Annotated in this window: 47 protein-coding genes and 3 pseudogenes (1 of these 50 cut by a window edge); 26 read left to right on the top strand and 24 right to left on the bottom strand. The window is 73.3% G+C overall.

The window, feature by feature from the left end:
• From rhaS to KM933_RS27450, 4 genes and pseudogenes are all read right to left on the bottom strand, one after another.
• Nucleotides 1-435, bottom strand: partial view of a rhamnose ABC transporter substrate-binding protein gene (gene rhaS, locus KM933_RS27465; protein ID WP_221356957.1) — the beginning only. The gene continues 651 nt to the left of window position 1, outside the view; 435 of the gene's 1086 nt are visible here — the first part of the coding sequence; it begins with the start codon at nt 433-435; its stop codon lies beyond the left edge, outside the window.
• Between the two features lie 119 nt (nt 436-554).
• Nucleotides 555-1633: pseudogene (locus KM933_RS27460) on the bottom strand (ABC transporter permease).
• Nucleotides 1626-2666: an ABC transporter permease gene (locus KM933_RS27455; RefSeq protein ID WP_221356956.1), complete on the bottom strand. Its 1041-nt coding sequence runs from the start codon at nt 2664-2666 to the stop codon at nt 1626-1628. Before KM933_RS27455 ends, KM933_RS27460 begins: the two are co-directional and overlap by 8 nt.
• 91 nt (nt 2667-2757) lie before the next feature.
• Nucleotides 2758-4272 (bottom strand): sugar ABC transporter ATP-binding protein, encoded by a 1515-nt coding sequence (locus KM933_RS27450; RefSeq protein WP_221356954.1) that lies wholly within the window; start codon nt 4270-4272, stop codon nt 2758-2760.
• A gap of 283 nt (nt 4273-4555) precedes the next feature.
• Between KM933_RS27450 and rhaI the strand changes: the two genes are divergently transcribed.
• From rhaI to KM933_RS27420, 6 genes are all read left to right on the top strand, one after another.
• Entirely contained in the window at nt 4556-5716 is a 1161-nt protein-coding gene (rhaI, locus tag KM933_RS27445; RefSeq protein WP_221356952.1) for an L-rhamnose isomerase, read from the top strand.
• A gap of 144 nt (nt 5717-5860) precedes the next feature.
• Nucleotides 5861-7900: a bifunctional aldolase/short-chain dehydrogenase gene (locus KM933_RS27440; protein WP_221356950.1), complete on the top strand. Its 2040-nt coding sequence runs from the start codon at nt 5861-5863 to the stop codon at nt 7898-7900.
• Nucleotides 7897-9357 carry a rhamnulokinase gene (locus KM933_RS27435; RefSeq protein WP_221356948.1) on the top strand — a complete coding sequence of 487 codons (1461 nt, stop codon included), beginning with the start codon at nt 7897-7899 and terminating at the stop codon, nt 9355-9357. The genes KM933_RS27440 and KM933_RS27435 overlap by 4 nt, the downstream gene beginning before the upstream one ends.
• 188 nt (nt 9358-9545) lie before the next feature.
• On the top strand, nt 9546-10298 hold the full coding sequence (locus tag KM933_RS27430) for a (Fe-S)-binding protein (protein WP_221356947.1): 753 nt from the start codon (nt 9546-9548) through the stop codon (nt 10296-10298).
• Nucleotides 10295-11785: a LutB/LldF family L-lactate oxidation iron-sulfur protein gene (locus KM933_RS27425; RefSeq protein ID WP_221356945.1), complete on the top strand. Its 1491-nt coding sequence runs from the start codon at nt 10295-10297 to the stop codon at nt 11783-11785. Before KM933_RS27430 ends, KM933_RS27425 begins: the two co-directional genes overlap by 4 nt.
• The gene (locus tag KM933_RS27420; protein ID WP_221356943.1) at nt 11782-12429 is read left to right on the top strand and encodes a LutC/YkgG family protein; all 648 of its coding nucleotides are present in this window, start codon (nt 11782-11784) and stop codon (nt 12427-12429) included. Before KM933_RS27425 ends, KM933_RS27420 begins: the two co-directional genes overlap by 4 nt.
• A 66-nt stretch (nt 12430-12495) precedes the next feature.
• Here the strand turns inward: KM933_RS27420 and KM933_RS27415 are convergent, their stop codons facing one another.
• Nucleotides 12496-13458 carry a hypothetical protein gene (locus KM933_RS27415; RefSeq protein WP_221356941.1) on the bottom strand — a complete coding sequence of 321 codons (963 nt, stop codon included), beginning with the start codon at nt 13456-13458 and terminating at the stop codon, nt 12496-12498.
• Between the two features lie 267 nt (nt 13459-13725).
• On the opposite strand from KM933_RS27415, the gene KM933_RS27410 reads away from it, so the two are divergent.
• The 5 genes and pseudogenes from KM933_RS27410 (at nt 13726) to KM933_RS27390 (ending at nt 19468) form a co-directional block, all read left to right on the top strand.
• Nucleotides 13726-14640 carry a lytic polysaccharide monooxygenase gene (locus tag KM933_RS27410; protein ID WP_221356939.1) on the top strand — a complete coding sequence of 305 codons (915 nt, stop codon included), beginning with the start codon at nt 13726-13728 and terminating at the stop codon, nt 14638-14640.
• A 97-nt stretch (nt 14641-14737) separates the two neighbouring features.
• Nucleotides 14738-15664 (top strand): squalene/phytoene synthase family protein, encoded by a 927-nt coding sequence (locus KM933_RS27405; RefSeq protein WP_221356928.1) that lies wholly within the window; start codon nt 14738-14740, stop codon nt 15662-15664.
• 174 nt (nt 15665-15838) lie between these two features.
• The gene (locus tag KM933_RS27400) at nt 15839-16348 is read left to right on the top strand and encodes a beta-class carbonic anhydrase (protein ID WP_221356926.1); all 510 of its coding nucleotides are present in this window, start codon (nt 15839-15841) and stop codon (nt 16346-16348) included.
• A 192-nt stretch (nt 16349-16540) separates the two neighbouring features.
• Nucleotides 16541-17952 (top strand): annotated as a pseudogene (locus KM933_RS27395) (amidase).
• 220 nt (nt 17953-18172) lie between these two features.
• On the top strand, nt 18173-19468 hold the full coding sequence (locus tag KM933_RS27390) for a PLP-dependent cysteine synthase family protein (RefSeq protein WP_221356924.1): 1296 nt from the start codon (nt 18173-18175) through the stop codon (nt 19466-19468).
• Between the two features lie 126 nt (nt 19469-19594).
• Here the strand turns inward: KM933_RS27390 and KM933_RS27385 are convergent, their stop codons facing one another.
• Nucleotides 19595-20770 carry a PP2C family protein-serine/threonine phosphatase gene (locus KM933_RS27385; RefSeq protein ID WP_221356922.1) on the bottom strand — a complete coding sequence of 392 codons (1176 nt, stop codon included), beginning with the start codon at nt 20768-20770 and terminating at the stop codon, nt 19595-19597.
• A 631-nt stretch (nt 20771-21401) separates the two neighbouring features.
• Nucleotides 21402-22367 (bottom strand): pirin family protein, encoded by a 966-nt coding sequence (locus KM933_RS27380; RefSeq protein WP_221356920.1) that lies wholly within the window; start codon nt 22365-22367, stop codon nt 21402-21404.
• 127 nt (nt 22368-22494) lie between these two features.
• Between KM933_RS27380 and KM933_RS27375 the strand changes: the two genes are divergently transcribed.
• Nucleotides 22495-22842: a tetratricopeptide repeat protein gene (locus KM933_RS27375; protein ID WP_221356918.1), complete on the top strand. Its 348-nt coding sequence runs from the start codon at nt 22495-22497 to the stop codon at nt 22840-22842.
• A gap of 82 nt (nt 22843-22924) precedes the next feature.
• On the opposite strand, the gene KM933_RS27370 is transcribed toward KM933_RS27375, so the two are convergent.
• The 3 genes from KM933_RS27370 to KM933_RS27360 all read right to left on the bottom strand — a co-directional run bounded on the left by KM933_RS27370 (nt 22925) and on the right by KM933_RS27360 (nt 26925).
• Nucleotides 22925-23947 (bottom strand): hemolysin family protein, encoded by a 1023-nt coding sequence (locus KM933_RS27370; protein WP_221356917.1) that lies wholly within the window; start codon nt 23945-23947, stop codon nt 22925-22927.
• Entirely contained in the window at nt 23944-25290 is a 1347-nt protein-coding gene (locus KM933_RS27365) for a hemolysin family protein (RefSeq protein WP_221356915.1), read from the bottom strand. The genes KM933_RS27370 and KM933_RS27365 overlap by 4 nt, the downstream gene beginning before the upstream one ends.
• A 213-nt stretch (nt 25291-25503) precedes the next feature.
• A complete protein-coding gene (locus tag KM933_RS27360; protein WP_221356913.1) occupies nt 25504-26925 on the bottom strand; it encodes a PepSY-associated TM helix domain-containing protein in 1422 nt (473 codons plus the stop codon).
• 213 nt (nt 26926-27138) lie between these two features.
• On the opposite strand from KM933_RS27360, the gene KM933_RS27355 reads away from it, so the two are divergent.
• Entirely contained in the window at nt 27139-27780 is a 642-nt protein-coding gene (locus KM933_RS27355; RefSeq protein ID WP_221356911.1) for a peptide deformylase, read from the top strand.
• Between the two features lie 69 nt (nt 27781-27849).
• Here KM933_RS27355 and KM933_RS27350 read toward each other — a convergent pair whose 3' ends face one another.
• Nucleotides 27850-29286, bottom strand: coding sequence for a dihydrolipoyl dehydrogenase family protein (locus KM933_RS27350; protein WP_221356909.1), 1437 nt, complete (start codon nt 29284-29286; stop codon nt 27850-27852).
• Nucleotides 29287-29408: 122 nt separating this feature from the next.
• Here KM933_RS27350 and trxA point away from each other — a divergent pair, with 122 nt between their 5' ends.
• A complete protein-coding gene (gene trxA, locus KM933_RS27345) occupies nt 29409-29786 on the top strand; it encodes a thioredoxin (RefSeq protein ID WP_221356906.1) in 378 nt (125 codons plus the stop codon).
• A gap of 104 nt (nt 29787-29890) precedes the next feature.
• Here the strand turns inward: trxA and KM933_RS27340 are convergent, their stop codons facing one another.
• Both KM933_RS27340 and KM933_RS27335 read right to left on the bottom strand, forming a co-directional pair.
• The gene (locus KM933_RS27340) at nt 29891-30967 is read right to left on the bottom strand and encodes a LacI family DNA-binding transcriptional regulator (RefSeq protein ID WP_221356904.1); all 1077 of its coding nucleotides are present in this window, start codon (nt 30965-30967) and stop codon (nt 29891-29893) included.
• Between the two features lie 98 nt (nt 30968-31065).
• Nucleotides 31066-31728, bottom strand: coding sequence for a TetR/AcrR family transcriptional regulator (locus KM933_RS27335; protein WP_221356895.1), 663 nt, complete (start codon nt 31726-31728; stop codon nt 31066-31068).
• A 165-nt stretch (nt 31729-31893) separates the two neighbouring features.
• On the opposite strand from KM933_RS27335, the gene KM933_RS27330 reads away from it, so the two are divergent.
• The 4 genes from KM933_RS27330 to KM933_RS27315 all read left to right on the top strand — a co-directional run bounded on the left by KM933_RS27330 (nt 31894) and on the right by KM933_RS27315 (nt 35607).
• Nucleotides 31894-32457: an NAD(P)H-dependent oxidoreductase gene (locus KM933_RS27330; protein WP_221356887.1), complete on the top strand. Its 564-nt coding sequence runs from the start codon at nt 31894-31896 to the stop codon at nt 32455-32457.
• Nucleotides 32458-32628: 171 nt separating this feature from the next.
• Nucleotides 32629-33468, top strand: coding sequence for an HAD family hydrolase (locus KM933_RS27325; RefSeq protein ID WP_221356886.1), 840 nt, complete (start codon nt 32629-32631; stop codon nt 33466-33468).
• 149 nt (nt 33469-33617) lie between these two features.
• Nucleotides 33618-35069 (top strand): amidase, encoded by a 1452-nt coding sequence (locus KM933_RS27320; RefSeq protein ID WP_221356874.1) that lies wholly within the window; start codon nt 33618-33620, stop codon nt 35067-35069.
• Between the two features lie 106 nt (nt 35070-35175).
• Nucleotides 35176-35607 carry a type II toxin-antitoxin system PemK/MazF family toxin gene (locus KM933_RS27315; RefSeq protein WP_221357025.1) on the top strand — a complete coding sequence of 144 codons (432 nt, stop codon included), beginning with the start codon at nt 35176-35178 and terminating at the stop codon, nt 35605-35607.
• On the opposite strand, the gene KM933_RS27310 is transcribed toward KM933_RS27315, so the two are convergent.
• A complete protein-coding gene (locus tag KM933_RS27310) occupies nt 35592-36437 on the bottom strand; it encodes a TIGR02452 family protein (RefSeq protein ID WP_221356872.1) in 846 nt (281 codons plus the stop codon). The genes KM933_RS27315 and KM933_RS27310 overlap by 16 nt on opposite strands.
• Nucleotides 36438-36719: 282 nt before the next feature.
• Here KM933_RS27310 and egtA point away from each other — a divergent pair, with 282 nt between their 5' ends.
• The 5 genes from egtA to KM933_RS27285 all read left to right on the top strand — a co-directional run bounded on the left by egtA (nt 36720) and on the right by KM933_RS27285 (nt 41599).
• The gene (gene egtA / locus KM933_RS27305; RefSeq protein ID WP_221356870.1) at nt 36720-38081 is read left to right on the top strand and encodes an ergothioneine biosynthesis glutamate--cysteine ligase EgtA; all 1362 of its coding nucleotides are present in this window, start codon (nt 36720-36722) and stop codon (nt 38079-38081) included.
• The gene (egtB, locus tag KM933_RS27300; protein WP_221356868.1) at nt 38078-39418 is read left to right on the top strand and encodes an ergothioneine biosynthesis protein EgtB; all 1341 of its coding nucleotides are present in this window, start codon (nt 38078-38080) and stop codon (nt 39416-39418) included. Before egtA ends, egtB begins: the two co-directional genes overlap by 4 nt.
• The gene (gene egtC / locus KM933_RS27295) at nt 39418-40299 is read left to right on the top strand and encodes an ergothioneine biosynthesis protein EgtC (protein WP_221356866.1); all 882 of its coding nucleotides are present in this window, start codon (nt 39418-39420) and stop codon (nt 40297-40299) included. Before egtB ends, egtC begins: the two co-directional genes overlap by 1 nt.
• Nucleotides 40296-41258 carry an L-histidine N(alpha)-methyltransferase gene (gene egtD / locus KM933_RS27290; protein ID WP_221356864.1) on the top strand — a complete coding sequence of 321 codons (963 nt, stop codon included), beginning with the start codon at nt 40296-40298 and terminating at the stop codon, nt 41256-41258. Before egtC ends, egtD begins: the two co-directional genes overlap by 4 nt.
• A 125-nt stretch (nt 41259-41383) precedes the next feature.
• Nucleotides 41384-41599 (top strand): dodecin, encoded by a 216-nt coding sequence (locus KM933_RS27285; RefSeq protein WP_221356862.1) that lies wholly within the window; start codon nt 41384-41386, stop codon nt 41597-41599.
• Nucleotides 41600-41695: 96 nt separating this feature from the next.
• On the opposite strand, the gene KM933_RS27280 is transcribed toward KM933_RS27285, so the two are convergent.
• A complete protein-coding gene (locus KM933_RS27280) occupies nt 41696-42670 on the bottom strand; it encodes a TerC family protein (protein WP_221357023.1) in 975 nt (324 codons plus the stop codon).
• Between the two features lie 155 nt (nt 42671-42825).
• Between KM933_RS27280 and KM933_RS27275 the strand changes: the two genes are divergently transcribed.
• On the top strand, nt 42826-43863 hold the full coding sequence (locus KM933_RS27275) for an LLM class flavin-dependent oxidoreductase (protein WP_221356860.1): 1038 nt from the start codon (nt 42826-42828) through the stop codon (nt 43861-43863).
• Here KM933_RS27275 and KM933_RS27270 read toward each other — a convergent pair.
• The 6 genes from KM933_RS27270 to KM933_RS27245 form a co-directional block, all read right to left on the bottom strand.
• Entirely contained in the window at nt 43851-45371 is a 1521-nt protein-coding gene (locus tag KM933_RS27270) for an acyl-CoA synthetase (RefSeq protein WP_221356858.1), read from the bottom strand. The genes KM933_RS27275 and KM933_RS27270 overlap by 13 nt on opposite strands.
• A gap of 33 nt (nt 45372-45404) precedes the next feature.
• Nucleotides 45405-46241, bottom strand: coding sequence for a lysophospholipid acyltransferase family protein (locus KM933_RS27265; protein ID WP_308013563.1), 837 nt, complete (start codon nt 46239-46241; stop codon nt 45405-45407).
• Between the two features lie 158 nt (nt 46242-46399).
• Nucleotides 46400-47170: a GNAT family N-acetyltransferase gene (locus KM933_RS27260; RefSeq protein WP_221356854.1), complete on the bottom strand. Its 771-nt coding sequence runs from the start codon at nt 47168-47170 to the stop codon at nt 46400-46402.
• Nucleotides 47171-47445: 275 nt separating this feature from the next.
• Entirely contained in the window at nt 47446-48195 is a 750-nt protein-coding gene (locus tag KM933_RS27255; RefSeq protein ID WP_221356852.1) for a succinate dehydrogenase/fumarate reductase iron-sulfur subunit, read from the bottom strand.
• Nucleotides 48192-50207: a fumarate reductase/succinate dehydrogenase flavoprotein subunit gene (locus tag KM933_RS27250; protein ID WP_221356850.1), complete on the bottom strand. Its 2016-nt coding sequence runs from the start codon at nt 50205-50207 to the stop codon at nt 48192-48194. The genes KM933_RS27255 and KM933_RS27250 overlap by 4 nt, the downstream gene beginning before the upstream one ends.
• Nucleotide 50208: 1 nt before the next feature.
• Nucleotides 50209-50916, bottom strand: coding sequence for a succinate dehydrogenase (locus tag KM933_RS27245; RefSeq protein ID WP_221356848.1), 708 nt, complete (start codon nt 50914-50916; stop codon nt 50209-50211).
• Nucleotides 50917-51010: 94 nt separating this feature from the next.
• On the opposite strand from KM933_RS27245, the gene KM933_RS27240 reads away from it, so the two are divergent.
• Complete coding sequence (locus tag KM933_RS27240) at nt 51011-51901, top strand: LysR family transcriptional regulator (protein WP_221356847.1); 891 nt, start codon at nt 51011-51013, stop codon at nt 51899-51901.
• Between the two features lie 130 nt (nt 51902-52031).
• On the opposite strand, the gene KM933_RS27235 is transcribed toward KM933_RS27240, so the two are convergent.
• The 3 genes from KM933_RS27235 to KM933_RS27225 all read right to left on the bottom strand — a co-directional run bounded on the left by KM933_RS27235 (nt 52032) and on the right by KM933_RS27225 (nt 56267).
• Nucleotides 52032-54167 (bottom strand): putative bifunctional diguanylate cyclase/phosphodiesterase, encoded by a 2136-nt coding sequence (locus KM933_RS27235; RefSeq protein ID WP_221356845.1) that lies wholly within the window; start codon nt 54165-54167, stop codon nt 52032-52034.
• The gene (locus KM933_RS27230) at nt 54164-54976 is read right to left on the bottom strand and encodes an SAM-dependent methyltransferase (RefSeq protein WP_221357021.1); all 813 of its coding nucleotides are present in this window, start codon (nt 54974-54976) and stop codon (nt 54164-54166) included. The genes KM933_RS27235 and KM933_RS27230 overlap by 4 nt, the downstream gene beginning before the upstream one ends.
• Before the next feature lie 301 nt (nt 54977-55277).
• Nucleotides 55278-56267 (bottom strand): SCO0930 family lipoprotein, encoded by a 990-nt coding sequence (locus KM933_RS27225; RefSeq protein WP_221356832.1) that lies wholly within the window; start codon nt 56265-56267, stop codon nt 55278-55280.
• A gap of 403 nt (nt 56268-56670) precedes the next feature.
• Here KM933_RS27225 and KM933_RS27220 point away from each other — a divergent pair.
• Nucleotides 56671-57025, top strand: a pseudogene (locus tag KM933_RS27220) (hypothetical protein); the annotation flags it as partial.

The raw sequence follows: 57025 nt of genomic DNA, 5'->3' as shown, positions 1-57025 counted from the left end.
GGTGACGACCTTGATGTCGTTCTTCATGGCCTGCTTGAGCGCGGTGCACAGGGCGCCCGGGTCCTGCGCGGAGACGGCGATGGCGTCGACCTGCTGCTGGGTGAGCGTGTTGACGTAGGAGACCTGGCCGGAGGTGTCGGTGCCGCTGCTGGTGCCGACCTCCTTGTACTTCGAGCCCAGCTCGATCAGGGCCTTCTCGCCGCCCTTGTCGGAGGAGGTGAAGTACGGGTTGTTGACCTGCTTCGGCAGGAAACCGACGGTCAGGCCCTTCTTGGTGGCCGCGTTCGGGTCGGCCTTGCCGGCCGAGGCGTTCGACCCGCCCTCTTTCTCGACGTCGTCCTTGGAGGTGCCACCGCCGCAGGCGGTGAGGGCCAGGGCCAGGGAGGTGGAGGCGGCGAGAACGGCACAGGCTCGACGGACGGAGGACTTGCGCATGGTGGGTCCTTTACAAGGGTGAGTACGGTGGGTGCCCCGAAGGGGCGCGGGACTGTGTTCATGTGCGGCTCAGCCGCGGGGTGCGATCAGCCACAGCCGGCCCGCAGGTTTCGCACGACCTAGCCGGTGGAACTCCGCGCCGCCCGGCGTCCGGCCCGCGCGAGGGAGATCTGCCGCGCGACCCGGGGCCCGAGCACGGACAGGACGAGCAGCACACCGGTGACGACGATCTGCGACTGCGCGGAGACGTCCTGCAGACTCATCACGTTCTGCAGCGCCCCGAGCAGGAAGACTCCGGCGATCGCTCCGCCGAGCGTCCCCTTGCCGCCGTCGAAGTCGATGCCGCCGAGCAGGACGGCCGCCACGACGGAGAGTTCGAGTCCCGTGGCGTTGTCGTAGCGGGCGCTGGCGTAGTGCAGCGCCCAGAAGACGCCGGTCAGCGAGGCCATGAGCCCGGTGACGGTGAACAGGATCAGTTTCTGCCGCCTGACGCGGATGCCGNGGTCAGCGAGGCCATGAGCCCGGTGACGGTGAACAGGATCAGTTTCTGCCGCCTGACGCGGATGCCGGCGAACCGCGCGGCCTCCTCGCTGGCGCCGACCGCGAACAGGGATCGCCCGAACGGGGTGGCGTGCAGCGCGACCACGGCGATCGCGAGCAGCACGAGGAAGGGCAGGAGCGCGTACGGGACGAAGGTGTCGCCGATGCGTCCGGCCGCGAAGTCCAGGTACGGGGAGGGGAAGTCGGTCACCGCGTCGGAGCCGAGCACGATCTGCGCGATGCCCCGGTAGGCGGCGAGGGTGCCGATGGTGACGGCCAGGGACGGCAGTCCGAGGCGGGTCACCAGCAGCCCGTTGACCAGCCCGCACACCACGCCGAGGAGCAGGCAGATCGGGATGATCGTCTCGATGGTCATGCCCTGGTTCCACAGGGCCCCCATCACGGCGCCGGACAGTCCTGCGGTGGAGGCCACCGAGAGGTCGATCTCACCGGACACCACGAGCATCGTCATCGGCAGCGCGATCAGCGCGATGGGGAGCGTGTTGCCGATCAGGAACGACAGGTTGAGGGCGTTGCCGAAGCCGTCCACGGTGGTGAAGGACAGCAGCAGGACGACGATCAGGAGGGCGCCCACCGCCGAATCCCACCTTTTCAGGGCGGACCGGCGGACGGCGCGCGTGAGTGCGGAGTCAGCCATGGCGGGCGTTCCTCTTCTTCAGGGCGGTCGCCACCCGCAGGGCGACGATCCGGTCGACCGCGATGGCGAGGATGAGCAGGATGCCGTTGATGGCGAGCACCCAGACGGAGCTGACGCCGAGGGCGGGCAGCACGCTGTTGACGGAGGTGAGGAGCAGCGCGCCGAGCGCCGCGCCGTAGACGCTGCCGGAGCCGCCGGTGAAGACGACGCCGCCGACCACGACCGCGCTGACGACGGTGAGTTCGTAGCCGTTGCCCGTTCCGGAGTCGACGTTGCCGAACCGGGCGAGGTACAGCGCGCCCGCGAGGCCCGCGAGGGCGCCGCAGAAGGTGTACGCGGCGAGGATCCGCCTGCGGACGGGGATGCCGGCGAGGCGGGCGGCCTCCGGGTTGGAACCGAGGGCGTACAGCTCGCGGCCGCCGCCGAAGTGCTTGAGGTAGTACGCCGTGGCGACGAGCACCGCCAGTGCGATCAGCGCCAGGTACGGCACCGCGGAGATGCCGCCGGAGCCGAAGTCGACGAACTCGTCCGGCAGGCCCGCCGCGGTGATCTGGCGGGAGCCGACCCAGATGGAGTCGATGCCGCGGATGATGTAGAGCGTGCCGAGGGTGACGACGAGCGCGGGCACCTGGCCGAGGCTGACGAGCAGCCCGTTGACCAGGCCGCAGCCGACGCCGAGCAGGACCGCGAGGAGCACGGCGACGGCGGAGTCGCCGCCGCCTTGCAGATAGGTGCCGGCGGCGAAGGCGCTGATGCCGAGCGTGGAGCCGACCGACAGGTCGACGTTGCGGGTGATGACGACCAGCGACTGGCCGGTGGCGACCAGCACGAGGATGGTCGCGTTCAGCAGGAGGTCCTTGATGCCCTGCTCGGACAGGAAGTCGCTGTTGCCGATCTGGGTGATGACGATCATCACCAGGAAGACGACCAGGATGGCCAGTTCCCGCATCCTGAAGACGCGGTCCACCAGCCGGGTGCCGCTGGACCTGGGCACCTCGGCGGCGGGAGCGGGGTTGGGAGCGGTGACCGTCACGCCGTCCTCCTCTCGTTCGCTTCTCCGCCCACGCGGCGCGGGGGTGCGGGCGTCGTGTTCGTCTGCGGCCCGGCAGCCGCGCGTGCGTCGCTCACGCCGCCCTCCCGGTGGCTGCGGCCATCACGGTTTCCTCGGTGGCGTCGGTGCGGGCGATCTCGGCGGTGAGCCGGCCCTCGTGCATGACGAGGACCCGGTCGGCCATGCCGAGGATCTCGGGCAGGTCGGAGGAGATCATCAGGACGGCCACCCCGTCGGCGGCCAGCCGGCTGAGCAGCCGGTGGACCTCGGCCTTCGTGCCGACGTCGATGCCCCGGGTGGGCTCGTCGACGATCAGCACCTTGGGGCCGGTGGCGAGCCACTTGGCCAGGACGACCTTCTGCTGGTTGCCGCCGGACAGCGTGTTGACGGTGTCCGCGATCCGGGCGTACTTGACCTGGAGCTTGACGGCCCAGTCGAGGGAGCGGCTGCGCTCGGCCCCGCGGTCCATCAGTCCCGCCCTGGCGGTCGTACGCAGTCCGGTGAGGCCGATGTTGCGCTCGATGGACATGTCCATCACCAGGCCCTGGGCCCGCCGGTCCTCGGGGACGAGGGCGAGACCGGCGGCCATGGCGGCGGAGGGCGCTCCGTTGGCGAGCTTCCTGCCGTCGACCTCGACCTCCCCGGCGTCCCGGCGGTCGACGCCGAAGACGGCCCGGGCGACCTCCGTGCGCCCGGCGCCGACCAGTCCGGCGAGGCCGACGATCTCACCGCGCCGGACGTCGAAGGAGACATCGGTGAAGACGCCCTCGCGGGTCAGCCGCCGTACGCTCAGGGCGACCTCGCCGGCCTGCACGTCCTGCTTGGGGTAGAGCTCGTCGAGGTCGCGGCCGACCATGCGGCGCACGAGGTCCTCCTCGGTCATGCCCTCGACCGGTTCGCTGGAGATCCAGGCGCCGTCGCGCAGGGTCGTGACGCGCCGGCAGATCTGGAAGATCTCCTCCAGGCGGTGCGAGATGAACAGCACGGCCGAGCCCTGCTCGCGCAGCGTGCGGACGACCTTGAAGAGCCGGGCCACCTCGCTGCCGGTGAGCGCGGCGGTCGGCTCGTCCATGATCAGGACGCGGGCGTCGAAGGAGAGCGCCTTGGCGATCTCGACGATCTGCTGGTCGGCGATGGACAGGCCGCGGGCCGGGCGGTCGGGGTCGAGTTCGACGCCGAGCCGTTCCATGAGGGCCAGGGTCGCGGCGTGCGTGGCCTTGTGGTCGATCCGGCCGAGCGCGCGCCGCGGCTGGCGGCCCATGAAGATGTTCTCGGCGATCGACAGGTCGGGGAAGAGCGTGGGCTCCTGGTAGATCACCGCGATACCCGCGTCGCGGGCGTCGGCGGGACCGTGGAAGACGGTGGGCTCGCCGTCCAGGAGCACCTGACCGGCGTCCGGTCGGTGCACGCCGGCGAGCGTCTTGATGAGGGTCGACTTGCCCGCGCCGTTCTCACCGGCGAGTGCGTGCACTTCGCCGGGGAACAGTTCCAGGGACACGTCCCGCAGGGCGCGTACGGCACCGAAGGACTTCGAGATGTCCTTGAGTGCCAGTACGGGGGCCGGACCCGCGTCGGACCGGTCAGTCATGAGGGCTCCTCAACGACGCGGGCGATGCGGCCTCACGACGTCGTGAAAGGTTTCAACTAGGTTGCCGGGACGTTAGACATGTAGCCCAGGTCACGTCAATGGGTACCGGTCGAAATTTTCGATAGCCAAAGGTCACAACCGAGTCACGACAAGGTGCGGACGTCGGAGGGGTTGACAGCCTTTCAGGGGGCTCATAGCTTCTGCCTTCTGAATCGTTTCAGAGCCATGGTGTTCAGAAGTCGTTCAGACCCGATGCCACAACGGAAGTCACAGGAGCCCCGAAGTGACCGAGCTCGCCGCGGTGAAAGCCGCCCTCAAGACCCAGGCAGTAGAGACGCCGTCGTGGGCGTACGGGAACTCGGGAACCCGCTTCAAGGTGTTCGCGCAGCCCGGGGTCCCGCGCAATCCTTTCGAGAAGCTGGACGACGCCGCGAAGGTGCACGAGTTCACGGGGGCCGCGCCGACCGTGGCGCTGCACATTCCCTGGGACAGGGTCGACGACTACGCAGCGTTGGCGAAGCACGCCGAGGAGCGCGGCCTGAAGCTCGGCGCGATCAACTCCAACACCTTCCAGGACGACGACTACAGGCTGGGCAGCATCTGCCACCCGGACGCCGCGGTGCGCCGCAAGGCCGTCGGCCACCTCCTCGAATGCGTCGACATCATGGACGCCACGGGGTCGAAGGACCTGAAGCTGTGGTTCGCCGACGGGACGAACTACCCGGGCCAGGACGACATCCGCGAGCGCCAGGACCGGCTCGCCGAGGGTCTCGCCCAGGTCTACGAGCGCCTCGGGGACGACCAGCGGATGCTGCTGGAGTACAAGTTCTTCGAGCCCGCCTTCTACGCGACCGACGTGCCGGACTGGGGCACGGCGTACGCCCACTGCCTCAAGCTCGGCCCGAAGGCCCAGGTCGTCGTCGACACCGGGCACCACGCGCCGGGCACCAACATCGAGTTCATCGTCGCCACGCTGCTGCGGGAGGGGAGGCTCGGCGCGTTCGACTTCAACTCGCGGTTCTACGCGGACGACGACCTGATGGTGGGCGCGGCGGACCCCTTCCAGCTGTTCCGCATCATGTACGAGGTCATCCGGGGCGGCGGATTCACGCCGGACGTGGCGTTCATGCTCGACCAGTGCCACAACATCGAGGCGAAGATCCCGGCGATCATCCGTTCCGTGATGAACGTGCAGGAGGCCACGGCCAAGGCGCTGCTCGTCGACCGGGACGCGCTGGCCGCCGCGCAGCGCGACGGGGACGTGCTCGCCGCGAACGCCGTCCTGATGGACGCGTACAACACGGACGTGCGGCCGCTGGTCGCGGAGGTCCGCGAGGAGCTCGGGCTGGCTGCCGACCCGATCGCGGCGTACCACGCCTGCGGCTGGGCGGGGAAGATCGCCGAGGAGCGGGTCGGGGGGCAGCAGGCGGGGTGGGGGGCGTAGCCGCCCACCCCGCCTGCTGCCCCCGCGGTCCGCTCGCCGCGGGACCTGAGGCCCGGAGCCGACCGCTGGTCCGTTTCGGCTGGTCGCGCAGTTCCCCGCGCCCCTTGCGGGCTTTCCCTCTCTCTTCTTCTAAGGAACCGGAACATGGCAACCCATCCTGAAGCCGCTGCTCTGCTCGGGCGGTCCAATCGGCTCGGTGCCGATCCCCGCAACACCAACTACGCGGGCGGGAACACCTCCGCCAAGGGGACCGGCACCGACCCCGTGACCGGTGGCGACGTCGAGCTGATGTGGGTCAAGGGCTCCGGCGGCGACCTGGGGACCCTCACCGAGGGCGGGCTCGCCGTGCTGCGGCTCGACCGGCTGCTGGCGCTGAAGGACGTGTACCCGGGCGTCGGGCGCGAGGACGAGATGGTCGCCGCGTTCGACTACTGCCTGCACGGCAGGGGCGGGGCCGCCCCCTCGATCGACACCGCGATGCACGGGCTCGTGGACGCCGCCCACGTCGACCACCTGCACCCCGACTCCGGGATCGCGCTCGCCTGCGCGGCCGACGGGGAGAAGCTGACCGCCGAGTGCTTCGGGGACAGCGTGGTGTGGGTGCCGTGGCGCCGGCCCGGCTTCCAGCTGGGGCTGGACATCGCCGCCGTCAAGGAGGCCAACCCGCAGGCCGTCGGCTGCATCCTGGGCGGGCACGGCATCACCGCGTGGGGTGACACCGCAGAGGAGTGCGAGCGCAACTCGCTGCACATCATCCGTACCGCCGAGGAATTCCTCGCCACCCGCGGCAAGGCCGAGCCGTTCGGTCCCGTCCTCGACGGGTACGCGGCTCCCGGCGCCGCCGAGCGCCGGGAGCGGGCCGCCGCCCTCGCCCCGGTGATCCGCTCACTGGCCTCCCAGGACCGCCCCCAGGTCGGCCACTTCACCGACTCCGAGGTCGTCCTCGACTTCCTCGCGAGCGCCGAGCACCCGCGCCTCGCCGCCCTGGGCACCTCCTGCCCGGACCACTTCCTCCGGACGAAGGTCCGGCCGCTCGTCCTCGACCTGCCGCCCACCGTCCCGCTGGACGAGGCGGTCGCGCGGCTGAAGGAGCTGCACACGGCGTACCGCGAGGAGTACGCGGCCTACTACCGGCGGCACGCCGACGCCGACTCCCCCGCCATGCGCGGCGCGGACCCGGCGATCGTGCTGGTCCCCGGCGTCGGCATGTTCTCCTTCGGCAAGGACAAGCAGACCGCGCGCGTGGCGGGCGAGTTCTACGTCAACGCCATCAACGTGATGCGCGGCGCGGAGGCCGTCTCGACGTACGCGCCGATCGAGGAGTCCGAGAAGTTCCGCATCGAGTACTGGGCCCTGGAGGAGGCCAAGCTCCGGCGGATGCCGAAGCCCAAACCGCTCGCCACCCGGGTCGCGCTCGTGACCGGTGCCGGCAGCGGCATCGGCAGGGCGATCGCCGAGCGGCTCGTCGCCGAGGGCGCCTGCGTGGTGATCGCGGACCTGAAAGCGGAGAACGCGGCCCGGGTCGCCACCTCGCTCGGCGGTCCCGACAAGGCCGTCGCCGTCACCGTGGACGTCACCTCCGAGGAGCAGATCGCCGAGGCGTTCAAGGCGGCGGTCCTCGCCTTCGGCGGCGTCGACCTGGTCGTCAACAACGCCGGCATCTCCATCTCCAAGCCGCTCCTGGAGACCACGGCCGGGGACTGGGACCTCCAGCACGACATCATGGCCCGCGGCTCCTTCCTCGTCTCGCGCGAGGCAGCCCGGGTGATGATCGCGCAGGGCCTTGGCGGCGACGTCGTCTACATCGCGTCCAAGAACGCGGTCTTCGCCGGCCCGAACAACATCGCCTACTCGGCGACCAAGGCCGACCAGGCCCACCAGGTGCGGCTGCTGGCCGCCGAGCTGGGCGAGCACGGCATCCGCGTCAACGGCGTCAACCCCGACGGGGTCGTCCGCGGCTCCGGGATCTTCGCGGGCGGCTGGGGCGCGCAGCGCGCGGCCACCTACGGCATCGAGGAGGAGAAGCTGGGCGAGTTCTACGCCCAGCGGACCATCCTCAAGCGCGAGGTCCTGCCCGAGCACGTCGCGAACGCCGTCTTCGCCCTGACGGGCGGCGACCTCACGCACACCACCGGTCTGCACGTCCCGGTCGACGCCGGCGTCGCCGCCGCGTTCCTGCGATGACGGACACGACCCGGGAGGCGGCCGTGAAGTCGTACGCCGCGGTCGACCTCGGCGCGTCCAGCGGACGCGTCATGGTCGGCCGCGTCGGCCCCGACTCGCTGGAGCTGACGGAGGCGCACCGCTTCCCGAACCGGCCGGTGCGCACCCCCGAGGGCCTGCGCTGGGACGTCCTCGCGCTGTACGCGGGGGTCCTCGACGGGCTGCGCGCGGCCGGGCACGTCGACTCGGTCGGCATCGACAGCTGGGCCGTGGACTACGGCCTGCTCGACGCCGACGGGGCACTGCTCGGCAACCCGGTGCACTACCGCGACACCCGGACCCGGGGCGTCGCGGAACAGGTGTGGGCCACCGTGCCCGCCGCCGAGCTGTACGCGGCCACCGGACTCCAGTACGCCCCCTTCAACACGCTGTACCAGCTGGTGGCGGCCCGTTCCTCCGCGCAGCTGGCGCACGCGGAGCGCCTGCTGCTCATCCCGGACCTGCTGACGTACTGGCTCACCGGCGAGGCCGGCACGGAGCTGACCAACGCCTCCACCACCCAGCTGATCGACCCGCGCACCGGCGACTGGTCGTACGACGTCGCGGCGCGCCTCGGTGTCGACCTGAAGCTGTTCGCGCCGCTGCGGCGGCCCGGGGACCCGGCGGGTCTGCTGCGTCCTGACGTGCTGGAGGAGACCGGGCTGACGGGACCGGTACCGGTGACGGCGGTCGGTTCGCACGACACCGCGTCCGCGGTGGCCGCCGTCCCGGCCACGGGCGAGCGGTTCGCGTACATCTGCACCGGCACCTGGTCCCTCGCGGGCCTGGAGCTGGCGGCCCCCGTCCTCACGGAGGAGAGCCGCGCGGCGAACTTCACCAACGAGCTGGGGCTGGACGGCACGGTCCGCTACCTGCGCAACATCATGGGCCTGTGGCTGCTCCAGGAGTGCCTGCGCGAGTGGGGGAACCCCGGCCTGGACGACCTGCTGTCCGCCGCGGCCGGGGCGCCTGCGCTGCGGTCGGTCGTGGACGCGGGCGACGCGGCGTTCCTGGCCCCCGGCCGGATGCCGTCCCGGATAGCCGACGCCTGCCGCGACTCGGGGCAGCCCGTGCCCCGGTCACCCGCCGAGACCACCCGGTGCATCCTCGACTCGCTCGCCCTCGCCCACCGCAGGGCGGTCCTCCAGGCGCAGGAGCTGGCCGGTCACCCCGTCGACGTCGTGCACATCGTCGGCGGCGGCGCCCGCAACGCCCTGCTGTGCCGCCTCACCGCCGACGCCTGCGGCCTCCCCGTCGTGGCGGGCCCGCCGGAGGCGGCGGCCCTGGGCAACGTCCTGGTCCAGGCCCGGGCACACGGCCAGGTCGGCGACCGCGCGGAGATGCGCGCCCTGCTGTCCCGCACCCAGCCCCTGACCCGCTACGAGCCCCGGGGCACCACGACGGCGTGGCAGGCGGCGGAGAGCCGTCTGGGCCGGTGACATGGAACCGCCTCCGCACGGGCGCCCCTTCAGGGGCGCGGGGCCGTATCGGTCTGCGGCTCCGCCGCGGGGCGCGCCCGGCCACGGCCGACCGGCACCCGACGACCCACAGCGGACGCAGCTCGTTCCGGCACGGTTCAGCGCCGCGTACCGTGCATCCATCCGACGACCGACCCCGAGGAGCCGCGATGCGTGTCGCCCTGTTCCTGACCTGTGTCAACGACACGCTCTATCCGGACACCGGCCGCGCCGTGGTGAAACTGCTGACCAGGCTGGGCGTGGACGTCGACTTCCCGATGGCGCAGACCTGCTGCGGACAGGCTCACTACAACACGGGGTACCGGCACGAGGCCGAACCGCTGGCCCGGCACTTCTCCGAGGTGTTCGGCGGGTACGAGGCGATCGTGACCCCCTCCGGGTCGTGCGGCGCGATGGTGCGCGAGCTGTACCCGCGGATGGGGGCGCGCGCCCGCGCCGAGGGCCGCGGCGACGGCCTCGCCACCGCCCTGGCCCCGGTCGTGCCGAGGACGTACGAGCTGACCGAGTTCCTGGTGGACGTACTGGGCGTGACGGACGTGGGCGCGTACTACCCGCACACCGTCACGTACCACCCCACCTGCCACGGACTGCGCGGTCTGGGCCTCGGCGACCGGCCGCGCCGGCTGCTGGAGTCCGTCGGGGGACTGGAGCTGAGGGAGCTGCCGGGCGCCGACGAGTGCTGCGGCTTCGGCGGCACCTTCGCCCTCAAGAACGCGGACGTGTCGGCGGCGATGGGCGCCGACAAGGTCCGCAACGCCGCGTCGACGGGCGCCGACGTGCTGTGCGCCGCCGACAACTCCTGCCTCATGCACATCGGCGGCACCATGACCCGGCTCCGGACGGGCATGCGTCCGGTGCACATCGCGGAGATCCTGGCGAGCACGCAGGAGGAGCCGGTATGAGCGGCGGGACGTACCTCGGCATGCCGGCCTTCCCGAAGGCCGCGCACGAAGCCGTCCGCGACGAGACCCTGCGCGGCAACCTGCGCCACGCGACGCACACCATCCGCGCCAAGCGCGCGACCGCGGTCGCGGAGGTCTCCGACTGGGCCGAGCTGCGCGAGGCCGGCAAGCAGATCAAGGACCACACGCTCCGTCATCTGGACCGCTACCTGGTGCAGCTGGAGGAGTCGGTCACGGCGGCGGGCGGCACCGTGCACTGGGCCGCCGACGCGGACGAGGCCAACCGCATCGTCACGGGCCTCGTGAAGGCGACCGGCGAGAGCGAGGTCGTCAAGGTCAAGTCGATGGCCACACAGGAGATCGGCCTCAACGAGGCGCTGGAGGCCGAGGGCATCCGCGCCTACGAGACCGACCTCGCCGAGCTGATCGTGCAGCTGGGCGAGGACCGGCCCTCGCACATCCTGGTCCCGGCCATCCACCGCAACCGCGGCGAGATCCGCGACATCTTCGCCCGCGAGATGGGTGCGTGGGGCCGTCCGGCGCCGGAGGGCCTGACCGACACGCCCGCCGAGCTGGCCGACGCCGCGCGCCTGCACCTGCGCGAGAAGTTCCTGCGCGCCAAGGTCGGCATCTCCGGCGCCAACTTCATGGTCGCCGAGACCGGCACCATGGTCGTGGTGGAGTCCGAGGGCAACGGCCGGATGTGCCTGACCCTGCCCGAGACGCTGATCTCGGTCGTCGGCATCGAGAAGACCGTGCCGACCTGGCGGGACCTGGAGGTCTTCCTGCAGACCCTGCCCCGCTCCTCGACCGCCGAGCGCATGAACCCGTACACCTCCACGTGGACGGGCACCACGGACTCCGGTACCGCCGACGGTCCCCGGGACTTCCACCTGGTGCTCATCGACAACGGGCGCACCGACACCCTGGCCGACGAGGTGGGCCGCCAGGCCCTGCGCTGCATCCGCTGCTCGGCGTGTCTCAACGTCTGCCCGGTGTACGAGCGGGCGGGCGGCCACGCGTACGGCTCGGTCTACCCGGGCCCGATCGGCGCGATCCTCAGCCCCCAGCTGCGGGGCACCGGCAGCGAGATCGACGCCTCACTGCCGTACGCCTCGTCGCTGTGCGGTGCCTGCTACGACGTCTGCCCGGTGGCGATCGACATCCCGGAGGTGCTGGTGCACCTGCGGGAACGGGTCGTGCAGGGCGGCCCCGTGACCCGCGAGGGCGTCAGGGTCCTGGTCAAGCCGGCGAAGGGGCACGCCGCCGAGCGGGCGGCGATGAGGGCCGCGCGGTGGGCGTTCGGCCGTCCGGGCGTGCTGCGCGCCGGTCAGCGGCTGGCGTCCCGGACGCGCCGCTTCCATCCGCGGACGCTGCCCGGTCCCGGCCGGGCGTGGAGCGACACCCGCTCGGTGCCGGAGGTTCCCGCGGAGCCGTTCCGCGACTGGTGGCAGCGGACACACGGCGGAAAGGACACCTCGAAGTGAGCAGCAGGGACCTGATCCTGGCCCGGGTGCGGCGGGCGCTCGCCGACGTGCCGCGGGACGACACCCCGTACGACCGGGCCGTGCGGCGCGACTACCTGCGCGAGCACGGGAACCGGAGCGCCGGGCGGACGGTGGACCTGCTGGCGGAGAACCTGGCGGACTACCGGGCGCTGGTGCACCGCTGCACGGCCGGCGAACTGCCCGCGACGATCGCCCGGCTGCTGGCCGGACGGGGCGCGGCGTCGGTCGCCGTGCCGGCGGGTCTGGACCCGGCGTGGCTCGCGGCCGCCGACGTCACGCGGATGCCCGACAGCGCCGCGGACACCCCGGCCGCACTGGACCGCGTCGACAGCGTGGTCACGGCGTGCGCCGTCGCGATCGCCGAGACCGGCACCATCGTGCTGGACGGCGGCCCGGACCAGGGCCGCCGCCGGATCACGCTGGTCCCGGACCACCACATCTGTGTCGTACGCGTCCCCGGCCAGGTCGTGTCCTCCGTGCCGCAGGGCCTGGAGCGGCTCGACCCGGCCCGCCCGCTGACCTGGATCTCGGGGCCGTCCGCCACCAGCGACATCGAACTCGACCGGGTGGAGGGGGTGCACGGTCCGCGCACCCTGGAGGTGGTACTGGTGAGCGCGCGGTGACGGGCGCGTCCGCGGACGCGCCCGTCACCGCGCGGGCCGGCCGGAGCGGGGTCGGCCGGAGCCGGGTCAGCCGGAGTTCGACTCGGTGGCCGACGTCCGGCGCCGGTCCGGCGGGCCCGCCTTCCCCGTCCGGTGGCCGGGCCGGTCGAGGAGTCCGAAGGCCCAGCGCTCGTTGAAGCCGGCCAGGAAGCCGACCGCGCACCAGAACCCCCAGAAGGCGGTGCCCTTCGCCGCGGCGGCGGCGTCCGCGGCGCAGATCTCGCCGGTGGCGGACGGTATGTCGATGACCGTGACCCAGCCGGTGCTGAGCAGGAAGTAGACGGACAGGGCGAGGATCCAGCCGACGAACACCCGGTAGACGCCTTCGTGCCGCATGCTGCGGGACGCCTGGGCCGGGACGACGGCGCCCTGGTGCCCGTTGGTCTGCCGGCGTGCCACCTCCTCGCTGCTGCGGACCCGCAGCAGGACGCTGAGCGTCGAGCCGAACGCGCCGACGCCCCCGCAGACGAAGGCGCCCATCAGGCTCCAGCGGTCGGTGCAGTTGAGCGTGATGCCGGCCAGGCCGAGCAGCCGCACCCCGGCGAGGAGCGGCAGTCCCAGCAGCAGCACGCTGAACAGCGCGCCGAGGCCGAGCCCCAGGTTGAGGCCGCGGCTGACGGCCACCGCGTCGTCCTGCCCGAGGCGGGCGCGGATGCCGTCGATCTCCCGGTCCAGGTACGCGCCCAGGTCCTGGTCGCCCGGCGCGTCGTACAGCCGCTGGTCCCGCAGGACGTTGCGCAGGACGCACTCCACCGTGACCTTCAGCGACCGGCGGGTCTCCGTCTCGAAGGCGCGCTGCGCGGCTCCGTGGAGGTACTGGAGGTGCAGCTGCTGCTTCGGGTAGACCTTGCTGAACTGCGTGTAGTCCTGAAGGTGTTCGGGCTCCACCGTGTCGATGAGCCCCGTGGGCCTCGGGTCCGTGCCCGCGCCCTCGATCGTCTCGCGTGTTCTCTGCCACCTGGTCCGGTGGTCTCCCCCGTTGTCCTTCATGAAAAACGTGTACCGGGACCCTCCCGCGCGGGGAAGGCGGCCCACCGCACCAGTACGGTCACCGACGTCACGGAGGCGTCACGTCAGCGGGTCCCGTCAGCGGGTTCCCGCCGACAGGACCCGCAGGCGGGTCTCGTCGACGGATACCCGCCGAGGGGGCCTCCCCGGCCGGTCCCGCCGTGCGGGAGTTGAACGGTCCGCGCCGCTCCCCCGTACTTCAGTGGCAGCGGGTTCCCCCCGCCCGCCGCGCCAGGAGGAATGCCGCCCATGACGAACGCACGCCGCGCCGCCGCCCTCGCCGGAGCGGTCCCGCTGCTCCTGCTCGCGGTGGGGGCCGCGGGGCCCGCCGCCGCGCACGGGGCGCCGACGGATCCGGTCAGCCGGGCGGTCGCCTGCTCCCCCGCCGGCGGCCGGCTCGCGCAGTCGGCGGCCTGCCGGGCCGCCGTGGCCTCGGGCGTCGCCGCCTTCGACAACCTGCGGCTGGCGGGGGTGAACGGCCGGGACCGGCAGGCCGTCCCCGACGGCAGACTGTGCAGCGGGGGCCTCGCCGCCTACCGCGGCCTCGACCTGCCCCGCGCCGACTGGCCCTCGACCCGGCTGGCCCCCGGGGCCGGCCTGACGCTCACGTACCGGTCGACGATCCCGCACACCGGCACGTTCAGACTGTTCCTCACGAAGGACGGCTACGACCCGGCGAAGCCGCTCACCTGGTCCGACCTGCCGTCCGAGCCGTTCGCGACGGCCACCGACCCGGAACTGGTGGACGGCGCCTACCGGATCCGGGCCGAGCTGCCGTCCGACCGCACCGGACGCCACCTGATCTACACGGTCTGGCAGAACACGAGCACGCCGGACACCTACTACTCGTGCTCCGACGTGGTCTTCCCCGCCGCGGGGAGGAGTGCCGGGGCCACCGGTTCCGCGGCACCGGCGCCCACGCCGGAGCCGGCGAGGTCCGCCGCCGCGGGGACCACCGCCGCTCCCGCTGCGCCGGAGTCCCCGGCCGGGGCCGCGAGCACGCCCGCCCGGCCGGCGCAGACACTGTCCGGCACACCCGGCGAGGCGGCCTCCCCCGGCTCCGGCGGGGGCGACCGGGCCCCGGCCCTGCCGCTCGTCGCGGGCGGCGCGGCGGGTCTGCTGATCACCGCGGGCGCCGCGTTCACCCTGCGCAGGAGGCGGTGACCGCCCCGCACCCGCCGTCCGCCGAAGATCACGCGGCTGATACCGTGCGTCGCTCCGGCACGGGCGGTGCGGGGCGGCGGTGGCAGGGGAGAGACACGTGCGGACCTGGCGGAAGAGCCTGGAGGCGGCCGGGGTGAACCGGGGCGTGCTGCGCGACGACTACACGAAGGCCGCGCGGTTCATGCGGCGGCGGGAGCCGGCCGGCTATCTGGCGGTGCGCCTGATGGTGCCCGCGCCCCACCAGCCCCACGCGCTGGCCGGGTACGCGTTCGCGTCGTTCACCGACGACGTCTGCGACCGCGGCACGGTCCGGGAGCGCACCCGGCGCTACGACGCGTGGGACGCGCGGGTGCGGGCGGCCCTGGACTCGGGAAGCACCGGACACCCGCTGCTGCGCGCCTTCCTGCACACCGCGGCCGACCGCGGGCTGCCGCGCCACTGGGTCGACGCGTACCTGGACGGCGCGCGGATCGACCTCGACTTCCCCGGCTTCGCCACCGAGGCGGACTACCAGCGGTACGTGGAGCGGCTGACCTGGCCGTTCCTGATGATCACCTCGGGACTGGCCCACCAGGGCGGCGGCAGCGCCGAGTTCGCGGCGGGCTGCCGGCTGTTCGCCGACGCGGCCCAGCGGACGGACATCCTGACCGACCTCGCGGAGGACCTGCGCGGCGGACGCCTGTACCTGCCCGTGAGCGACCTGGAGCGGTACGGCGTCACGCGCGAGGACCTCGAACGGGGCCGCGACCTGCCCGGCGTACGGGCCCTGGTCGAGGCCACCGCGCGGACCGCGGACGCCACGCTCCGGGAGGCCCGCGTACTGCTGGACCACTGCCCCGAGGAGCACCGGCGGCTGATGCGCTTCGTCCTGGACCTGCACCACCAGCGCCTGGAATCGGTGACGGCCCGGGGCGCAGCGGTCACCCGCCGCCCGGTACGCGACCGCCCGGTGGCCTGCCTGCGCCTGCTGACCCGCCGCACGGCCGGCTCCCGGACCGGGTACCCCGCCCCGGCCGGCCGGTAGGCACCGGCGCTTCCGGGGGTCGCCTTTTGAAGGTGGGACAACCATTTCCGTGATGATCGCCTGCTTGTTTCGGCTTGTTTCGGCCGCATGAAAACTCCTCGACCGGACTTCGCTGTTCGAATTTCCTGCCGCTATCTTTCCGGGGTCGGTCTCCAGCAGAAGCGAGGAACACCCATGTCCGTGACGGATGAGTACCTGCGCAACAACGCCACGCACGCGGTCGCCTTCGACGGGCCGCTGCCCCTGGCCCCCTCCCGGCACCTCGCGGTGGTGGCCTGCATGGACGCGCGCCTGAACGTCTACGACGTCCTCGGCCTCGCCCCAGGTGAGGCACATGTGATCCGTAACGCCGGGGGCGCCGTGACCGACGACGCGATCCGCTCGCTGGCGATCAGCCAGCGCCTGCTGGGAACACGCGAAATCATTCTCATCCACCACACCGACTGCGGCATGATGACGTTCACGGACGATGAATTCAAGCAGCAGATCGAAAAGGAAACGGAAATTCGGCCACCCTGGTCGGCGGAGGCTTTCACCGACCTGGAAGCCGAGGTACGGCAGTCCGTCCGACGCATCACCGTGAACCCCTTCGTGCCGCACACCGGCTCCGTACGGGGCTTCGTCCTCGACGTCGCCACCGGTCACCTCTCCGAAGTCACCGCGCGCCCGGGTGAAACCGTCTGACCGCTCCCCGGGGCGTCCTGCGCCGGGACCGGTGCCTCCCGCGGACATCCGGTCGCCTCCCGGCAGGCGGGGAGCGGTCCGTCCGGCGGGCCCGGGCGGACGAGGGGCTTCGGCGGGGTGCGCACACCTCCATGCGGCCCAGCCGCAGGTGGGCGGGTATGGAGGGCGGCGGAAGGTGGTAACCCTCACCCTGTGACCACGCCCTCACCGCTGACCGGCCTGACAGCCCGCGACCTGCTGTCGGGCTACGCGCGCGGTGACTTCTCACCTGTCGAGGCGACCCGTGCGGTGCTGGAGCGGATCGACGTGATCCAGCCGGTGGTGAACGCGTTCGTGCGGGTGGACGCCCAGGAGGCCCTCGACATGGCGGCGGCCTCCACGGAGCGCTGGCGGCGCGGTGAGCCGCAGGGGCTGCTCGACGGGGTGCCCGTTTCGGTGAAGGACCTCCTGCTCCAGGCCGGGAGCCCACCCTGCGCGGTTCGAGGACCGTGTCGCCCCACTCGGACGCGTGGGAGGAGGACGCTCCGTGCGTGAGCCGGCTGCGGGCCCACGGGGCGGTGCTGGTGGGCAAGACCACGACCTCGGAGTTCGGCTGGAAGCCGGTCACCGATTCGCCCCTGACCGGCGTCACCCGCAATCCCCACGACCCCACCCGCACCTCGGGCGGCTCCAGCGGCGGCTCGGCCGCGGCCGTCGCGCTCGGCGCGGGGCCGCTGTCCGTGGGCACGGACGCGGGCGGACCGATCCGCATCCCCGCGTCGTTCTGCGGCGTCTTCGGGTTCAAGCCCACCTACGGCAGGGTGCCGATCCACCCGCACAGCCCCTACGGCACCCTCGCGCACCTGGGGCCCATGGCCCGTGACGCGGCGGACGCCGCCCTGCTCCTCGACGCGATCAGCGGCCAGGACTGGCGCGACGGCTCCCAGATCGGTCCCATGCCGTCCACGGCGGAGCGCCTGGAACGGGGAATCGAAGGGCTGCGGATCGCTTACGCGCCCTCGCTCGGCGGCCGGGGACAGGTCGCTTCCGCGGTCGCCGCCGCAGTACGCGCCGCGGTGGACCACCTGGCCGGTCTCGGTGCGCACGTCACAGAGGCCGCTCCCGGCATTCCCGACCCCTCGGACGCCTTCCGCACCCTGTGGTGCGCCGCGTCGGCACACGCGACACGCCATCTGGACCGGGACGAACGCGAACTCCTCGACCCGGGGCTCCGGGCCGCGGCCGAGCGGGGCACACGCATCAGCGCGCTGGACCACCTGGAGGCGGAGCGGATCCGTACGACCCTCGGCCACTCCATGGGCCGCTTCCACACCTCCTACGACCTGCTCGTCACGCCCACCCTGCCGCTGACGGCCTTCGACGCCGGCACAGAGGTGCCACCACGGTCGCAGCACACCGACTGGACGAGCTGGACACCCTTCACCCACCCCTTCAACCTCACCCAGCAGCCCGCCGCGACACTGCCCTGCGGTCTGGACGAGAACGGCCTGCCCGTGGGACTGCAGCTCATCGCGGCCCACCGCCACGACGCCCTGGTCCTGCGCGCCGCGCACACGCCCGGCAGCGTCCTGCCCGCCGCACCGCGCCCCGGCCCGCACCTGTGACGGACTCCGCGCAGGGGACCCGTGAGCGGCCTTTCGGGAAAGGCGTCCTGCGCGTGCGCCGTGGCGACGATCCGGCCGACGCATTGTATGAGGTGTTGGACCGCGCAGGTGGTCCGCGCGTGTTCGCTCCCGGGCCCGCGCCCTCCGGTACGGGTGGGCTGTTAGACAAGGCCCGTCGCCCGGCCCGGGCGGTACAGGCGGGATGTGCGGAGGTCGTCGGATGGGTGTGTCACGGCGTGCGGTGCTGCTTTCCGGTGCGGGGGCGGCTGCCGCGGCCGCTGCTGCCACGGCTGCGGAAACGGCTCTGGCGGCGGGCGGTTCCGTCGCGGGCGGGGCCGTCGGCGGGGCGGGCCGCTCCGTGCGGACCGAGGACGTCGGCCGGCACGGGGACGTCGGCCGGCAGGAGGACCTGTCGGACCGTTATCCGGACGAGCGCGGCTGGGTGAACGACTGCGTCCGGCGGATCAGGGCGCTGCCGTACGAGCCGACGCCGATGCTGGAGCTGGAGCTGCCCGCACGGCTGCGCGGTTCGCGGCTGCTGGTGAAGAACGAGTCGGTGCACCCTTCGGGCAGTCACAAGCACCGGCTGGCCCAGGCGCTGTTCCTCAACGCCCTGGCCAACGGGTGGCTGACGCGCAACAGCCCGGTCGTGGAGGCGTCCAGCGGATCGACGGCCATCTCCGAGGCGTGGTTCAGCAAACTGCTGGGGATCGACTTCGTCGCCGTCATGCCCTCCGGCACCACGGCGGAGAAGAAGCAGGCGGTCCTGGACCTCGGTGGCGAGATCGTCGAGGCGACCGGCGCGACCATCTCGGAGCGGGCCCGGAGCGAAGCCCGAGCCCGCCGCGGGCACTTCATGGACCAGTTCACCTACGCGGAGCGCGCCTACGACTGGCGCGGTGATCACGGGATGGCGGGCGAGATCCTCCACCAGGCCGACCCCGACTGGTTCGTCATGGGCGCGGGCACCGGCGGGACGGCGGCCTCACTGGCCCGGTACGCGCGCTACACCGGCCACCGGGTGCGGGTGTGCGTCACGGACCCCGAGAACAGCGCCTTCTTCCCCGGCTGGCGCGACAACGACCGCACGGTCACGGCGAAAGGCTCCCGCATCGAGGGCATCGGCCGCCCCAAGGTCGAGCCCTCGTTCCTCTTCCCTCTGGTCAACCGCATGATCCGGGTCCCGGACGCCGCTTCGATCGCCACCATGCGGGTCGTCGGGGAGCGGCTCGGCATCGCCCCCGGAGGCTCCACCGGCACCGGACTGTACGGAGCCCTGAAGGTCCTGGGCGGGCCGTCCCGGCACCGTGAGGGCGCCACCGTCGTCACCGTGCTCTGCGACTCCGGCGAGCGCTACCTCGACACCTACTACAGCGACGAATGGCTCGACCGGCAGAGGATCGACTTCCGTCCCTGGAGGGACACCGTCGAGCGTTTCCTCGACACCGGTCACTGGGTCCCGCCCAGGACGTGGCGCGAACCGCACACGCCACGCGGCCACATGTGGAACATGTGACGGGCCGGGTCCGTCGCGGCCCCGCGGACGCGATCGCCGCCGAAGCCGCGGCCGGCGGATCAGGCGCGGCCGTGCCCGCGGCGCCGCCCCACCGGCCGTGGGCGCCGCCCCGTCCGGGGCGGACCCTCAGTGCGGCCGTACTCGGTCGGAGGCGTCGGTGAGGTCGGCGCCCGTGTCTGCGCACCTCCGGGAGTGACCGGTGCCGTGCCAGTCCAGGCACATGACGGTCGCGTCGTCCTGCAGGTGACCGCGGTGGGCGTCGACGATCGCCGCGATCAGGGCGCGGGCGGCCTCACGGGGGTGCAGGGCGCGGGTGCGCGCGATGAGGCCGGGGAGGTCCAGGCCGTCGGCGTCGCCTTCGAGCATGCCGTCGGTGAGCATCACCAGGCGGTCACCCGGGCGCAGGTCCAGCGACTGGACCCGGTAGGCGTGCGGGACGTGCAGACCGAAGGGCATGTCGACCTCCGGGGTCATCTCCTGCACCCGGCCCTCGCGCATGCGCAGGGGCCAGGGGTGTCCGGCGTTGACGAACTCGCTCGTGCCGTCGGTCAGGCTGATGCGCAGGAGCTGGCCGGTGACGTAACCCTGGCCCCCGTGTTCGCGCACGGCCCGGTCTGCCTGGTGTGCCTGGTCGGCGAGGCAGGCCCCGGCGCGCCGCGCCCGGCGCAGCGCGCTCACCAGGAGGGTGGCCAGAAGCGCGGCGGAGACGTCGTGGCCCATGGCGTCGGTGACGGAGAGCTGGACGGTGTCCCGGTCGATCACGTAGTCGAAGGTGTCACCCCCGACATGGTCGGCCGGCTCCAGTGCCCCGGCGACCGCGAACTGGGCCGCCTCGCAGGCCAGCGACGCCGGCAGCAGACGGTGCTGGATCTCCGCGGCCAGGCTCAGCGGGAGAGTGCGCCGGCCCCACTGGTACACGTCGGTGTAGGAGCGGTTGGCGATGACGATGTAGGCCAGCGCATGCGCGCTCTCACCGACCTCCCGCATCACCCGCGCGCCGGGCACGGAGGGCAGGAACAGCTCCAGAAGGCCGATGGCGTCGCCCCGGTTGGTCACCGGGGCGACCACCCGCACCAGCGCGTCCTCGCCCTCGTCCTCCACACTCGGCCGCTGGGTGCGGATCACGTCGTCGTACAGGGTGCCCCGCAGTGGGATGCGCCGGGCAACCTCACCGGTGTCGACGCTGCCGGCCGTCCCCAGCCGTACCACCGAACCGCCGGCGAAGTCGGTGATCAGGAACGACACCGCCGCGGCCCCCAGCCGCTCCTTGAGCATGCGTGCGACGACATCGAGGGACTCCACCGGCGCCGCCGACTCCGCCGCCGCCAGCGTCCCCGCCAGGGCCCCCGTCCTGCCCGGACCGTCCCCGCTCCCGCTCTCGTCCCCGTCCCTGTCCCCGGAAGCACGAGCACTCGGCCCACCGTCCCCGCCGACGCCTTCGGGTGTGCCCACGTTCACGGTGACTCCTCACTGCTCACTGCTCACTGATGCCGTCGCCTTACGGTGTGCCGCCCGTTCCCGACTTTCGCCGGAAGCGTCCGGCGCACCGGGTTCCGGATCTTCCGTCGTACGGGAGGGTTCCCGGGGGAAGGGGCGCCCGGGGGCCCGGAAGCAGGGCGGGTGGAAGGACTGCACCGGAAGCATTGGTGCCCGCGTGCCCCGGCTCGACGGGAGGGCTCAAGGGGCGCAGAGTCTTCCGACGACGTCCGCCGACCGGACCCCGAAAGGGCCTCGTGACCAGGGCAGTCGCCGAGCGGGGCACACCCATCCGCATCGTTGTGGACGGCGGGATCACCGGTCCCGAACCGGTCCCGGTAAGGTCGGCCGGCCGGGTAGCCGGCGCCGGGCACCGGGCGCCCGGCCACAGCGTGGGTCGTGCAGGTGGACGCCGGGGAGGGGCCGAGGCCGGCGAGCACCGCGGTGTTCGTACTGTTCAGCGCACCCGTCCCCGCGGTTTCAGCGGTACGGGCGGCAGGTCCGGCGCAGGGAGCCGGTCACCGTCGTAACCCTTGACCTCGCCGAAGCGCGAGCTGTCCATCCAGTCCGTCCGGGCCTGCTCGATGTCCGCCTGGGACCGCCCGATGAAGTTCCACCACATCACCAGCTCCTCCTCGAACGGCTCGCCGCCGAGCAGCATGAGGCCGGCGTCGGACCCGGCACGCAGCGGCAGTTCGGTGCGGCCGCAGCCCAGGTAGAGCATGGATCCCGGCAGCAGCGGCACCCCGTCCACGTATGCCTCGCCGGACATGGACAGCACGGCGTACTCGAAGTCCCGCTCCAGCGGCAGGCGTACGTCGGCCCCCCGGTCCAGCGCCAGGTCGGCGCCGACGATCGGCGTGTACGTCGTGCCGGGCGAGACCGCCCCGTCGACGCCGCCCAGGACGACCGTGGCCCGCAGTCCGGGGGCCGTCACGACGGGCAGCCCGCCGTGGTGCTCGAAACGCGGTTCGGTGTGGCGGTCGCTGTCGGGCAGGGCGACCCACAACTGCGCGCCGTGCAGGAAGCGGGCGTGCGACCTGGGACTCTCCTCGGAGTGGCTGATGGCCCGGCCGGAGGTCATCAGGCCCAGCTCACGGGGGCGGATCGTCTGCAGGCTGCCCGTGGAGTCACGGTGCAGCACCTCGCCCTCGTGCAGCCAGCTGACGGTCTGCAGACCGATGTGCGGGTGCGGTGGCACCTGCATGCCGGGCTCCTCGGCGATGTCGTCGGGGCCGTAGTGGTCGACGAAGCACCACGCGCCCACCATGCGCCGGCCCAGGTTGGGCAGCAGCCGCCGGACCTCGCTGGACTCGCCGAGCCTGACGCGGCGGGGGGTGAGGAGTTCACGCACCGGCTCCGCCACCACGAAGCCACGGCCGCCGCACAGCGAGGGGACGGCCTCGCGATCGAGATTGCTCATGCCGACCAACCTAGACCCGCGGGAGAGCGTCCGTCATACCCTCCCCCGGCCTTCCTCCGCGGACCGTGACCTGGTTGTGGAATATTCAACAAAGCCGGGCGGTTCTGCCCGTCGAAGGAGGTCAGACGTGGACACGACGTACTACGACCACGGGACGGCCGCGGAGCGCTGGGAGCGCGCCCGGATGTTCTTCGACGCCAGGGACTACGCCGCTTCGGCGCGCGTCCTCGGCAGCCTGGTGGAGGAGGTGCCGCAGGAGACGGGCCCCCGCCTGCTGCTGGCCCGCGCCTACTACCACTCGGCCCAGCTGGGCCGGGCGGAGGCCCAGTTGCGCGTACTGGTCGAGCGCGACCCGGTGGAGCACTACGCCCACCTCATGCTCGGCCGCACCCTCCAGCGCCAGGGCCGCGCCGAGGAGGCCGAGCCGCACCTGCGTCTGGCCTCGGCGCTGGCGGGGGATTTCGCCTCGCTGTGAGGCATGTTCCACCGTGAGGTGCGTCAGGCGCGAGGTGCGTCAGGGCCGGGTCCCCGCCGTGCGGCGGGGACCCGGCCCTTCCCTACGCCGCCGCCCGCGGCTCCACCAGCCGGGCCAGCAGGTCGTCCAGGCTGACCAGGCCGGTCAGCCCGCCGTCCTCGTCCCGGACCACGGCGAGCGAGGCCCGGTGCTGCCTGAGCTGCTCGACGGCGTGCGCGAGCGTGTCGCCGGGGGCGAGTTCCGGCACCGGCCGGGCCAGGTCCCGCGCGCTCACGGCACGGCCCCGCGAGCGGGCGATGAGCGCGTCGCGGGCGTGCACCGAACCCAGCACCGTCCCGCCGTCCCGCACCAGCAGCCGGGTCCGGCCGCTGTCGCCCGCCACCCGCAGCACCGTCTCGACACCCGCCTCCGGCGCCACCGACGCGATCCGCCCCGCGGGCACCTGGAGGTCGCGGACCGGTTGCAGCGGTGTGGTCAGCGAGCTGGTGAGCAGCCGGGAGTCCGCCCCGCTGATCAGACCCAGCCGCTCCGACTCCGCCACCAGGTGCGTGAGCTGCTCCCGGTCGTGGACCGGGGCCAGCTCGTCGCGCGGGGTCACCCGGCAGAGCCGCACCAGCGCGTTGCTCACCCGGTCGAGCAGCACGATCAGCGGCCGTACGAGCCGGATGACGGCGCGGAAGGGCGGGGTGAGGAGCATCGCGGAGCGCTCGGGGTGGGCGATCGCCCAGGACTTGGGCGCCATCTCGCCCAGCACCATGTGCAGGAACACCACCACGATCATCGCGAGGGCGAAGGACACGCCGTAGCTGAGCCCGCCCGGCAGTCCCAGCCGGTGCAGCAGCGGGTCCAGTTCGTGCGACACCGCGGGCTTGGACACCGAGCCCAGGCCCAGGGTGCAGACGGTGATGCCGAGCTGGGCGCCCGCGAGCATCAGGGACAGCTCGCGCATTCCGGCCAGGGCGGCCGCGGCGCCCCGCTGTCCGGCCGCCGCGGCCTGCTCGATCCGGTGGCGCTTGGCGGCGACCAGCGCGAACTCGGCCGCGACGAAGAACCCGCTGCCGACGAGCAGCAGCACGGTGACGAGGAGGGCCATGGGAAAACTCATGCCGGGTCCTTCCCGAGGGCGGCCGGGTCCTTCCCGAGGGCGGCCGGTTCCTCGCCGAGGGCGAGGCGGACCCGCTCCGCCACGTGCCGGTCCAGTGCGCGTACGTCGATGACGGCCCGGCGGCCGTCGGGCAGTGCGACGGTGAGCCGGTCGCCGATCGCCGGGAAGCGGCCGAGCCGGTCCACGATCAGGCCCGCCACGGTGTCGTAGTCCTCCTCCCCGGGCAGCTCGACGCCGGTCGCCCCGGCGACCTCGTCCAGCCGGCGCCGGGCGTCGACGATCCAGCCGTCCCCGTCGGCGACGGCCACCTCGGTCACGGTGTCGGACTCGTCGGCGATGTCGCCGACGAGTTCCTCGGCGATGTCCTCGTAGGTCACGATGCCCGCCACGCCGCCGTGTTCGTCGAGGACGACCGCGAACTCGTCGTCCCGCTCCCGCATCCTGGCGACCGCGTCCGGCAGCGGCAGCGTGTCGGGGAGCACCAGGGGCACGCGGGCCAGTTCGCCCGCCCGGGCGCCGGGCCGGGCCCGCATCAGCTCGCGCACGCCGAGGACGCCCGCCATGTCGTCCGGGTGGTCGCCGAGGACCGGATAGGTGGAGTGCCCGTGCTTCGCGATCAGCTCGGTCGCCTCGGCGGCCGTGGCGTCCTCGCGGACGAACACGGTGTCGGCGCGCGGCACCATCACCTCGTCGAGCGTGCGGTCGGAGAACTCCAGCGCGTGGTCGAGCAGGGCCGCCGTCTCGCGGGGCAGGCGCCCCTGCTCGTGGGACTCCCCGATGAGGTGGCCTAGCTCTTCGAGGGTCGCGCCGTGGTGCAGTTCCTCGACGGGCTCGATGCCGACGCGGCGCAGCAGCCGGTTCGCGGCGCCGTCGAAGAGCCGTACCACCGGACCGACGACCTTCAGGTACGCCAGTGTGGAGCCGGCCAGGGACTTGGCCAGGCGCTCCGGCACGGCGAGGGCCAGGTTCTTGGGGGCCAGCTCGCCGAGGACCATCTGCAGGACGGTCGCCGTGACGAAGGCGAGGACCACGGAGACGCCGGTGACCGCCCCGTCCGGGAGGCCGGTGCCGGTGAGCACGGGCCTCAGCAGCGCGGACACGGAGGGCTCGGCGAGGAAGCCGACGACCAGGCCGGTCACGGTGATGCCGAGCTGGGCGCCCGACAGCATGAAGGACAGCCGCTCCAGGACGGTCAGGGCGCGGGCGGCCCGGCGGTCGCCCGCCGCCGCGTCGCGTGCGAGGGCGAGGCGGTCGGCGGCGACGTACGCGAACTCCTGGGCGACGAAGTAGCCGGTGCCGGCGGTGAGGAGGAGGACGGCCAGCAGGCCGAGCACGGCACTCATCGGACACCACCCCGCCGGATGCCGTGTTCGTGTTCGGTGAGAAGGGGGCGGGATGGTCCGGGACTGTGTCCCGGGGGGTCCGTCGGTCTGGCGGACAAGGAAGGGCTCCTCTGGGTCGTTCTGTCCCCGAGGAACGATTCTCGCCGCCGGGCGGTTCCCCTGCCACCGGCGGGCCACCGGCGGCGCACGCGGCACCGCCGGGGCCCGGACCTGCTACTTCGCGGTCTCCTGTGCGGGCTCGGCCGGTCCGTAGGTGCGCTTGCCGCGCCGGTGGGCGATCTCGCCCAGGATCACGTCCACCGCGATGAAGGCCGCCAGCGGGATCCCGAGGAGCGGCACGAAGTACCCGAGGACGGCGATGCCCGCCATCAGCGGGACGAGGACGTGGGCGGGGACCTGCTGCCAGGCGCCGCGTGGGATCGGCCGGCCGAAGGCCGAGGCGCGGCCCCGCTGCCACCACATGCGGTAGCCCCAGAGGATGAGCAGGATCAGGGCGAGGGCGAGGGCCATCAGCAGGAGCTGGTTGACGATGCCGAAGAGGACGCCGGTGTGCGCGTCGATGCCCCAGCGGGTGAGCTTCGCCAGCACCGGGAAGTCGGCGAAGCGCACGGTGTCCGTCACCTCGCCGCTCGCCGGGTCGACCGCGACCGAGTCCTGCTTGGTGGGCCAGCTGCGCTGGACCTGGGCGACGACGTAGGCCGACGAGTCGTCGGCGGGCGGCACGATCTCGACCGGGTCGCCCAGGCCCTTCGCCCGCGCGGCGGCCAGTACCTTGTCGAGGCCGACGCCGTGCTCGACGCCGCCCTCGGCGGAACCCGCGCCGTGGCCCTCGTGCTCGCCGCCGGCGGCGGCCGACACCGCCGGGGTCTCCTGGCGCAGCTGGGTGCGCAGCTCGCCGATGTTCGCCCCGGCGTACGTCGACCAGGTCAGGCCCGTCGCCGAGAGGAAGATCAGGCCGACCGCGGCCCAGGCGCCGACCGAGCCGTGCAGGCCGAGCGTGCGGCGGCGGCCACTGGTGCCGCGCAGCTTGCGCCGGCTGCTGCGGCGGCCGAACCAGAGCACCAGACCGCCGCCCGCGATCACCCACAGCCAGCTGGCGGCGAGTTCGCTGTAGAGGCGGCCGTCGTCACCGAGCCTCAGGTTGGCGTGGAACTCGTCGATCCAGGTGCGCAGCGGCAGGGCGCCGGTGGAGCCGTACTGTTCGAGCGCGCCGCGCACCTCGGCGGTGTACGGGTCGACGAACACCGCGAGGGTGTGGGTCTCGGCGATGCCGTCGACGCCGGCCAGCATCACCCTGGTGCTCGCGTCGTCCTCGGGCGAGGGGCGGACGGCGGCGACCGTGCCCTCCGGGTGGGCCTTGCGGGCGGCGGCGACCTGCTCCGAGACCGGCAGTTTCGCGTCGCCGACGGGGACGGTCGTCTCGTGCGAGTAGATGATCTTCTCGGCCTGGAACGACGCCGCGTACAGGAACCCGGTCGTGGCGGCGACGAGCAGGAAGGGGGCGACGAGCACTCCCGCGTAGAAGTGCAGCCGCAGCACCAGCGGGCGGAGCGGCGCCCAGCCGCTGCGTCCGGGGGCGGCGGGGGTGACGGATCTCGGGGACTCGTCCGTCTCGGTCGTGGGTGCGGTGGACATCGGCTGGCTTCTCCGGTCGGGCAGGGGACGACGGGGCCGTACTGGCCGTTGCGGTGCAGTAGTCGGTGGGAGGGGCCCCTGAGTTCCCGGAGATTTCCGTGACGTGAGTCACATCGCGCTCGGGGGTGCCGGACCGGTGCCGTACCCGGGGTCCGTGCCCGCCGCGGAGGAGCCGCCTCGCGTCCCGGGCGCCGGTCTTGGCATGCTGGCGCGATGACAGCCCTCCATGACCCCGCGCCCCTCGCCCACCGGGTGGAGGAACTCCTCTCCCGCGGCGGCCCGCTGCCGATCGTGGCCGCCGGCGACCCGGTGCTGCGCCGGGCGGCCGAGCCGTTCGACGGCCAGCTCGACCCCCCGCTCCTGGATCGCTTCGTCGTGGCCCTGCGCGACACGATGCGCGCGGCGCCGGGCGTCGGGCTGGCCGCGCCGCAGGTGGGCGTCCCGCTGCGGCTCGCGGTGATCGAGGACCCGGCGCCGGTCCCGGACGAGATCCGCGAGGCGCGCGGCCGGGTGCCGCTCCCCTTCCGGGTCCTGGTGAACCCGGTGTACGAGCCCGTGGGCACCGCCCGCGCGGCGTTCTTCGAGGGCTGTCTGAGCGTGCCGGGCTGGCAGGCGGTGGTGGCCCGGCCCGCCGAGGTGCGGCTGCGGGCGCGGGACGAGCACGGGAACCCGGTGGACGAGGTGTTCACGGGCTGGCCCGCGCGGATCGTCCAGCACGAGACGGACCATCTGGACGGCACGCTCTACCTCGACCGGGCGGAGCTGCGCTCGCTGTCCTCCGGCGAGGCGGTGGCGCGGTGGTGGGCCCAGCCCACTCCGGCGCGGGCGGCGGAGGAGCTGGGCTTCGGCCTCTGAGTCCCGCCGGCGGACTTCGGCCTCCGATTCCCACCGGCGGGCTTCGGCCTCCGGTGGGAATCGGCGGGACTACTTGCCGTCGCGGTACGCCTCCAGCAGCCTGAGCCACACCTCGCTCAGCGTCGGGTAGGACGGGACCGCGTGCCACAGCCGGTCCACCGGGACCTCGCCGGTGACGGCGATCGTGGCGGCGTGGATCAGCTCGCCGACGCCGGCGCCGACGAACGTGACACCGCGCAGGGTCCCGGTGTCCAGGTCCACCACCATCCGGGCCCGGCCGCGGTAGCCGTCGGCGTGCAGTCCGGCGCCCGCGACCGAGGAGAGGTCCACGTCGACCGCCCTGACCCGGTGGCCCGCCCGCTCGGCCTCGGCGAGGGAGAGGCCCACGGAGGCGGCCTCCGGGTCGGTGAAGACGACCTGGGGGACGGCCGCGTGGTCGGCGGTCGCGGAGTGGGCGCCCCAGGCGTCGGTCTCCAGGATCGGCACACCGGCCGCGCGGGCGGCGATGGCGGCGCCCGCGATCCGGGCCTGGTACTTGCCCTGGTGGGTGAGGAGGGCGCGGTGGTTGACGTCGCCGACCCCGTAGAGCCAGTCGGTGCCCGCGACCCGGCAGCTGTCGTCGACCTCCAGCCAGGAACCGGGTGCGAGGCCGACCGTCTCCAGGCCGATGTCGTCGGTGCGCGGGGCGCGTCCGGTGGCGAAGAGGATCTCGTCGGCCTCGATGCGGTCACCGGTGGAGGTGGTGACCACGACCGTCGCACCCTCCCGGGCCACCGACTCGACCGAGACGCCCGTCCGTACGTCGGCGCCCGCCTCCGTGAGGGCCTCGGCGACCAGCTCGCCGGCGAAGGGCTCCATACGGGGCAGCAGGCCCCCGCCGCGCACGAGGAGCGTGACCCGTGAGCCGAGGCCCTGCCAGGCGGTGGCCATCTCCACGCCGACGACCCCGCCGCCGACGACCACGAGGCGGCCCGGGACGCTCTGCGCGCTGGTGGCCTCACGGCTGGTCCAGGGCGCGGCCTCGTCGATCCCCGGCAGACCGGGCAGTACGGCGCGGGAGCCGGTGCTGACGGCCACGGCGTGCCGGGCCGTCAGGACGTGCCGTTCCCCGTCGGGGCCCTCGACCGCGACCCGGCGCTCCCCGTCGAGCCGGCCGTGCCCGCGGTAGAGGTCCACGCCGACGCCTTCGAGCCACCGGACCTGCCCGTCGTCCTTCCAGTTCGAGGTGAACCAGTCGCGGTTCGCGAGGACCGCGGCCGCGTCGAGGGGGCCCTGCACGGCCTGGCGCAGGCCGGGGATCCTGCGGGCGTCCGCGCGGGCGAGCACGGGGCGCAGCAGGGCCTTGCTGGGCATGCAGGCCCAGTACGAGCACTCGCCGCCGACCAGCTCGCTCTCCACCACCGCGGTGGAGAGACCGGCCGCGCGGGCGCGGTCGGCGACGTTCTCCCCCACCGGCCCCGCCCCCAGCACCACGACGTCGTACACGTTGTCTTCCGTTTCCGTCATGGGGTCAGTCTGGTGGGTGGTGCGGACCCTGGCCACACGGGTACCCGCGTGGAATAGGCGGCCGGTCGCCACCGTTGTGCACAACGGCCGAGCACCGACCCCAGGAAGAGGGAATCAGTCCCATGAGCAGCACCGTTGAGCTCACCAAGGAGAACTTCGACCAGACGGTCACGGACAACGGGTTCGTCCTGATCGACTTCTGGGCGTCCTGGTGCGGTCCGTGCCGGCAGTTCGCCCCGGTCTACGAGAAGGCCGCGGAGGCCAACCCCGACCTCGTCTTCGCCAAGGTGGACACGGAGGCACAGCCCGAGCTGGCCGCGGCCTTCGACATCCGGTCGATCCCGACGCTGATGATCGTCCGCGACCAGGTGGCGGTCTTCGCCCAGCCGGGGGCCCTGCCCCAGGCCGCGCTGGAGGACGTCATCGGCCAGGCCAGGAAGCTGGACATGGACGAGGTCCGCAGGTCGGTCGCCGAACAGCAGGCGAAGCAGCAGCAGTAGCAGTAGCAGTAGCAGTAGCAGTAGCAGCAGGAAACCGGCGCCCCGAAGGGGCGCGGGGAACTGCGCGAGCAACCCCCACGCGGCCGCGGACGACGGCCTCGCCGTCAGCTCGACTCCCGGTGCACGACCTTCGCGCCCAGCACCTCGTGCGCCTCGGGCGGCGCGCCGGGCTCGCGCACCGCGCGGTCGACCAGCTCGGCGAGGTCCCGCCCCGACGGCAGCTCGATGTGGACCGTGCTCAGCCGCGGCCGCAGCAGCCGGCCGAGCATCAGGTCGTCGGCGCCCACCACGGCCGTCTCGTCCGGTATGCCGATGCCCTCGTCCTGCAGCGCCCGCATCAGCAGCATCGCGAACTCGTCGTTGTACGCGAACACGGCGTCCAGGCCCAGGGAGCGCCAGCGCCCCGCGAGGCCGGCCGCGGCCTTCTCGTCGTAGGCGAGCGGCACCTCGGTCAGCGTCGCACCGGTACCGGCCAGGGCCTGCCGTACGCCTTCGAGCCGGGGTCTGGAGAAGATCTGCAGTCCGGCGTCCTCGGGCACCACGGCGCCGACGCTCCGGTAGCCCCGCTCCAGCAGGTGCGCGCCGACGCTCCGGCCGACCCCGTGGTGGTCCATGAGCAGCGCGTGCGCCCCCTCGACGCGTTCGGGCCCCAGGGTGACGACGGCCCGGGCCCCCGCCCGCTTGAGCACGGACACCCCGCGGGGACCGAGACCGCCGCCGGGCGCCAGTACGGCGACCGGCCGCAGCTCGGCCCAGGCGCGGGCCGCCTCGTCGCCCTGGAGGCCGAGGCCGCCGTACTGCACGACCGTGTATTCGAGGCGGCTGAGCGCCCACTGCAGTTCGTTGAAGAAGCGGCTGTAGAGGGGGCCCACGGGCACGTCCGGGGCGGGCATCAGGACCATGCGGCTGTGCCCGGCGCGCAGGCTGCGGGCCGCGGCGTGCGGCACGTACCCGAGCTCCTCGGCCGCCTCGTGGACGCGGCGGCGGGTGGGCTCGCTGATCCGTACGGCGCTGGTGTTGTTGAGGACGTAGGAGACGGTCGCACGCGAGACGCCCGCCAGACGGGCCACATCGGCACTCGTCGGCACGGAGTGCTGTGGGGGCGACGGGTGCGGTCGCGGTGGGTGCGGGGACGGCGGAGGGGCGGATGTTCTCGGTATCTGCACCATGACGTACGGCATCCTCGCAGAGGGCGGGGAGGGGCCGGGGGCCGGGGGCGGCGTGGCGGCCGGGCGTCCGGCGGCGCCGGTCCGTGCCCGGTGCCGCCCAAGTGGCCCTTCTACCGCGGGAGTTCCGTACGGGTCACGCGTGTCACCAGGTCGGTCCAGCCCGCCTCCAGGCGCTCCAGCGGCATCCCGCACTCCTCGGTCAGGTGGTGGATCAGGGCGGGGTCGAGGTAGCCCATCAGCACCTGGGCGAGCAGCGGGGCGTCGGCGCCCGGCACCGCCTGCCGCAGCAGCAGGGTGACGTGGCCGGTGAGGAACCGCTGGGGCGGGAAGGAGAAGCGGCGGGTTGGCTCCGGCTGGGCCGCCAGCTGCAGCTCCAGGTGGTCGACGTACTGCCGCAGGACGGCGGTTCCGAACGCCTGCAGCCGCTCGACCGGTGGCGCGCCGGGGCCCAGCGGCGGCGGACCGCCGAGCAGGGCGCCCTGGAGCTGCTGGGCGGAGTGGTCCAGCAGGGCCATCAGCAGGCCGGTGCGGTCGCCGAAGCGGCGGAAGACGGTCCCCTTGCCGACCGAGGCCGCGGCGGCCACCGCCTCCATCGTGACGCCGGCCGCGCCGTGCTCCGCGACCAGGCGCGCGGCCGCTTCCAGCAGCCGGGCGCGGTTGCGGGCCGCGTCGGCGCGCAGGCAGGGCTCGTCCGCTCCGGAACCCAGCTCCAGGAGGACGGGCTCGTCGGTCGGCTCCTGGGGTCGGGGGAAGGGCGGCAGGGAGGCGGACATGAAGACAGCGTAACGCCGGGGAAGAAAACTGGACCGCGGTCCGTTTGACTGGTACAACTTTAAACGGACCTCGGTCCGGATCGTGACGGCACTGTTTCGCCCCTCGTTCTTCCCTGGTCCCCTGCTCCTCCCGCCCCCCCTCGTGCCACCTTTTTGGAGTTCCCCATGTCTGTCCGCATCCTCGCGCTCGTCGGCAGTCTCCGCGCCGGCTCCCACAACCGCCAGCTCGCCGAGGCCGCCGTCAAGCTCGCGCCCGAGGGCGCGCAGGTCGAGCTGTTCGAGGGCCTGGCCGAGATCCCCTTCTACAACGAGGACATCGACGTCGAGGGCGACGTCCCGGCCGCCGCCGCCCGGCTGCGCGAGGCCGCCGGCTCCGCCGACGCCCTGCTGCTCTTCTCGCCCGAGTACAACGGCACCATCCCGGCCGTCCTGAAGAACGCCATCGACTGGCTGTCCCGTCCCTACGGCGCCGGTGCCCTGAACGGCAAGCCCCTCGCCGTGGTCGGCACCGCCTACGGCCAGTACGGCGGCGTCTGGGCGCAGGACGAGGCCCGCAAGGCCGCCGGCATCGCCGGTGCCAAGGTCCTCGAGGACGTCAAGCTCTCCATCCCGGAGTCGGTCGTCCGCTTCGCCGAGACGCACCCCGGTGACGACACCGAGATCGCCGCGAAGCTCACCGAGGTCATCGAGCAGGTCAAGGGCCAGGCCGGCACGCCCGTCGCCGCCTGACCCGGTACGTTCCACGCCACGCCGCCGACTGCGGTTCGCGGTCCGCGTCGAGGGTGCACACCGTCCGTGCCGCGGGGGCCGGGGCCGACAGCTCCGGCCCCCGCGGCACGTCGCCCCGCCCGGTGGCCGTCCACGCCGCCGCCGGGCTTCCCCGGAAGGTGGCGGTCCGCCATGACGACGCCCGTTCCCGCCACCGCGCCGAAGCTCGTGGCCACCGATCTGGACGGAACGCTGCTGCGCGGCGACGGGACCGTGTCCGGGCGGACGGCGGCCGCGCTCACGGCGGCCGAGGCGGCGGGCATCCGCCTCGTGCTCGTCACCGGCCGGCCCCCGCGGAGCCTCGGCGCCCTGCACGACACCGTAGGACGCCACTTCGCGATCACCGCCAACGGCGCCGCCGTGTACGCGCCCGACGGCACGGCCGTACGCCTGTCGCCGTTTCCGGCGGACCGGCTCACCGCGCTGGTGGCCCGCGTCCGCGCGGCGGCGCCCGGGGTGTCCTTCGCCTTCGAGTACGAGAAGGACTTCGGCCACGAGGAGGCGTACCCCGCCTGGTCGTACGGGGAGGCGGTGGTCGAACTGATCGGCGCCGCCGAGGAGCTGCTCGCACAAGAGCCCGCCCGGCCCGTCCTGAAGATCCTCGCCCACCATCCGTCGCTGCCGCTGCGCGACTTCCACCTGCGGGCACGGGCCGGCGCGGGCGCCGACGCCGAGACCACGCACTCCACGGGACTGTCGCTGGTCGAGTTCAGCGCCCCGGGCGTCACCAAGGCCAGTGCGCTCACGGCGTGGAGCTCCGGTCTCGGTCTGGGCCCCGACGACATCGCCGCGTTCGGTGACATGCCCAACGACCTGCCCATGCTGAGGGCGGTGGGTCGCTCGTACGCCATGGCCAACGCCGACCCCGAGGTCCGGCGGGCCGCCCGCTTCCACACCGCGTCGAACGACGAGGACGGTGTGGCCCGGGTGCTGGAGGAGTTCGTGCGGCTGGCGCGGTACCGGGCCGCGTAGGCAGGGCCGCGGAACCGCGCCGGGACGCGGGGCCCGTCCACGGGCGGGCCGGGGATGCAGCCACCGCGGGGGAAGCCGCCCTTCCCGTACCGCGGGGGCCCGCCGGAGACTACCGTTCGGCGGACACCGTGTTCCCGGAGGTGGTCCGTATGACGTCCGGCCGTACCGCGGGCCTCGCGGAACACGCCCGTGCCCTCGCCGGGGGCGCGGTGTCCTCGCGGGCGCTCGTCGAGGAGGCCCTCGCCGGGATCGAGGCCACCCGGGGGACCCTGAACGCCTTCCGGCTGGTGCGCGCCGAGGCCGCGCTCGCCGAGGCCGACGCCGCCGACCGGGAGCTGGCGGCGGGCGGATGCCGGCCGCTGCTCGGGGTGCCGGTGGCGGTCAAGGACGACATGGAGGTGGCGGGGGTGCCGACGGCCTTCGGCTGCCGCGGGGAGTTCCCGCCCGCCGCGCGGGACGGCGAGGCGGTGCGCCGGCTGCGGGCGGCCGGGGCCGTGATCGTCGGCAAGACCAACACCTGCGAGCTGGGGCAGTGGCCCTTCACCGAGGGCCCGGCCTTCGGGGACACCCGCAACCCCTGGCACACCGGCCACACCCCGGGCGGCTCGTCCGGCGGCTCGGCGGCCGCCGTCGCGGCGGGCCTGGTCCCGGCCGCGCTGGGCTCCGACGGGGCCGGCTCGGTCCGCATCCCCGCGGCCTGGACCCATCTGGTCGGCATCAAACCGCAGCGCGGCCGGATCTCGACCTGGCCGCGCCCGGAGTCCTTCCACGGCATCACGGTCAACGGCACGCTGGCCCGTACCGTCGAGGACGCCGCGCTGCTCCTGGACGCGGCGAGCGGCAACCACGCACGCGATCCGCACCGCCCGCCCGCGGTGCGCGTGTCGGACGCGGTGGGCCGGGAACCGGGACGGCTGCGGATCGCGCTGTCGCTGAAGCCCCCGTTCACAGCGCTGCCCGCGCGGCTGCACCCCGGCGTACGGGCCCGGGTGGTCGCCCTCGCGGAGCGGCTGGCCGCGCTCGGGCACGAGGTCGAGGAGGCCGATCCGCCGTACGGGCAGATCGGGCCGGCCTTCCTGCCGCGCGCCACCGCCGGTATCGCCGAGCGGGTCCGCGAGCTGCCGGACCCCGGTCTGCTGGACCCCCGCACCCGTGCGGCGGCGCGGCTCGGGCGCCTGCTCGGTGGTGCCCCGCTGCGGGCGGCCCGGCGCGCGGAGGCGCGGCTGCACCGGCGGATCGGCGCGTTCCTCCGGACGTACGACGTACTGCTGACGCCGACGACGGCCGCTCCCCCGCCGCGGATCGGCGCCCTGCACGGTCTGGGCGGCTTCGGCACCGACCGCGCCATGATCGCCGCGTGCCCGTACGCCTGGCCGTGGAACGTGCTGGGCTGGCCCGGCGTCAACGTCCCCGCCGGGTTCGTCGACGGCTCGCTGCCCGTGGGCGCGCAGCTCCTCGGCCCCGCGGACAGCGAGCCGCTCCTCGTCTCGCTCGCCGCGCGGCTGGAGGAGGACCGGCGGTGGTACGAGCGGTGGCCGGGCGGCGGACCAGGGGCCGAACCGGGCGGCTCCGCGACGCGGTTCGGTCCGGGCGCGGGTTAGCACGGGCTAGCGTGTGGACGTGACTGCTTCCCCCGCTTCCCCTGCTTCTTCCGTCTCCTCCGCCTCCTCCGCCTCCTCCGTCTCCTCCGGGCCCTTCGCGCCCTCCGTGGCCGACGTCCCCGGGCGGTCCGGGCCCTCCGCCACGGTCGAGGCCGATCCCCGGCGGGTCGGGCCCGTACGGACCGAGTACTCGCCCGCACACGACGGGGACCCGGATCCGGGGGAGATCGTCTGGACCTGGGTGCCCTACGAGGAGAACGACGGACGGGGCAAGGACCGGCCGCTGCTGGTGGTCGCCCGGGAGGCCGCCGGCACGTTCCTCGCCGTGCGGTTGTCCAGCAGGCGGCGCGACGGCGACCGGGAGTGGGTGCCGATCGGCAGCGGGCCGTGGGACCGGTCGGGGCGCGACTCGTGGGTGGGCGTGGACCGGGTGCTGCGGCTGCACGAGAAGGGGATGCGCCGGGAGGCGTGCGCGCTGGACCGGATGCGGTTCAACCTGGTGGTGCACCGGTTGCGGGAGCGCTACGGCTGGCGCTGAGGGGCCTTGAACGCCCGCTCGAAGGCGCCCCGGACCACCGCTCCCCCCGTACGGTCCAGGACACCGAACACGACGTGTTCGAAGGAACCGGAGAAGCGGCCGCCGTCCCCGAGCAGTGCGCGGAAGGCGCCCGCGACCTGCGCGGGGTCGTTCCGGAAGACCCCGCAGCCCCAGGCCCCGAGCACGAGCCGGCGGTAACCGTGCGCCAGGGCCGTCTCCAGCACCCGCTCGGCACGGGAGGCGAGGGCGCGCGGCAGCTCGGGCACGCGCTCCGGCGCGGTGCGTGCGATCACTCCGGCGTTCGGTGCGGCGGCGGTCAGGAACCCGGCGGTGTACGGCTCGTCGAGGAGTGCTCCCCGGTCGTCGCGGAAGACCGGGACGGCCGGTGAGTGGATCACGCGGTCGGTGTAGAAGGGATCGCGGTGCGTCCGGTGGTGGTCGTAGAAGCCGCGGGCCCGCACCACGCACGAGTGGAGCGCCGAGGCCCGGCAGAGGGCCTCTTCCTGGGCCTGCGCGCCGTTCAGGTATCCCCCGCCGGGGTTGCGGGCCGACGCGAAGTTCAGTACGGCGACCGGACCGGTCAGCCGGCTCGCCGCCTGGAGGCTGCTCTCCCCCGTGACCTCGAAGGACGTGTCCACCGGGCGCGGCAGCGGGGCGCCGGGACCGGGGCGCGGGACCTCCACGGGCTCCGGCCCGTACATCCGGGTGCCCTCGCGGGCGGCGGCCACCGCCGCGGCGATCGACACCTCGCGCCCGTCGGACGCGCGGTACGAACCCGCCGCGACGATCTCCTCCGTGTGCCGCGCGATCGCGCGCAGGCGGGCGCTCATGGCGCCACCCCTGTAGGCGCCATGACCGCGCGCCGCGCGCTCTCCCACGGTCCCCCCGCCAGGTCCCCCGCCGTGTCCCTCACCGCGTCCCCCGTCGTGCTCATGAACGCATGGTGAGTGATCCTGGTAGGACGCCGCAACAGGGTTTCCCGACGCACGAAGGCCCCCATAGGCACTCTTGTGCGAATCACCGCAAGGGTCTTGGGTAGGACGAGCGCCTGTCGGCCCGACCCGTCCGGAACAGGGCCGACGGCATGGATGGAACCTCAGGAGGATCCCGACATGTCCGATTCGGTGAGTGACTGTACGGAGTCCCGGCGCTCCGCCGTCACCGAGGCCGAGGTGGAGGCACTGGTCCGCGGCATCTGCTTCAAGACCGGACCGCCCCGCCTGCTCGGTGTGGAGCTCGAATGGCTCGTCCACGATCCGCGGCACCCGCGGCTCCCCGTACCACCCGAACGTCTCGAAGCGGCCCTCGCCGCACTGCGGGCCCTGCCCCTGGATTCGGCGCTCACCGTCGAACCGGGCGGCCAGCTGGAGCTCAGCTCCGCCCCCGCCACCTCCCTCACCCGCTGCGTCGGATCGGTCTCCGCCGACCTCGACGCCGTACGCGCGGTCCTGCGCGAGCACGGCCTCGCCCTCAGCGGAGCGGGCCACGATCCCTGGAGGGAACCCGTCCGGTTCCTCCGCGAGCCGCGCTACGACGCCATGGAGGCATGCCTCGACCGTACGGGCCCCGAGGGCCGCGCCATGATGTGCTCCTCCGCCTCCGTGCAGGTCTGCCTGGACGCCGGGTACGAGGAGCCGGGGCCCCTCGGCCTCGGGCGGCGCTGGTGGCTGGCCCACCAGCTGGGCGCGGTGCTGGTGGGCGCGTTCGCCCACTCCCCCCTGGTGCGGGGCAGGCCCACGGGCTGGCGCTCCACCCGGCAGTCCCTGTGGGCCGCGATGGACCCCGGCCGCACGAGCGCCCCGCCCCTCGACGGCGACCCGCGGGCGGCCTGGGCACGGCACGTCCTGGACGCGCCGGTGATGTGCGTACGGAAGCCGAGCGGCCCCTGGGAGGTGCCCGAGGGACTGAGTTTCCGCGCCTGGACGCGGTCCGGCGCGCCGCCCGGCCGGGAGGACCTCGACTACCACCGGACGACCCTGTTCCCGCCGGTGCGCGCGCAGGGCCATCTGGAACTGCGCATGATCGACGCGCAGCCGGGCGAGGACGGCTGGATCGTGCCGCTCGCCGTGGCCGCGGCGCTCTTCGACGATCCGGAGGCCGCCGAGACCGCCTACCGGGCGGTGAAACCGCTCGCCGAACGGGCCGGGTCCGTGCCCGCCCCGCGCAACGCGCTGTGGACGACGGCCGCCCGCTCGGGTCTCGCCGACCCCGAGCTGCGGGAGGCGGCCACCGTCTGCTTCGCGGCGGCGGCCGAGGCGCTGCCCCGGATCGGCGCGAGCGCCGGGGTGCGGCGGGCGGTCGCGGAGTTCACCGACCGCTACGTGGCCCGGGGCCGCTGCCCCGCCGACGACCTCCTCGACCGTCTCGACCACCCCGGCCTCCTCGACCGCCCCGGCCGCTTCACCGGCCATGGCACGGCCCCCCGGTCCGACGGCACGGAACACCGGCCCCACGGGAGGGACATCCGCCCATGACCGATCCCGGTACCGACACCGCGCTCCTCGACCCGGAGGTGCTCAGGAAGCGTGCGCTGGCGGCGCTGCTCACCGCCCGCGAGCGCACCGCGCTCCTGACGTCCTGCGTCGAGGACCCCGAACTGACCGCGCAGCACTCGCCGTTGATGTCGCCACTGGTGTGGGACCTCGCCCACATCGGCAACCAGGAAGAACTGTGGCTGCTGCGGGCGGTCGCGGGCCGTGCCGCCCTGCGGCCCGAGATCGACGGCCTGTACGACGCGTTCGAGCACCCGCGCGCCGAGCGGCCCTCCCTGCCCCTGCTGCCGCCGGCCGAGGCGCGGCGCTACGCCGCCGAGGTACGCGGGCGGGCCCTCGACGTCCTGGAGGGCACCGCGTTGCGGGGCACCCCGCTGACCGAGGCCGGTTTCGCCTTCGGCATGGTCGCCCAGCACGAACAGCAGCACGACGAGACCATGCTGATCACCCATCAGCTGCGCAGGGGGCCGACGGCCCTGACGGCGCCGGACCCGATGCCCGCGCGCGCGTTCACCGGTCCGGCCGAAGTGCTGGTACCGGGCGGCCCGTTCACGATGGGCACGTCCACCGAACCGTGGGCACTGGACAACGAACGGCCCGCGCACACCCGTCTGGTGCCGCCGTTCCACATCGACACCACCCCGGTCACCAACGGGGCGTACCAGGCGTTCATCGCGGACGGCGGCTACACCGACGAGCGCTGGTGGGCGCCGGAGGGCTGGTCCCACATCCGGGCGCACTCCATCGGGGCGCCGCTGTTCTGGCGCCGCGACGGCGGCACCTGGCTGCGGCGGCGCTTCGGCGTCACCGAGGTCGTACCGCCGAACGAGCCGGTGCTGCACGTCAGCTGGTACGAGGCCGACGCGTACGCGCGCTGGGCGGGGCGCCGGCTGCCCAGCGAGGCCGAGTGGGAGAAGGCGGCCCGGCACGACCCGGAGACCGGCCGCTCGACGCGCTATCCGTGGGGCGACGCCGACCCCACACCCGAGCACGCCAACCTCGGCCAGCGCCATCTGCGTCCGGCGCCGGCCGGCAGCTACCCGGAGGGCCAGTCACCGCTGGGGGTGCGCCAGCTGATCGGTGACGTGTGGGAGTGGACCTCCAGCGACCTCCTGCCCTATCCGGGCTTCCGGGCCTTCCCCTACCGGGAGTACTCGGAGGTGTTCTTCGGCTCGGAGCACAAGGTGCTGCGCGGCGGTTCGTTCGCGGTGGACCCGGTGGCCTGCCGGGGGACGTTCCGCAACTGGGACCACCCGGTGCGGCGGCAGATCTTCGCCGGGTTCCGCACCGCGCGGGACGCCGCCGCGGACAGCGCCTGATGTGCCGTCATCTGGCGTACCTGGGGCCCGCGGAGCCGCTGGGGCGGCTCCTCGTGGCCCCGGCGCACAGTCTGTACCGCCAGTCGTGGGCGCCCCGGCGCCAGCGGCACGGGACCGTCAACGCCGACGGTTTCGGTGTCGGCTGGTACGCCGAGGGGGACCCGGTGCCCGCGCGCTACCGGCGCGCCGGGCCGGTCTGGGCCGACGGGTCCTTCGCCGACCTGGTGCGGGTGGTGCGCTCGGGCGCGCTCCTCGCGGCGGTGCGCGACGCGACCCTGGCGGGCGCGGACGGGGAGGCCGCGGCGGCGCCGTTCGCCGCGGGCACCTGGCTGTTCAGCCACAACGGGGCGATCGCCGGCTGGCCGCGCTCCCTGGCCCCGCTCGCCCGGACGCTGCCCGCCGAGGACCTGCTGTCGATGGAGGCGCGCTGCGACTCGGCGCTCGTCTGGGCGCTGCTCCTGAACCGGCTGCGCGGCGGCGCCGAGGTGGGCCGGGCGCTCGCCGGCACGGTCCTCGACGTGGCGGCGGCGGCACCCGGCTCCCGGCTCAACCTCCTGCTCACCGACGGGGAGGTGATCGCGGCCACCGCCTGGGGCGACACCCTCTGGTACCTGACCGGGCCCGGCCGGCGCACCGTCGTCGCGTCCGAGCCCTACGACGACGATCCGCACTGGCGGGAGGTGCCGGACCGCACACTGCTCACCGCGAGCCGCACGGACCTCCTGCTCACCCCGCTCGGGGAGGCCGGCGAACACCCGTCATCCATGCCACCGGCATCCAAGGCACCGTCATCCATGGCACCGGTGCCCATGACGCCGGCATCCGCGGCACCGACATGTGTGACACCGGCGTGTGTGACGAGCGAGGAGCCCCGTACGTGAGTCCGTTCCTGATCACCCGCACCCTGCCCGAGGACGCCACCGGGGCCGCGCTGCGCGCCGACGTCCTGGACGGTCTGACCCGCACCCCGAAGACACTCCCGCCCAAGTGGTTCTACGACGCGCTCGGCAGCGAGCTCTTCGAGGAGATCACCGCGCTGCCCGAGTACTACCCCACCCGCGCCGAGCGCGAGATCCTGGCCGGCCGGGCCCCGGAGATCGCCGCGGCGACCGGCGCCCGCACCCTGGTGGAGCTGGGCTCCGGCTCGTCCGAGAAGACCGGGTACCTGCTCGACGCACTGCCCGGTCTGCGCACCTACGTACCGGTGGACGTGAGCGGGAGCGCGCTCGCGCAGGCCGGTGGGGCACTGGCCGCCGGGCGTCCCTCGCTCCACGTGCACGCGCTGATCGCCGACTTCACCGGCGGTCTCACGCTGCCCGCCACGCCCGGGCCGCGGCTGGTGGCGTTCCTGGGCGGCACGATCGGCAACCTGCTGCCCGCCGAACGTGCCGCGTTCCTGGCGTCCGTGCGGTCCCTGCTGTCGCCCGGCGACGCGCTGCTCCTCGGCACGGACCTCGTGAAGGACGAGTCGGTCCTCGTCGCGGCGTACGACGACGCGGCGGGGGTGACGGCCGCGTTCAACAAGAACGTGCTGGCCGTCGTCAACCGTGAGCTGGGCGCGGACTTCGACCCCGACGGGTTCGACCACGTCGCCCGCTGGGACCCCGGGCGGGAGTGGATCGAGATGCGGTTGCGCGCCCGTTCGGCGCTGACCGTGAAGATCCCCGCGCTCGGTCTCGCCGTCGAGTTCGCCGCGGGCGAGGAGATGCGCACCGAGGTCTCGGCGAAGTTCCGCGAGGAGGGCGTACGCGCGGAGCTGGCCGCGGCCGGACTCGGGCTCACCCACTGGTGGACGGACGCCGGAGGGAGGTTCGCGCTGTCGCTGAGCACGGTCCGGTGATCCGCACCGGGCCGGAGCCCGCGGGGACCCGTGTCCCCCGGGCCCACATCTCGCGGTCCCCCGCCCCTTGGGGCACCGTGGAATGACGCGTGGCACACGGGCCACGGCGGAGAGGAGCAACCCGCATGTCCGACCACACCTACCGGGTCACCGAGATCGTCGGGACCTCGCACGAGGGCGTGGACCAGGCGATCCGCAACGGGATCTCCCGGGCCTCGCAGACCCTGCGCAACCTCGACTGGTTCGAGGTCACGCAGGTCCGGGGACAGATCGAGAACGGGCAGGTCCAGCACTACCAGGTGGGCCTGAAGGTCGGCTTCCGGCTGGAGGACACGGACTGACGGCCGCCCCGCCCCGGACGCACGCACCGGCGGTCCCGCATCTGGCGCGGGGCCGCCGGTGCCGCCCAGGTCCGGCCTTCCCGCTCCCGCGCCGTCCTAGGAGGTCCCCTCCGCCCGCCGTTTCGAGGCCCGCAGGCTGGTGAGGGTCGTCACCGCGAGCACCAGGACGATGAAGCCGAGCGAGAACGGGATACCGATCTCCGGGACGTGCACCCCCGACTCGTGCAGGGCGTGCAGCACCAGCTTGACGCCGATGAAGCCGAGGATGACCGACAGTCCGTAACTGAGGTGGACGAGCCGTTTCAGCAGCCCGCCGATCAGGAAGTACAACTGCCGCAGGCCCATCAGCGCGAAGGCGTTCGCGGTGAAGACGATGTACGGCTCCTCGGTGAGGCCGTAGATGGCGGGGATGGAGTCCAGGGCGAACAGGACGTCCGTGGAGCCGATCGCCAGCATGACCACCAGCATCGGGGTCATCACCCGCTTGCCGCCCTGCTCCACCCACAGCCTGGTGCCGTGGTAGCGGTCGGCCACCCCGAAGCGCCGCTCGACGGCCTTGAGCAGTTTGTTCTCCTCGTACTCCTCGTGATTCCCCCCGTGTCCCTCCCCGTGGCCCTTGCGGGCGTCCTGGACGAGCTTCCACGCGGTCCAGATCAGGAACGCCCCGAAGAGGTAGAAGACCCAGGAGAACGTGGCGATGATCGCGGCGCCGGCCGCGATGAAGACGGTGCGCAGCACCAGCGCCACCAGTACGCCGACCATCAGCACCCGCTGCTGGTACGGGGACGGCACCGAGAACTTCGCCATGATCAGCACGAAGACGAAGAGGTTGTCGACGCTGAGCGACTTCTCCGTGATGTACCCGGCGAAGAACTCGCCCGCCGGGCCGCCGCCGGAGACGACCAGCAGCCCGGCGCCGAACGCCACCGCGAGCGCGATCCAGACGCCGGTCCAGACGCCCGCCTCCCTGAGGGAGACGTCATGGGGTGTGCGTCCGACGAGGAAGTCCACGGCGACGAGCGCGCAGAGCACGGCGACGGTCAGCGCCCATACGCCGAAGGTGACGTCCACGGTTCCTCCGGGGCCGGTGTCGCGGATGACGACTTTCAGACGACGCAGCACGACGCAGCACGACGCAGCACCACTCATCACTACTCATTAGTGCACAAAAATGACGAAACCACTTCGGCGGGGAATCCTGGGGCTCCCCCGCTGTTGAACCTCACGTGAGCTCAGTGATCGCGTCGACCCGCTTCTCCGTCCTCGACCGCTCCCGCACCCGTGAGGGGCACCCGGCCTCCGAGGCGCTGCGCGACACCGTGCGGCTGGCCCAGGACCTGGAACGGCTCGGCTACCACCGGTTCTGGGTCTCGGAGCACCACGGCGTGCCGGGGGTCGCCGGGTCCGCCCCGACCGTGCTGGCCGCCGCCGTGGCCGCCGCGACGCGCACGATCCGGGTGGGCACGGGCGGGGTGATGCTGCCCAACCACCAGCCCCTGGTGGTCGCCGAGCAGTTCGGCGTCCTGGAGTCCCTGTTCCCCGGCCGCGTCGACATGGGCCTGGGCCGCTCCGTGGGCTTCACGGACGGCGTGCGCAGGGCGCTGGGGCGGGACAAGGACGTCGCCGACGACTTCGCGGCACAGCTGGACGAGCTGCTCGGCTGGTTCCGCGGCACGTCCCCGACCGGGGTGCGGGCGCGCCCCGCGGAGGGCCTGGCCGTTCCGCCGTTCGTGCTGGCCATGGGCGAGGGCGCCACGATCGCCGCCCGGGCGGGCCTGCCGATGGTGATCGGCGACCTCAGGAACCGCGAGAAGATGCGGCGCGGCGTCGACCACTACCGCGAGACGTTCCGCCCGTCCGTGTGGGCGCGGGAGCCGTATGTCGTGATCTCGGGCACGGTCTCGGTCGCGGGGACCCCCGAGGAGGCCCGCCGCCTGCTGCTCCCCGAGGCATGGTCGATGGCGTACTCGCGCACGCACGGCACGTTCCCGCCGCTGCCGCCCGCCGGACGCGTCGAGACCTCGGCCATGACGGAGCGGGAGCGCGGCTTCTACGAGGCGGGGCTCACCGGCCACCTCGCCGGCACCGAGGACCAGGTGGCCCACGAACTGGAGACAGTGCTCAAGGAGACGGCCGCGGACGAGGTGCTGGTCACGACGAGCACGTACGACCGGGAGGCCCTGCTGGACTCGTACCGGCGGCTGGCGCGGGTCGCGGGCCTCGCGGCGGCCCGGCCGCCGCACCCGTCGTCTCAGGACCGGTAGGCGTCCCTCAGCCGGGACTTGGCCAGTTTGCCCGTCGGGGTGCGGGGCAGCTCGTCCGTGAAGTCCACGCTGCGGGGGGCCTTGTAGTGGGCGATGCGGGCCCGGACGAAGTCCAGGAGTTCGCGTTCGAGCGCGGGGCCGGGGGTCGCGCCGGCGGCGGGCTGGACGACCGCCTTGACCGCCTCGCCCATCTCCGCGTCCGGTACGCCGATCACCGCGACGTCGGCCACCCGGGGGTGCAGGGTCAGGCAGTCCTCGATCTCCTGGGGGTAGATGTTGACGCCGCCGGAGATGACGGTGAACGCCCTGCGGTCGGTGAGGAACAGGTAGCCGTCCTCGTCGACGTGCCCGATGTCGCCCGTCGTCGTCCAGTGGGGGTGGTCGGGGTGCTGCGCCTCCCGGGTGCGGGCCTCGTCGCCGTGGTAGCGGAACGGGAGCTCGTCGCGCTCGAAGTACACGGTCCCCGTCTCGCCGGCGGGCAGCACCCTGCCGTCCTCGTCGCAGATCCGCAGCTCGCCGAGGAATCCGCCGCGGCCCACCGTCCCGGGCTTGCGCAGCCATTCCCTGGGGCCCACGAAGGTGATCCCGTTGCCCTCCGTCGCCGAGTAGTACTCGTGCAGGATGGGGCCCCACCAGTCCATCATCCGCCGCTTGACCTCGACGGGGCAGGGCGCGGCTGCGTGGACGGCGACCTTCAGCGAGGACACGTCGTACGCGTCGCGCACCTCGTCCGGCAGCTTCAGCATCCGTACGAACATGGTGGGCACCCACTGGCTGTGCGTGACCCGGTGCCGTTCGATCGCCGCCAGTGCCGCGCGCGGGTCGAAGGAGGTCAGGGAGTCCATGAGGACGACCGTGCCGCCGGTCGCGTTCACCACGAAGCAGAAGCGCAGGGGCGCCGCGTGGTAGAGCGGGGCCGGGCAGAGGTAGACGGAGTCCTCGCCGAAGCCGTACATGGGCTGGAAGAGGAGCTGGTACGTGCTCTTCTCCTTCCGGACGTCGCCCTCGGGCAGGGTCGGCGCGATGCCCTTGGGCAGGCCGGTGGTGCCGGACGAGTAGAGCATGTCGGCACCGCGCGGCTGGTGGGCCGGGGGCTCGGGCGAGGCGGCGGCGAGGGCCCGCTCGTAGGAGCCGTCGTCGAAGTCCAGGTGCAGCGCGGGTCCCGGTACCGCCGCGCGCACCGCGCGGCCGAGTCCGGCCAGGGGCGCGGAGACGATCAGCGCCCGCGCGCCGCAGTCGCGGACGATGTAGGCGGCCTCGTCGGCGGTCAGGTGGTGGTTGACCGCGGTCAGGTAGAGGCCGGAGCGGAGAGCGGCCCAGTAGACCTCCAGGACGCGCGGGTCGTTGTCGGCGAGGAGCGCCAGGTGGTCGCCGACGCGCAGACCGGCGGAGCGCAGGTGGTCCGCGAGCCGCAGGGAGCGCTCCTCCAACTGCCCGTAGGTGAGGCTGCGGCCGCCGTCCGCGGTGACGACGGCCGTCCTGGCGGGGTCGTACGCTCCGGGGTACATGCCGGGACGGTACCCCGCGTCGGTGACGGTTCGTCAGAGGTGTGCGGGGGCTTCCGCGTTCGTCCGGGCGGCCGGGTGCGCGGTGCGGGCGGCCGGATACGCGGTGCGGGCGGGGTGCGCGGTACCGGCGGGGGCGACGGCCTCCTCGGCGGTCCGGGCGAGCGTCCGCCGGTCGGGGGCCGCGCCCGGCGGGAGCACCGGGCGGACGTCCACCTCGGCCACCAGGCCGCGGGCCGTCACGACCCGCCACACCGAGGCGGGCAGCGAGTCGCTGCCCACGAACGCGGGGACGGTGGCCGGCGCGCCCCCGTCGTACCGGTAGCGCAGCCGCACCGGCTGGACGGCCGCCCGCGCGTCGAGGGCGGCCTGGAAGGCGGCCCCGCGGAACCGGCCCCGGGCCCGGCCGCACCAGGTGCTGCCCTCGGGGAAGACCACGACTGCCGCGCCACCGCGCAGGGTGTCCGCGACGCGCGCGACCGTCCCCGGCAGGGCGCGCAGACGGTCGCGTTCGATGAACAGCGCGCCGCCGCCCGCGACGAGCGCCCCGGCCACGGGCCACCGCCTGATCTCGGCCTTGGCGAGCATCCGGCCGGGGCGGACGGCGGCGAGCAGCGGGATGTCCAGCCAGGAGATGTGGTTGGCCACCAGCAGCAGGCCCCCGCGGGGCGGGGCCGCGCCGGTGCTCCGTACGCGTACCCCCGCCGTGCGCACGATCGTCCGGCACCACGCCCTGACGAGCCGGTCGCGCGTTCCGGCGGGGAACCGCCCGACGGCCGGGATCAGTGCGATCCCGGCGGCGACCACGGCCAGCAGCGAGACCAGCCGCAGCACGGCGCGCGGTACGGCGGCGGCCGTGTGCGCGGACTCCACGCAGGTCTCCGGTGCGCAGGGGGCCCTGGGCAGCCAGGCGCTCGCGGGAACGGGGGGCGGTGCCGGGGCCGCCGCCGCGGGCCGCGCGGCCGGCCGGGGAACGGCCGGCGCGCCGCCTCGCCGGGGGCTCGGGATCAGGCCCGTGCGGAGCGCGCTCATCACGCGGGCACGAGGGAGAGGAAGTGCCGCAGATAGCGCGGGTCGATCCGGCGCATCGACAGCAGCACGTACAGGTCGGCGACGCCGAAGTCCGGGTCGTGGGCCGGTTCCCCGCAGACCCAGGCCCCCAGGCGCAGGTAGCCGCGCAGGAGCGGGGGCAGTTCGGTACGGGCGGGACGGGTGACACCCTCGGCGTTCCAGGGCAGCAGCGGCCGTACGCGGTACTCCTCGGGCGCCAGGTGCTTGCCCCGCACCCGGTCCCAGGTGCCCGCGGCGAGCGCGCCCCCGTCGGCGAGCGGGAGGGAGCAGCAGCCCGCCAGCCACTCGTGGCCGCCGTCGCTCATGTAGCGGGCGATGCCGGCCCAGATGAGGCCGATGACCGCGCCGTCGCGGTGGTCGGGGTGGACGCAGGAGCGGCCGACCTCGACGAGTCCCGGGCGGATGCCGTCGAGGGGGCCGAGGTCGAACTCGCTCTCGGAGTAGAGCCGTCCGGCGACCGCGGCGCGCTCGGGCGGCAGCAGCCGGTAGGTGCCGACGACCTGGCCGGTCGTGGTGTCGCGCACGAGCAGGTGGTCGCAGTACGCGTCGAAGGGGTCGATGTCGAGGCCCGGCTGCGGAGTGGTGAGCAGGGCGCCCATCTCCCCGGCGAAGACGTCGTGGCGCAGGCGCTGGGCGGCCCGGACGTCGGACTCGTCGCGGGCGAGGGTGACGGTGTAGCGGGCGGGTGCCGCCGACAGCGGAGGGCGGTCGAGGGTGGAAACGCCGGTCATGGCTCTCTCCTGGTCACAGGCCGGATGCGGCGGAGCGGCGCGGCGGGCCGTGACGTACGGCCCGTGCGCTCCTGTTCTCCCGACCCCGGCTGACCGCCGAGTAACCCGCGAAGAGAGCCAGAATGTGAGCTGGCTGAATCCCAGGGGCCGGAGGCCCCGTAAGGGGCGCGGGGCCGTATCCGTGTGCGGCTCCGCCGCGCGGCGCGACCGACCCCCACGCACCCGCACCCGCACCCGGCAAACAACCGAGGGCTGTTCACGGAGGCGGCCGAGCGCTACCGCCTGGACGCCTTACGAGTGGCCCGCAGCCACTCCTTGTTCATCCCCGTGATGGACGTCAGCGGAATCCCCTTGGGGCAGGCGGTCGCGCACTCGCCCGCGAGCGTGCACCCGCCGAACCCCTCCGCGTCCATCTGCCCCACCATGTCCAGCACCCGCGTCTCCCGCTCGGGCGCACCCTGCGGCAGCACGTTCAGATGGTTCACCTTCGCCGAGGTGAACAGGCTCGCGGACCCGTTGGGGCAGGCCGCCACGCACGCCCCGCACCCGATGCACTCGGCGTGCTCGAACGCGAAGTCCGCGTCGGGCTTGGGCACCGGCGTGGCGTGCGCCTCCGGCGCGGCGCCCGTCGGGACGGTCACGTACCCGCCGGCCTGGATGATCCGGTCGAGGGCGGTCCGGTCGACCACCAGGTCCTTGACGACCGGGAAGGCGGACGCCCGCCACGGCTCGACGTCGATCGTGTCGCCGTCCTCGAAGGACCGCATGTGCAGCTGGCAGGCGGTGGTGCGCTCGGGTCCGTGCGCGTCGCCGTTGATGACGAGCGAGCAGGCGCCGCAGATGCCCTCGCGGCAGTCGTGGTCGAAGGCGACGGGGTCGTCGCCCGTGAGGATGAGCTCCTCGTTGAGGGTGTCGAGCATCTCCAGGAAGGACATGTCGGCCGAGATGCCGTCGACCTCGTACGTGGACATCGCTCCGTCGGCGCCGGCGTTCTTCTGCCGCCAGACGCGCAGGGTGAGCTTCATGCGTAGCTCCGCTGGGTGGGGTGGACGTACTCGAAGACGAGGTCTTCCTTGTGCAGGACGGGCGCGTCGCCGGTGCCGGTGAACTCCCAGGCGGCCGCGTACGAGAACTCCTCGTCCCGGCGGGCCGCCTCGCCGTCCGGGGTCTGGGACTCCTCGCGGAAGTGGCCGCCGCAGGACTCCTCGCGGTGCAGCGCGTCGAGGCACATCAGCTCGGCGAGCTCCAGGTAGTCGACGATCCGGTTGGCCTTCTCCAGCGACTGGTTGAACTCCTCGCCGGTGCCGGGGACCTTGATGCGCCGCCAGAACTCCTCGCGGATCTGCGGGATGCGCTCCAGGGCCTTGCGCAGCCCCGTTTCCGTACGCGCCATGCCGCAGAACTCCCACATCAGCTCGCCGAGTTCGCGGTGGAAGGAGTCGGGGGTGCGGTCGCCGTCGACGGCGAGCAGCAGCCGCAGCCGGTCCTCGGTGTCGGCCAGCACCTCCTGGACGGCGGGGTGCTCGTCGTTCACCTCGTCGTCGCCGGAGCGGTGCGGGTTGCGGGCGAGGTAGTCGTTGATCGTCGACGGCAGGACGAAGTAGCCGTCGGCGAGCCCCTGCATCAGCGCGGACGCGCCGAGCCGGTTCGCCCCGTGGTCGGAGAAGTTGGCCTCGCCGATCGCGAACAGGCCGGGGACGGTGGTCTGCAGGTCGTAGTCGACCCAGAGGCCGCCCATCGTGTAGTGCACGGCGGGGTAGATCCGCATCGGGACGGTGTACGGGTCCTCGTCGGTGATCCGCCGGTACATGTCGAAGAGGTTGCCGTACCTGGCCTCGACGGCCTTGCGGCCCATGCGCCGGACGGCGTCGGCGAAGTCGAGGTAGACGCCCTGTCCGCCGGGGCCGACGCCGCGGCCCTCGTCGCAGACGTTCTTCGCGGCGCGGGAGGCGATGTCGCGGGGCACGAGGTTGCCGAAGGACGGGTAGACGCGCTCCAGGTAGTAGTCGCGCTCGTCCTCGGGGATCTCGTTCGCCGGCCGGTCGTCGCCCTTGGCCTTCGGCACCCAGATGCGGCCGTCGTTGCGCAGCGACTCGCTCATCAGCGTCAGCTTGGACTGGTGCTCGCCGGTGCGCGGGATGCAGGTGGGGTGGATCTGGGTGAAGCAGGGGTTGGCGAAGTAGGCGCCGCGCCGGTGCGCCCGCCAGACGGCGGTGGCGTTGGAGTTCATGGCGTTGGTCGACAGGTAGAAGACGTTGCCGTACCCGCCGGTCGCCAGGACGACGGCGTCCGCGTAGTACGTGTCGATCCTCCCGGTGACCAGGTCGCGGGCCACGATGCCCCGCGCCCGTCCGTCGACCACGATCAGGTCGAGCATCTCGGTGCGGGCGTGCAGCTCGATGTTCCCGGCCGCGATCTGGCGGGACAGCGCCTGGTACGCGCCGAGGAGCAGCTGCTGGCCCGTCTGGCCTCGGGCGTAGAAGGTCCGGGACACCTGGACGCCGCCGAAGGAGCGGGTGTCGAGGAGGCCGCCGTACTCGCGGGCGAAGGGCACGCCCTGCGCGACGCACTGGTCGATGATCTCCACCGAGATCTGGGCGAGCCGGTGCACGTTGGACTCGCGTGCCCGGAAGTCGCCGCCCTTGACGGTGTCGTAGAACAGCCGGTGGACGGAGTCGCCGTCGTTGCGGTAGTTCTTCGCGGCGTTGATGCCGCCCTGGGCGGCGATCGAGTGGGCCCGGCGCGGGGAGTCCTGGTAGCAGAACTGCACGACGTGGTAGCCCTGCTCGGCGAGGGTGGCTCCGGCGGAGCCGCCCGCGAGGCCCGTGCCGACGACGATCACGGTGTGCTTGCGGCGGTTCGCGGGGTTGACCAGCCCGGCCTCGAAGCGGCGGGTGTCCCAGCGCTCGTTCACCGGCCCCTTCGGGGCCTTGGTGTCGGCGAGCGGCTCTCCGGTCGTGTACCCGGCGAACGTCCCGTACGCGGCGGATCCGGAGGTCGTGCCGGCTTCGGGGGTCGTGTCGGCTTCAGGGGTCATGTCAGCTCACCACTCCGGTCATCACGCCCACGGGTACGGCGACGAAGCCCGCCGTCAGCACCACGGCGAGCACGTTGGCGATGGTCTTGAGGGCCCGGTCGCGGGTGCGGCTGCCCACGCCGAGGGTCTGTGCCGCGCTCCAGAAGCCGTGCTGGACGTGCAGGCCGAGCGCGAGCATCGCGACGATGTAGACGACGTTGCCGTACCAGGTGGAGAAGGTGTCGATCACGTTCTGGTACGGGTGCCCGGACTGGAATCCGCCGGGGTGCACGGTGCCGGTCGTCAGGTCCAGGACGTGCCAGACGACGAACAGGCCGAGGATGATCCCGCCCCAGCGCATGGTGCGCGTCGCGTAACTGGCCCGGGGCTTCCTGTGCACGTACTTCGTGGGGCGCGCCCTGATGTCGCGGCGGCTGAGCTGGTACGCGCAGACGGCGTGCGCGACGACGGCGGCGACCAGGACCACGCGGACGATCCACAGCGCCCACTCGTGGTGCAGGAGGGGCTCGCCGAGGGTGCGCAGCCAGTGCGCGTAGTGGTTGAAGTCGTCCGGTCCGAAGAAGATCTTCAGGTTGCCCAGCATGTGGACGACCAGGTAGCCGAGCATGATCAGGCCGCTGACGGCCATCACGGTCTTCTTGCCGACGGACGAGTCCCACATGGTGCGCGTCATGGACGGTTTTCGGTCCGTCCGCGTTGCCAGAGCCATGGGAGCGACGCTACGGCCGGGTGGGCCGATCGGTCCAAGACATGGTCCGGCTCGTTTCCATAGGCGTTCCCTATCGTCGGCGTAGGATCGGGGGATGCAGTTCCAGCAGCTCCAGTACTTCGTGGCGGTCGCCGAGACCCGGCACTTCACCCGGGCCGCCGAGCTGGTCCATGTGTCCCAGCCCTCGCTCTCCCAGCAGATCAAGGCGCTGGAGCGGGAGCTGGGGGCCGGTCTCTTCCTGCGGGCGCGCGGGAACATCACGCTCACGGACGCCGGGGAGGCCCTGCTGCCGCTGGCCCGGCGCATCCTCGCGGACGCGGACACGGCCCGGCACGAGGTGCAGGAACTGGCCCAGCTGCGCAGCGGGCGGGTGCGCCTGGGCGCGACCCCGAGCCTGTGCACGGGTCTGCTGCCGGACGTGCTGCGCGCCTTCCACGACCGGTACCCGGGGGTCAGACTGCTGATCGAGGAGGGGGGCTCGCACGACCTGGTACGGGAGCTGGCGCGCGGGGCGCTCGACCTCGCCCTGGTGGTCCTGCCGCTGCCCACGCCGTCGCCCGCGCTGACCACGGTGGAGGTGCTGCGGGAGGACCTGGTCGTGGTGTCGTCCCCGGAGGCGCCGGCGCCCGGGCGCGGGCACGGGCGGCGGACCGTGGACATCGCGGATCTGGAGGGGGAGCGGATGGTGATGTTCCGCCACGGGTACGACCTGCGCGAGCTGACCGTCGCCGCGTGCCGCTCCGCGGGGTTCGAGCCGGACCTCGCGGTGGAGGGCGGGGAGATGGACGCGGTGCTGGGGTTCGTGCGGGCGGGGCTCGGGGTGGCCGTGGTGCCGCGGATGGTGGCGGCCCGGACGGGGCGGGGGCTGCGGGTGACACCGCTGGCCCGTCCCGGGCTGGCCCGCACGATCGCGCTGGCGCACCGCAGCGACGTGGCTCCGCCGCGGGCGGCCCGCGAACTCCAGCGCATGCTGCTCGAACGGTGAGCGGGGTCCTTCCGGAGCACCGCTCACGTCTGCGGGCCGGTGGGGGCCGGTCGCGCAGTTCCCTGCGCCCCTGAAAGCAGGACGCCTGCGGCTGGGCGATCTCTCAGGGGCGCGGGGAACTGCGCGGGCGTCAGCCCGTGGCGTCCACCAGGGCCAGGTCGTGGAGCTGGTCCGGCGGTCCGGGCCGGGCGTAGTACCAGCCCTGGGCCGTGTCGCAGCCCAGGATCCGCAGCTGCTCGGCCTGCGCCCCCGTCTCCACGCCCTCGACCGTGACTGCGAGGTCCAGGCTGTGGGCGAGGGAGACGATCCCCTCGACGATCTTGAGATCGACGGGGTCGGCGGGGAACTGCTGCATGCCCTGCGTGAAGGACCGGTCCAGCTTCAGGATGCTGACCGGCAGCCGGCGCAGGTTGGCCAGGTTCGAGTACCCCGTGCCGAAGTCGTCGAGCGCGATGTCGACGCCCATCTCTGCGAGCCGGCGCAGCGGCTTGAGCAGGTCGTCGTCGGCGCCGATGAGCGCGGACTCGGTGACCTCCAGGCAGAGCGAGTGCGGTTCGAGGCCGGCGCGCTCCAGGATGTCGACCGTGTCGGAGACCAGCCCGGGATGGGTCAGCTGGCACGGCGAGAGGTTGACGTTGATGCGCAGCGGACCGGCCTCGGAGTGACGTTCCTGCCAGAGGCGGGCCTGGCGGACCGACTGCTCCAGCACCCAGCGGCCCAGCGGGACGATCAGCCCGGTGTGCTCGGCGAGCGGGATGAACCGGTCGGGGCCGAGCACGCCGTGCTGCGGGTGCAGCCAGCGGACGAGGGCCTCGGCGCCGTGCACACTGCCGTCCCCGAGGTGGACGAGCGGCTGGTACTCGATGAAGAACTCGTCCCGGTCCAGCGCCGCGGGCAGGGACGTGGTGAGCCCGTGCCGGGTGATCGCGCGGGCGTCGGCCTCGGCGTCGGCGAGCTCGTAGCGGTTGCCGCCCGCCGACTTGGCCCGGTACATCGTGATGTCGGCGCTGCGCAGCACCTCCGCCGCGCCGCGCTCGCCGACCGGGCCCTCGACGATACCGATGCTGCCCCGGACCGTCAGCTCCCGGCCGTCGATGCGGACCGGGGTGACCAGGGCGTTCATGATGCGGTCGGCGAGCGCGTCCACCTCCTGCTCGGTGTCGGGCCCGGTGGTCAGGGCGACGAACTCGTCGCCGCCGAGCCGGGCCACCATCTCGCCCGGCGCGGTCGCGCAGGACTGCAGCCGGTCGGCGACCTCGACGAGCAGCCGGTCGCCCGCCGCGTGGCCGAGGCTGTCGTTGATGGTCTTGAAGCCGTCCAGGTCGAGGTAGCAGAGGCCGAAGCGCATGCCGTCGCCCGCGGAGAGGGCCTTGTCCAGGCGCTCGAAGAACAGGGTGCGGTTGGGCAGCCCGGTGAGCGCGTCGTGCGTCGCCTCGTACCGCAGCCGGAGGTTGAGCAGCCTGCGCTCGGTGGTGTCCTCCATGAGGGCCAGCTGGTACTGCGGTGCGCCGTCGGCGTCGCGCAGCAGCGAGACGGTGAGGTTGGTCCACAGGACCGTTCCGTCGGGCCGGTAGAAGGCCTTCTCGACGTGGTAGTGCTCGCGGTCGCCGCGCACCAGTTCCTCGTAGAGCCGCCAGACCTGCGGGGCGTCCTCGGGGTGGGTCCAGTCGGTGACGCTGCGCCCGCGCATCGACTGCTCGGTGCCGCCGAACATCCGCAGCAGGGCGTTGTTCACCTGGAGGATGTTGCCGTCGAGGTCGGCGACGCCGATGCCTATGGCCGCGCCCTCGAAGACCGCGCGGAAGCGCGTCTCGGTGGCGTGCAGCGCGTCCGCGACGCGGCCCTGCGCCTGGAGGGCGGCGCGCGCGATGGCCTCCTGCTCGGCCAGCGTCCGCTCCCGCAGCGCCCGGGCGAACCCGGCGGCCATGGCGTGCTGCAGCCGCGCCGAGCGGGCGCGCAGGTCGTCCCGCGGGCCGTCCCCGCCGCAGTAGAGCACCAGGTAGGCGTCGACGCAGTCGAGCGTGGCGCTGAGGGCCTCCGGCTCGGTGCAGTGCGCCCCGATGAGGGCGGCGCCGACGGCCTGCCCCTCGGCCGCCTCGAAGGTCCTGGCCCGCAGTGCCTCGCTGAGCCGCCGGGCGAGCGGCACGAGGCACTGCTCGAACTCCGGCCGGGTCAGCGACGTGGCGGTGACCGGGAAGACGGCCCGGCTCCAGATCGTCGCGAACCTGCGCAGTCTGTCCTCCGGCCCGTCCGGCTCCGCGCTCACGCCGCGCGCCCCACGCCCGCGAGACCCGAGGAGGAGTAGGGATCCCCGTCCTCGGACGCCGGGTCGGGCCGCCAGTCCGGCATCGGCACCAGTCCGGGTTCCACCATGTCGTACCCCTCGAAGAACCGCGCGATGTCCTCGCGCGAGCGCATGATCAGCGGGTTTCGGATGTCCTTGTAGACCTCGACGGCACCGGCGACCCGCTCCGCGGGGAGCGGGATCCCCTCGTACGAGGCGTGGGTGACGACGAGCAGGCTGCCGGGCGCCAGCGCGTCCCGCAGCTCCGCCACGGCACCGTACGGGTCGTCCTCGTCCTCCACGAAGTGCAGTATGGCAACGAGAAGGAGCGCGACCGGCTGATTCAGGTCCGTCAGCCGCCGCAGCCGCGGACTCGACAGGATCTCCCGGGGCTTGCGGAGGTCGGCGGCGATGACGTCCGCGTTCTCGTCGCCGGCCAGCACGGCCTCGCCGTGCGCGACGGCCACCGGATCGTGGTCGACGTAGACGACGCGCGCGTCCGGGCGGACGCCGCGGGCGACCTCGTGGACGTTGCCGGTGGTCGGGATGCCCGAGCCTATGTCCAGGAACTGCGTGATGCCCTCGCCGGCCGCGAAGCGCACGGCGCGGCGCAGGAACGCCCGGTTCGCCTGCATGATCTTGGGGAGCCCCGGTATGAACTCCATGGCCCTGCGCGCGGCTTCGCGGTCGGTCTCGAAGTTGTGCGATCCGCCCAGGTAGTAGTCGTAGACACGGCTCACACTGGGCACCGAGATGTCGATGCCGCGCGGGGCCCAGGCGGGGCGCTCCATCTGTCTCTCCAAGGCGTAGACGATCCGGTGTTCGAGCAGAGGCTACTGATCGCCCGGCAATGGGGCGAGCGGAAACGGAAATTGACCGTCCGTTCAACGTCCCCGCCTCCGGCACGTGCTGGAACGAACGCCTTGCGAAATCACCCCGAAGCGTTCCAAAGAGATCGACGGGGAATCGCTCAGAGTCACCGGACGTGGCGGCGGACGCCGTTCCGGTGTGAAAAAGCCGCTTCGCCCCCTCCGTGCGGAGCGCAGGGGGCGAAGCGGCGGCCGGACGCGTCCGGTGCGACGAACCGGGCGGTTACTTCGGCTTTCCGAGCGGCTTGCCCTCGGGGGAGATGGCGTACCAGGTGCCACCGACGCCCTGGCCGTTGGTGTCGCCGGGCTCCTTGTCACCCGCGAAGGTGTAGAGCGGCCAGCAGTCGATGCTCTGCTGCTTGAGTCCGTCCGGGCGGTTCAGGACGACGTAGCCGCGCCGGCCGTCGTTCTTGTTGTCGATGCCCTTGGTGTCGGCGGCGTCCACCGGCTCGACGACCGGCCACTTCTGCAGGCACGCACCGATGCAGGCCGACTTCATCGGCCACGGGGTGTCCTTCTCGAAGCGGTAGACCGTCATGCCGTTCTTGTCGACGACGACCTCGCCGAGCTCCGGGTCGTTGCGGGTCGACAGGCCGGGCAGGTCCGCGGCCGCCGCGCCGCTCCCGCCGCCGCCCCCGGCGGACGCCTTCTTGCCGGTGGGGGCCGAGGCGTACCAGGTGCCGCCCACACCCTGGCCCTTGACGTCACCGGCCTTGGTGTCCTTCGCGAACCGGTACTGCGGCCAGCCGTCGATGGTCAGCTGCTTCGTGCCGTCGGCCCGGGTGACCTCGCCGAGCAGGGCCTTGTCGATGCCGATCGGGGCGGCGGCGCCCGAGGCCGGGACCGGGGGCCAGGCCGCGGCGCACTCGCCCTCGCAGGCGGACTTCGGCGGCTCGGCCGTGTCCTTGTCGAAGCGGTACAGCGTCATGCCCGCGCTGTCCGTGACCACCTCGCCGAGCTGCTCGGTGTCCGCCACGGCGAGCTGACCGGCGCTCTGGGCCGCGACACCCTGGCCGTCCGCGGCGGCGGCCCCCGTTCCGGTGTCCGGGCTCGCCCCCGCTTCCGCCGTGCCGTAGCCACCCGCCGCGGGCGCGGCGCCCACGTTCTGGCTGCCGGTCGAAGTGTCTGCCTTTTCCTGACCGCACGCCGTCGTCAGCACCAGCACTGCCGCAGCTGACGCTACGAGTGAGGCGCTCCGCCAGGAGGTCTTCATTGGTAACTCCCGCTGTCTGCTTAGGGTGTTGCGGCACTCCTCAGCACCGCGTATGGCCCTAGGTACGGGTGGGGGTGCGGTGAGTGTTCAAAGGGAGCGCACATTTCTTTCCGGTAACGCCCGGGAGCCCTGTTCAGGGCGGGGCCCGGGAGACCGGCCGTCACCCCTTCGGGAACGCCGTCCCACGCTGTTCGACAACCGCGTGACGCCCGGTTGTCCCTCCTTCGGGGCAATTACACCGGTAGTCCCGGATCCACAGGCGTGCGGAGAACGATGATCCGATCGTGTCTGGACCCCTACGAACCACACCGCCGTCCCGGATCACCCTCGGCATACGGCTGCTGGCGCTGATCACCCTGACCTGGATCGCGGGCGGCGCACCGGCTCCCGCGGCCGCCGACGCGTGCGCGTACGCCTCCACCGGTCCCGGTGGCACGGTGGCGGTGGCCGTGGCGGGCACCTGCCCGACGCCCCCACCCCCGCCGCCTCCTCCCCCGCCCTCGCCCTCGCCCCCACCCCCGTGCCCGAGCCCGCCGCCGACGCCTCCTCCGCCGAGCCCGACGCCCGAGCCGCCTCCCCCGCCGAAGCCGCCGAAGCCGCCGCCGCCGGAACCCGCCCCCGAGCCGACTCCCGAGCCGACGCCACCTCCTCCGCCACGGCCCTCGCCCGCCCCGCCGACCGTCGCCCCGCCCCCTCCCGTCGCCCCGCCCCCTCCCGTCGCGCCGCGGCCGGTCCCGGCGGCCCGGCCCACACCTCCC

Origin of the sequence: Streptomyces beigongshangae (assembly GCF_019710745.1) — a bacterium.
GTDB classification, from domain to species: domain Bacteria; phylum Actinomycetota; class Actinomycetes; order Streptomycetales; family Streptomycetaceae; genus Streptomyces; species Streptomyces beigongshangae.
This window is presented reverse-complemented; position numbering and strand designations above follow the sequence as displayed.

What these genes read in the sequence shown, in the direction of transcription:
- KM933_RS27450 (WP_221356954.1), bottom strand. Translation starts at nt 4,272, where the DNA reads ATGACTGACCGGTCCGACGCGGGTCCGGCCCCCGTACTGGCACTCAAG.
- KM933_RS27440 (WP_221356950.1), top strand. Translation starts at nt 5,861, where the DNA reads ATGGCAACCCATCCTGAAGCCGCTGCTCTGCTCGGGCGGTCCAATCGG.
- KM933_RS27435 (WP_221356948.1), top strand. Translation starts at nt 7,897, where the DNA reads ATGACGGACACGACCCGGGAGGCGGCCGTGAAGTCGTACGCCGCGGTC.
- KM933_RS27430 (WP_221356947.1), top strand. Translation starts at nt 9,546, where the DNA reads ATGCGTGTCGCCCTGTTCCTGACCTGTGTCAACGACACGCTCTATCCG.
- KM933_RS27425 (WP_221356945.1), top strand. Translation starts at nt 10,295, where the DNA reads ATGAGCGGCGGGACGTACCTCGGCATGCCGGCCTTCCCGAAGGCCGCG.
- KM933_RS27415 (WP_221356941.1), bottom strand. Translation starts at nt 13,458, where the DNA reads ATGAAGGACAACGGGGGAGACCACCGGACCAGGTGGCAGAGAACACGC.
- KM933_RS27410 (WP_221356939.1), top strand. Translation starts at nt 13,726, where the DNA reads ATGACGAACGCACGCCGCGCCGCCGCCCTCGCCGGAGCGGTCCCGCTG.
- KM933_RS27400 (WP_221356926.1), top strand. Translation starts at nt 15,839, where the DNA reads ATGTCCGTGACGGATGAGTACCTGCGCAACAACGCCACGCACGCGGTC.
- KM933_RS27390 (WP_221356924.1), top strand. Translation starts at nt 18,173, where the DNA reads ATGGGTGTGTCACGGCGTGCGGTGCTGCTTTCCGGTGCGGGGGCGGCT.
- KM933_RS27380 (WP_221356920.1), bottom strand. Translation starts at nt 22,367, where the DNA reads ATGAGCAATCTCGATCGCGAGGCCGTCCCCTCGCTGTGCGGCGGCCGT.
- KM933_RS27370 (WP_221356917.1), bottom strand. Translation starts at nt 23,947, where the DNA reads ATGAGTTTTCCCATGGCCCTCCTCGTCACCGTGCTGCTGCTCGTCGGC.
- KM933_RS27365 (WP_221356915.1), bottom strand. Translation starts at nt 25,290, where the DNA reads ATGAGTGCCGTGCTCGGCCTGCTGGCCGTCCTCCTCCTCACCGCCGGC.
- KM933_RS27360 (WP_221356913.1), bottom strand. Translation starts at nt 26,925, where the DNA reads ATGTCCACCGCACCCACGACCGAGACGGACGAGTCCCCGAGATCCGTC.
- KM933_RS27355 (WP_221356911.1), top strand. Translation starts at nt 27,139, where the DNA reads ATGACAGCCCTCCATGACCCCGCGCCCCTCGCCCACCGGGTGGAGGAA.
- KM933_RS27350 (WP_221356909.1), bottom strand. Translation starts at nt 29,286, where the DNA reads ATGACGGAAACGGAAGACAACGTGTACGACGTCGTGGTGCTGGGGGCG.
- trxA (WP_221356906.1), top strand. Translation starts at nt 29,409, where the DNA reads ATGAGCAGCACCGTTGAGCTCACCAAGGAGAACTTCGACCAGACGGTC.
- KM933_RS27340 (WP_221356904.1), bottom strand. Translation starts at nt 30,967, where the DNA reads ATGCCGTACGTCATGGTGCAGATACCGAGAACATCCGCCCCTCCGCCG.
- KM933_RS27335 (WP_221356895.1), bottom strand. Translation starts at nt 31,728, where the DNA reads ATGTCCGCCTCCCTGCCGCCCTTCCCCCGACCCCAGGAGCCGACCGAC.
- KM933_RS27330 (WP_221356887.1), top strand. Translation starts at nt 31,894, where the DNA reads ATGTCTGTCCGCATCCTCGCGCTCGTCGGCAGTCTCCGCGCCGGCTCC.
- KM933_RS27325 (WP_221356886.1), top strand. Translation starts at nt 32,629, where the DNA reads ATGACGACGCCCGTTCCCGCCACCGCGCCGAAGCTCGTGGCCACCGAT.
- KM933_RS27320 (WP_221356874.1), top strand. Translation starts at nt 33,618, where the DNA reads ATGACGTCCGGCCGTACCGCGGGCCTCGCGGAACACGCCCGTGCCCTC.
- KM933_RS27310 (WP_221356872.1), bottom strand. Translation starts at nt 36,437, where the DNA reads ATGAGCGCCCGCCTGCGCGCGATCGCGCGGCACACGGAGGAGATCGTC.
- egtA (WP_221356870.1), top strand. Translation starts at nt 36,720, where the DNA reads ATGTCCGATTCGGTGAGTGACTGTACGGAGTCCCGGCGCTCCGCCGTC.
- egtB (WP_221356868.1), top strand. Translation starts at nt 38,078, where the DNA reads ATGACCGATCCCGGTACCGACACCGCGCTCCTCGACCCGGAGGTGCTC.
- egtC (WP_221356866.1), top strand. Translation starts at nt 39,418, where the DNA reads ATGTGCCGTCATCTGGCGTACCTGGGGCCCGCGGAGCCGCTGGGGCGG.
- KM933_RS27285 (WP_221356862.1), top strand. Translation starts at nt 41,384, where the DNA reads ATGTCCGACCACACCTACCGGGTCACCGAGATCGTCGGGACCTCGCAC.
- KM933_RS27270 (WP_221356858.1), bottom strand. Translation starts at nt 45,371, where the DNA reads ATGTACCCCGGAGCGTACGACCCCGCCAGGACGGCCGTCGTCACCGCG.
- KM933_RS27260 (WP_221356854.1), bottom strand. Translation starts at nt 47,170, where the DNA reads ATGACCGGCGTTTCCACCCTCGACCGCCCTCCGCTGTCGGCGGCACCC.
- KM933_RS27255 (WP_221356852.1), bottom strand. Translation starts at nt 48,195, where the DNA reads ATGAAGCTCACCCTGCGCGTCTGGCGGCAGAAGAACGCCGGCGCCGAC.
- KM933_RS27250 (WP_221356850.1), bottom strand. Translation starts at nt 50,207, where the DNA reads ATGACCCCTGAAGCCGACACGACCCCCGAAGCCGGCACGACCTCCGGA.
- KM933_RS27245 (WP_221356848.1), bottom strand. Translation starts at nt 50,916, where the DNA reads ATGGCTCTGGCAACGCGGACGGACCGAAAACCGTCCATGACGCGCACC.
- KM933_RS27240 (WP_221356847.1), top strand. Translation starts at nt 51,011, where the DNA reads ATGCAGTTCCAGCAGCTCCAGTACTTCGTGGCGGTCGCCGAGACCCGG.
- KM933_RS27230 (WP_221357021.1), bottom strand. Translation starts at nt 54,976, where the DNA reads ATGGAGCGCCCCGCCTGGGCCCCGCGCGGCATCGACATCTCGGTGCCC.
- KM933_RS27225 (WP_221356832.1), bottom strand. Translation starts at nt 56,267, where the DNA reads ATGAAGACCTCCTGGCGGAGCGCCTCACTCGTAGCGTCAGCTGCGGCA.